Origin of the sequence: Agromyces fucosus, from assembly GCF_004134865.1 — a bacterium.
Classification (GTDB): domain Bacteria; phylum Actinomycetota; class Actinomycetes; order Actinomycetales; family Microbacteriaceae; genus Agromyces; species Agromyces fucosus.
Window position 1 is genome coordinate 734,491 of the sequence record NZ_SDPO01000003.1, and the last position, 57,671, is coordinate 792,161.

Annotated in this window: 44 protein-coding genes (1 of these 44 running past the window's edge); 29 read left to right on the forward strand and 15 right to left on the reverse strand. The window is 70.5% G+C overall.

What is annotated here, in order from left to right; all coding sequences use genetic code 11:
• Window positions 1–206 precede the first annotated feature (206 nt).
• Entirely contained in the window at window positions 207–1,502 is a 1,296-nt protein-coding gene (locus ESP57_RS14960; RefSeq protein ID WP_056010762.1) for an ABC transporter substrate-binding protein, read from the forward strand.
• 510 nt (window positions 1,503–2,012) lie between these two features.
• Here ESP57_RS14960 and ESP57_RS14965 read toward each other — a convergent pair.
• Genes ESP57_RS14965 through ESP57_RS14980 form a run of 4 tightly spaced genes read right to left on the reverse strand, consistent with a single transcriptional unit; the run spans window position 2,013 to window position 5,818 of the window.
• Window positions 2,013–2,780, reverse strand: coding sequence for an ABC transporter ATP-binding protein (locus tag ESP57_RS14965; protein ID WP_056010754.1), 768 nt, complete (start codon window positions 2,778–2,780; stop codon window positions 2,013–2,015).
• Window positions 2,767–3,681 (reverse strand): ABC transporter ATP-binding protein, encoded by a 915-nt coding sequence (locus tag ESP57_RS14970; RefSeq protein ID WP_056010751.1) that lies wholly within the window; start codon window positions 3,679–3,681, stop codon window positions 2,767–2,769. The genes ESP57_RS14965 and ESP57_RS14970 overlap by 14 nt, the downstream gene beginning before the upstream one ends.
• Complete coding sequence (locus tag ESP57_RS14975) at window positions 3,671–4,651, reverse strand: branched-chain amino acid ABC transporter permease (protein ID WP_056013115.1); 981 nt, start codon at window positions 4,649–4,651, stop codon at window positions 3,671–3,673. The genes ESP57_RS14970 and ESP57_RS14975 overlap by 11 nt, the downstream gene beginning before the upstream one ends.
• 15 nt (window positions 4,652–4,666) lie before the next feature.
• Entirely contained in the window at window positions 4,667–5,818 is a 1,152-nt protein-coding gene (locus ESP57_RS14980; protein ID WP_327019803.1) for a branched-chain amino acid ABC transporter permease, read from the reverse strand.
• Window positions 5,819–6,220: 402 nt separating this feature from the next.
• Between ESP57_RS14980 and guaB the strand changes: the two genes are divergently transcribed.
• Window positions 6,221–7,723: an IMP dehydrogenase gene (guaB, locus tag ESP57_RS14985; protein WP_056010745.1), complete on the forward strand. Its 1,503-nt coding sequence runs from the start codon at window positions 6,221–6,223 to the stop codon at window positions 7,721–7,723.
• Here guaB and ESP57_RS14990 read toward each other — a convergent pair.
• Together ESP57_RS14990 and ESP57_RS14995 are read right to left on the reverse strand one after the other, a co-directional pair.
• Window positions 7,720–8,199, reverse strand: a complete 480-nt coding sequence (locus ESP57_RS14990) for a GNAT family N-acetyltransferase (RefSeq protein ID WP_424220007.1) — start codon at window positions 8,197–8,199, stop codon at window positions 7,720–7,722. The two genes, guaB and ESP57_RS14990, sit on opposite strands and share 4 nt — an antisense overlap.
• Window positions 8,200–8,238: 39 nt before the next feature.
• Window positions 8,239–9,390: a MalY/PatB family protein gene (locus tag ESP57_RS14995; protein ID WP_129232107.1), complete on the reverse strand. Its 1,152-nt coding sequence runs from the start codon at window positions 9,388–9,390 to the stop codon at window positions 8,239–8,241.
• A 127-nt stretch (window positions 9,391–9,517) separates the two neighbouring features.
• Between ESP57_RS14995 and ESP57_RS15000 the strand changes: the two genes are divergently transcribed.
• The 8 genes from ESP57_RS15000 to ESP57_RS15035 all read left to right on the forward strand — a co-directional run bounded on the left by ESP57_RS15000 (window position 9,518) and on the right by ESP57_RS15035 (window position 19,951).
• Entirely contained in the window at window positions 9,518–11,218 is a 1,701-nt protein-coding gene (locus tag ESP57_RS15000; RefSeq protein WP_129232108.1) for an ABC-F family ATP-binding cassette domain-containing protein, read from the forward strand.
• Between the two features lie 56 nt (window positions 11,219–11,274).
• Window positions 11,275–12,399, forward strand: a complete 1,125-nt coding sequence (locus ESP57_RS15005) for a GuaB3 family IMP dehydrogenase-related protein (protein WP_056010736.1) — start codon at window positions 11,275–11,277, stop codon at window positions 12,397–12,399.
• Between the two features lie 200 nt (window positions 12,400–12,599).
• Window positions 12,600–14,312: a glycerol-3-phosphate dehydrogenase/oxidase gene (locus ESP57_RS15010; RefSeq protein WP_129232109.1), complete on the forward strand. Its 1,713-nt coding sequence runs from the start codon at window positions 12,600–12,602 to the stop codon at window positions 14,310–14,312.
• Window positions 14,313–14,467: 155 nt separating this feature from the next.
• On the forward strand, window positions 14,468–15,808 hold the full coding sequence (locus ESP57_RS15015) for a hypothetical protein (RefSeq protein ID WP_056010730.1): 1,341 nt from the start codon (window positions 14,468–14,470) through the stop codon (window positions 15,806–15,808).
• Window positions 15,809–15,970: 162 nt separating this feature from the next.
• Window positions 15,971–16,768 carry an SURF1 family protein gene (locus tag ESP57_RS15020; RefSeq protein ID WP_162248743.1) on the forward strand — a complete coding sequence of 266 codons (798 nt, stop codon included), beginning with the start codon at window positions 15,971–15,973 and terminating at the stop codon, window positions 16,766–16,768.
• Window positions 16,769–16,802: 34 nt separating this feature from the next.
• Window positions 16,803–17,303 (forward strand): DUF3817 domain-containing protein, encoded by a 501-nt coding sequence (locus ESP57_RS15025; RefSeq protein ID WP_056010727.1) that lies wholly within the window; start codon window positions 16,803–16,805, stop codon window positions 17,301–17,303.
• Window positions 17,300–18,883 carry a glutamine-hydrolyzing GMP synthase gene (guaA, locus tag ESP57_RS15030; protein ID WP_056010724.1) on the forward strand — a complete coding sequence of 528 codons (1,584 nt, stop codon included), beginning with the start codon at window positions 17,300–17,302 and terminating at the stop codon, window positions 18,881–18,883. Before ESP57_RS15025 ends, guaA begins: the two co-directional genes overlap by 4 nt.
• Window positions 18,884–19,006: 123 nt before the next feature.
• Window positions 19,007–19,951 (forward strand): L-lactate dehydrogenase, encoded by a 945-nt coding sequence (locus tag ESP57_RS15035; RefSeq protein ID WP_056010719.1) that lies wholly within the window; start codon window positions 19,007–19,009, stop codon window positions 19,949–19,951.
• 76 nt (window positions 19,952–20,027) lie between these two features.
• Here ESP57_RS15035 and ESP57_RS15040 read toward each other — a convergent pair whose 3' ends face one another.
• On the reverse strand, window positions 20,028–20,834 hold the full coding sequence (locus ESP57_RS15040; RefSeq protein WP_056010716.1) for a Bax inhibitor-1/YccA family protein: 807 nt from the start codon (window positions 20,832–20,834) through the stop codon (window positions 20,028–20,030).
• Between the two features lie 154 nt (window positions 20,835–20,988).
• On the opposite strand from ESP57_RS15040, the gene ESP57_RS15045 reads away from it, so the two are divergent.
• From ESP57_RS15045 to ESP57_RS15060, 4 genes are all read left to right on the forward strand, one after another.
• Window positions 20,989–22,041: a glycerophosphodiester phosphodiesterase family protein gene (locus ESP57_RS15045; RefSeq protein WP_056013106.1), complete on the forward strand. Its 1,053-nt coding sequence runs from the start codon at window positions 20,989–20,991 to the stop codon at window positions 22,039–22,041.
• A 67-nt stretch (window positions 22,042–22,108) separates the two neighbouring features.
• Window positions 22,109–24,592 (forward strand): ATP-dependent helicase, encoded by a 2,484-nt coding sequence (locus ESP57_RS15050; protein ID WP_056010713.1) that lies wholly within the window; start codon window positions 22,109–22,111, stop codon window positions 24,590–24,592.
• Window positions 24,592–25,707: an FUSC family protein gene (locus ESP57_RS15055; protein WP_082571397.1), complete on the forward strand. Its 1,116-nt coding sequence runs from the start codon at window positions 24,592–24,594 to the stop codon at window positions 25,705–25,707. The genes ESP57_RS15050 and ESP57_RS15055 overlap by 1 nt, the downstream gene beginning before the upstream one ends.
• Window positions 25,704–26,246: an NUDIX domain-containing protein gene (locus ESP57_RS15060; RefSeq protein WP_056010710.1), complete on the forward strand. Its 543-nt coding sequence runs from the start codon at window positions 25,704–25,706 to the stop codon at window positions 26,244–26,246. Before ESP57_RS15055 ends, ESP57_RS15060 begins: the two co-directional genes overlap by 4 nt.
• Window positions 26,247–26,311: 65 nt before the next feature.
• Here the strand turns inward: ESP57_RS15060 and ESP57_RS15065 are convergent, their stop codons facing one another.
• Window positions 26,312–27,142 carry a DUF72 domain-containing protein gene (locus ESP57_RS15065; protein WP_129232112.1) on the reverse strand — a complete coding sequence of 277 codons (831 nt, stop codon included), beginning with the start codon at window positions 27,140–27,142 and terminating at the stop codon, window positions 26,312–26,314.
• Between the two features lie 205 nt (window positions 27,143–27,347).
• On the opposite strand from ESP57_RS15065, the gene sucC reads away from it, so the two are divergent.
• The gene (gene sucC / locus ESP57_RS15070; protein ID WP_129232113.1) at window positions 27,348–28,514 is read left to right on the forward strand and encodes an ADP-forming succinate--CoA ligase subunit beta; all 1,167 of its coding nucleotides are present in this window, start codon (window positions 27,348–27,350) and stop codon (window positions 28,512–28,514) included.
• Between the two features lie 15 nt (window positions 28,515–28,529).
• Window positions 28,530–29,438: a succinate--CoA ligase subunit alpha gene (gene sucD / locus ESP57_RS15075; protein WP_056010699.1), complete on the forward strand. Its 909-nt coding sequence runs from the start codon at window positions 28,530–28,532 to the stop codon at window positions 29,436–29,438.
• A gap of 79 nt (window positions 29,439–29,517) precedes the next feature.
• Here the strand turns inward: sucD and ESP57_RS15080 are convergent, their stop codons facing one another.
• Window positions 29,518–31,491, reverse strand: a complete 1,974-nt coding sequence (locus tag ESP57_RS15080; RefSeq protein WP_129232114.1) for a prealbumin-like fold domain-containing protein — start codon at window positions 31,489–31,491, stop codon at window positions 29,518–29,520.
• Window positions 31,492–31,903: 412 nt separating this feature from the next.
• Here ESP57_RS15080 and ESP57_RS15085 point away from each other — a divergent pair, with 412 nt between their 5' ends.
• The 7 genes from ESP57_RS15085 to ddaH all read left to right on the forward strand — a co-directional run bounded on the left by ESP57_RS15085 (window position 31,904) and on the right by ddaH (window position 40,351).
• A complete protein-coding gene (locus tag ESP57_RS15085) occupies window positions 31,904–32,431 on the forward strand; it encodes a hypothetical protein (protein ID WP_115961306.1) in 528 nt (175 codons plus the stop codon).
• A gap of 83 nt (window positions 32,432–32,514) precedes the next feature.
• The gene (locus tag ESP57_RS15090; RefSeq protein WP_129232115.1) at window positions 32,515–33,999 is read left to right on the forward strand and encodes a hypothetical protein; all 1,485 of its coding nucleotides are present in this window, start codon (window positions 32,515–32,517) and stop codon (window positions 33,997–33,999) included.
• 31 nt (window positions 34,000–34,030) lie between these two features.
• Window positions 34,031–35,371 (forward strand): cell division protein PerM, encoded by a 1,341-nt coding sequence (locus tag ESP57_RS15095; RefSeq protein ID WP_129232116.1) that lies wholly within the window; start codon window positions 34,031–34,033, stop codon window positions 35,369–35,371.
• 48 nt (window positions 35,372–35,419) lie between these two features.
• Window positions 35,420–36,013 carry a phosphoribosylglycinamide formyltransferase gene (purN, locus tag ESP57_RS15100; RefSeq protein ID WP_056010683.1) on the forward strand — a complete coding sequence of 198 codons (594 nt, stop codon included), beginning with the start codon at window positions 35,420–35,422 and terminating at the stop codon, window positions 36,011–36,013.
• Entirely contained in the window at window positions 36,010–37,620 is a 1,611-nt protein-coding gene (gene purH / locus ESP57_RS15105) for a bifunctional phosphoribosylaminoimidazolecarboxamide formyltransferase/IMP cyclohydrolase (protein ID WP_129232117.1), read from the forward strand. Before purN ends, purH begins: the two co-directional genes overlap by 4 nt.
• A 263-nt stretch (window positions 37,621–37,883) precedes the next feature.
• Window positions 37,884–38,978: a Glu/Leu/Phe/Val dehydrogenase family protein gene (locus tag ESP57_RS15110; RefSeq protein ID WP_056010676.1), complete on the forward strand. Its 1,095-nt coding sequence runs from the start codon at window positions 37,884–37,886 to the stop codon at window positions 38,976–38,978.
• Window positions 38,979–39,097: 119 nt separating this feature from the next.
• On the forward strand, window positions 39,098–40,351 hold the full coding sequence (gene ddaH / locus ESP57_RS18865; protein ID WP_279387798.1) for a dimethylargininase: 1,254 nt from the start codon (window positions 39,098–39,100) through the stop codon (window positions 40,349–40,351).
• Here ddaH and ESP57_RS15120 read toward each other — a convergent pair.
• The 4 genes from ESP57_RS15120 to ESP57_RS15135 all read right to left on the reverse strand — a co-directional run bounded on the left by ESP57_RS15120 (window position 40,323) and on the right by ESP57_RS15135 (window position 48,007).
• Window positions 40,323–41,021 (reverse strand): ABC transporter ATP-binding protein, encoded by a 699-nt coding sequence (locus ESP57_RS15120; RefSeq protein WP_129232118.1) that lies wholly within the window; start codon window positions 41,019–41,021, stop codon window positions 40,323–40,325. The two genes, ddaH and ESP57_RS15120, sit on opposite strands and share 29 nt — an antisense overlap.
• Window positions 41,018–42,073, reverse strand: a complete 1,056-nt coding sequence (locus ESP57_RS15125; protein ID WP_424220049.1) for an ABC transporter ATP-binding protein — start codon at window positions 42,071–42,073, stop codon at window positions 41,018–41,020. The genes ESP57_RS15120 and ESP57_RS15125 overlap by 4 nt, the downstream gene beginning before the upstream one ends.
• Before the next feature lie 142 nt (window positions 42,074–42,215).
• Window positions 42,216–44,969: an ABC transporter permease gene (locus ESP57_RS15130; protein ID WP_129232119.1), complete on the reverse strand. Its 2,754-nt coding sequence runs from the start codon at window positions 44,967–44,969 to the stop codon at window positions 42,216–42,218.
• Complete coding sequence (locus tag ESP57_RS15135; RefSeq protein ID WP_129232120.1) at window positions 44,966–48,007, reverse strand: hypothetical protein; 3,042 nt, start codon at window positions 48,005–48,007, stop codon at window positions 44,966–44,968. The genes ESP57_RS15130 and ESP57_RS15135 overlap by 4 nt, the downstream gene beginning before the upstream one ends.
• 495 nt (window positions 48,008–48,502) lie before the next feature.
• On the opposite strand from ESP57_RS15135, the gene ESP57_RS15140 reads away from it, so the two are divergent.
• The 4 genes from ESP57_RS15140 to ESP57_RS15155 all read left to right on the forward strand — a co-directional run bounded on the left by ESP57_RS15140 (window position 48,503) and on the right by ESP57_RS15155 (window position 54,813).
• Window positions 48,503–50,356 (forward strand): ABC transporter ATP-binding protein, encoded by a 1,854-nt coding sequence (locus ESP57_RS15140; RefSeq protein ID WP_424220018.1) that lies wholly within the window; start codon window positions 48,503–48,505, stop codon window positions 50,354–50,356.
• Window positions 50,353–52,158, forward strand: coding sequence for an ABC transporter ATP-binding protein (locus ESP57_RS15145; RefSeq protein ID WP_129232121.1), 1,806 nt, complete (start codon window positions 50,353–50,355; stop codon window positions 52,156–52,158). Before ESP57_RS15140 ends, ESP57_RS15145 begins: the two co-directional genes overlap by 4 nt.
• A 205-nt stretch (window positions 52,159–52,363) precedes the next feature.
• Window positions 52,364–53,029: a response regulator transcription factor gene (locus tag ESP57_RS15150; protein WP_056010658.1), complete on the forward strand. Its 666-nt coding sequence runs from the start codon at window positions 52,364–52,366 to the stop codon at window positions 53,027–53,029.
• Window positions 53,029–54,813 carry a sensor histidine kinase gene (locus ESP57_RS15155; RefSeq protein WP_129232122.1) on the forward strand — a complete coding sequence of 595 codons (1,785 nt, stop codon included), beginning with the start codon at window positions 53,029–53,031 and terminating at the stop codon, window positions 54,811–54,813. Before ESP57_RS15150 ends, ESP57_RS15155 begins: the two co-directional genes overlap by 1 nt.
• 22 nt (window positions 54,814–54,835) lie before the next feature.
• On the opposite strand, the gene ESP57_RS15160 is transcribed toward ESP57_RS15155, so the two are convergent.
• Both ESP57_RS15160 and ESP57_RS15165 read right to left on the reverse strand, forming a co-directional pair.
• Window positions 54,836–55,153, reverse strand: a complete 318-nt coding sequence (locus ESP57_RS15160; RefSeq protein ID WP_129232123.1) for an MGMT family protein — start codon at window positions 55,151–55,153, stop codon at window positions 54,836–54,838.
• Window positions 55,154–55,194: 41 nt separating this feature from the next.
• Window positions 55,195–55,647 (reverse strand): GNAT family N-acetyltransferase, encoded by a 453-nt coding sequence (locus ESP57_RS15165; protein ID WP_056010650.1) that lies wholly within the window; start codon window positions 55,645–55,647, stop codon window positions 55,195–55,197.
• Window positions 55,648–55,882: 235 nt separating this feature from the next.
• On the opposite strand from ESP57_RS15165, the gene ESP57_RS15170 reads away from it, so the two are divergent.
• Together ESP57_RS15170 and ESP57_RS15175 are read left to right on the forward strand one after the other, a co-directional pair.
• A complete protein-coding gene (locus tag ESP57_RS15170) occupies window positions 55,883–57,100 on the forward strand; it encodes an NADP-dependent isocitrate dehydrogenase (RefSeq protein ID WP_056010647.1) in 1,218 nt (405 codons plus the stop codon).
• 115 nt (window positions 57,101–57,215) lie between these two features.
• Window positions 57,216–57,671, forward strand: partial view of a heavy metal translocating P-type ATPase gene (locus ESP57_RS15175; RefSeq protein ID WP_129232124.1) — the 5' portion only. 1,425 nt of this gene lie beyond the right edge of the window; only the first 456 of its 1,881 coding nucleotides appear in the window; the start codon lies at window positions 57,216–57,218; its stop codon lies beyond the right edge, outside the window.

Consider the following 57,671-nt stretch of genomic DNA (forward strand, 5'->3'; position numbering starts at 1 on the left):
GCGCGCGATCCTCGCGTGAAAGCTCGCGTTTCCGCCGATTCCGTGCGTCGAACCCCGCCGAGGTGTCGGCAGGGTAACGATTGATGCGGTGTTACACGGTTGTGACCGCAGCGTCTTGTTTCCGCCATGGGCGCGGAATACTGTCAGACAACGGCGTCACCATGGCGCTGCATTGTGTACCAATTCCTTCAGTCCCAAGGAGCAACATGAGCGTATTCGCGAAGGCCACGGCCAAGCGTTCGGCTCGCGCAGCCTGGACGGGTCTCGCCATTGCCGGCGTCAGCACCCTTCTCCTGTCTGCGTGCGCGTCGGGCGGCACGCCGTCGACCGAGACGGAAGAGCCGGGCGACGACACCGCCGGCGACGCCCTGCCCATCGAGGCCGGTGACCGTGACCTGACCCTCAAGGTCGGCACGATCCTTCCCCAGAGCGGCACGCTCGCATTCCTCGGCCCGCCCGAGGAGGCCGGTGTGGGCCTTGGCGCACAGGAGGTCAACGACGCGGACTCCGGCTTGAGCATGGAGGTCGTCTACCGCGACTCCGGCGACACCACGACCGACATCGCCACCGTCTCCGTGACCGACCTGCTCTCGCAGGACGTCTCGGCGATCATCGGTGCCGCGTCGTCGGGTGTCTCCTTCACCGTGATCGACCAGATCACCTCGGCGGGAGTCGTGCAGTTCTCCCCGGCGAACACCTCGCCCGACTTCACCGAGTACGAAGACGCCGGCCTGTACTTCCGCACGGCGCCCTCCGACCTGCTCCAGGGCGAGGTGCTCGGCACCCAGATCGCCGACGACGGTCACTCGACGCTCGGCCTGCTCGTGCTGAACGACCCCTACGGCACCGGCCTCGCGGCCGCGACCAAGGCGTCGTTCGAAGCAGCCGGTGGCGAAGTCGTCGCCGAAGAGCTCTTCAACACGGGCGACTCGAACTTCGACGCGCAGCTCTCGGCCATCTCGGCCTCGAACCCCGACGCCGTCGCAGTCATCACGTTCGACGAGGCGAAGGTCGTCGTGCCGGCGCTCGTCGGCTCGGGCTACCCCGGCGACCAGCTCTACTTCGTCGACGGCAACCTGTCCGACTACAGCGCGGACTTCGCGCCCGGCCTCATCGCCGGCTCGAAGGGCACGCTGCCCGGCCCGAAGCTCGAAGACGACTTCCGCGACCGACTCCTCGGAGTCGACCCGGACCTCGCCGACTTCAGCTACGGCCCCGAGTCGTACGACGCAACGGTCCTCATCGCCCTCGCGGCGTACGCGGCGAACAGCACCGAGGGTGCCGACATCGCCAAGTACCTGCGTCAGGTGTCTGGCGGTTCGGGCGACGGCGAGAAGGTCACGACCTTCGAAGACGGCGCTGCGCTGCTCGCAGAGGGCAAGCAGATCGACTTCGACGGTGCTTCCGGTCCCATCACGCTCGACGAGCACGGTGACCCGACCGAGGCGACCATCGGCGTCTACGAGTACGGCGACGACAACAAGTACACCCGCATCAACTAGTACGGGTACAACGTGAGCGGGTCCCGGCTTCGGCCGGGGCCCGCTTTCGCATGCCCGGAGCCCGGCGCCCTGAACGGCCGTGCCGTCGCGAGTCGACGCAACCCACCAAGCCGAGTCGCCGCCGGACTCGGACGCGCGACACGCCGTCGTGTCACGGCGTGCCGGCGATGTTCGTCCTGCGACCCGGCGAAGCGCTCGCGCTCGCGCCCGCTGTCTCGTGCGTCGGTCGATCACTGCGGCATTCGCGAAGGCTCGTCGAGGCCTCGACCGGCGTGAACGGCCGCAGGCGGGCGACAGCGGGACGCTGTGGCCTGCGCCGAGTATCCCGCCGCTGACGGCGTCGAGCGGCACTCAGGCGGGCTCACGGCGCCGGCAGCAGGACACCGGCGGCAGGGCCGAGCACCTCGATGGCGTGATCGGGCGAGCGGCGGCGCGACCGCAGGGCGCGGCGGGCAGCGAAGAGGGGCGGATGCCGCAGCATCCGCCCCTCTTGTCGTACCGGTGTGCCGGTCAGTCCTGCCCGAGCGTGCCCAGGTAGAGGCCGATGACCTTCGGATCGTTCAGCAGGTCGCGGCCAGTGCCCGTGTAGGCGTCGCGGCCCTGGTCGAGCACGTACCCGCGGTCGCAGATCTGCAGGCAGCGCCGGGCGTTCTGCTCGACCATGATGGTCGTGACGCCGGCGCGGTTGATCTCCTTGACGCGCAGGAACGCCTCGTCTTGACGCACCGGCGACAGGCCGGCGCTCGGCTCGTCGAGGAGCAGCACGTGCGGGCCCATCATGAGCGCACGCGACATGGCGACCATCTGACGTTCACCGCCCGACAGCGAGCCGGCGCGCTGGCCGAGCCGCTTGCCGAGTTCGGGGAAGATCTCGGTCACGAACTCGAGTCGCTCCTTCAACCCCTTGGGCTTCTGGAACAGGCCCATCTCGAGGTTCTCCTGGATGGTGAGCGACGGGAACACGTTGTTCGTCTGCGGCACGAAGCCCACGCCCTTGGCGACGAGCTTGTTCGCCTTCAGGTTCGTGATCTCCTCGCCGTTCAGGCGGATCTGCCCCTCGCGCACCTTCACGAGTCCGAAGATGGACTTGAGGAGCGTCGACTTGCCGGCACCGTTCGGGCCGATGATGCCGATGAGCTCACCCTGTCGCGCCACCAGCGAGCACGAGTTCAGGATGTTGACTCCCGGCAGGTAGCCAGCGGTGACGGCGTCGACCGCGACGACCTCGTCGCCGACGGGTTCGATCACCGCGCTCGCGGCGGATTCACTGTTCGTCATCGATGAGCTCCTTGATGGCTTCGACGTTCTCGGTCTCGGTGGCACCGAGATCGGTGTCGTGGTGCGCGCCGAGGTAGGCGTCGATCACGGCGGGGTTCTCCATGACGGTGTGCGGATCGCCCTCCGCCACGATGCGCCCCTCGGCCATGACCACGACCCAGTCGGCGATGTGGCGGACCATGTGCATGTCGTGCTCGACGAACAGCACCGTCATGCCCTGCGACTTCAGGTCGAGGATGTGGTCGAGCAGCGACTGCGTGAGCGCCGGGTTCACACCGGCCATCGGCTCGTCGAGCATCACGAGCGTCGGGTCGCTCATGAGGGCCCGAGCCATCTCGAGCAGCTTGCGCTGCCCGCCCGAGAGGCTCGCCGCGTAGTCGGTCTGCTTCGCGTCGAGCTTGAACCGCGTGAGCAGCTCGACCGCCTTCGCCTCGATCTCCTCCTCCTGCTTGCGCCAGATGAACGGGAAGACCGCGCGGAAGAGGTTCTCTCCGCTCTGGCCCTTCGCGCCGAGCTTCATGTTGTCGAGCACGCTGAGCAGGCCCAGTGCCTTCGTCAACTGGAAGGTGCGGATGAGGCCCATGCGAGCCACTCGATAGGCGGGCACATGCGCGAGCGAGCGCCCCTCGAACTCCCACTTGCCGGTGTCGGGCTTGTCGAAGCCCGTGAGCAGGTTGAAGAACGTGGTCTTGCCGGCGCCGTTCGGGCCGATGAGGGCCGTGATCGCACCGCGGGGGATCTCGACGTGGTCGACGTCGACCGCTTTCAGGCCGCCGAACGTGCGGGTGACCCCGTCGGCGATGAGGATCGGGTCGACCTTGCGGCATCCCGGTTCTGCTTCGCCGATGTGGAGGCCGGTGGTCTTCACCGGCTTGGACGTGGGAGTGACATCACTTGACAAAGGCCAGCTCCTTCTTGTTTCCGAAGATGCCCTGAGGCCTGAAGATCACGATCAGCATGATCGCGATTCCGACGAGGATGAACCGGAGCTGTCCGGCCTGCACCTGCGTCATGAACGGGAGCCAGCCCGCCTCCACTGCACGGGAGATGAAGCCCGAGAAGAAGGAGAGCAGCACCCAGAAGATCATCGAGCCGATGATGGGCCCGAGGATCGTGGCGGCCCCGCCGAGGAGCAGGATCGCGTAGACGAAGAAGGTGAGCGACGTCTGGTAGTTCGCCGGCACGACCGCTCGAGGCAGGATGAAGATCATTCCGGCGAGGGTGCCGTAGACACCACCGAGGATGAGGCTCTGCATCTTGTACGAGTAGACGTTCTTGCCCAGGGCGCGAACCGCGTCCTCATCTTCGCGGATGCCCTTGATGACGCGGCCCCAGGGGCTGCGCATGATGAGCCAGGTGAGCAGTGCCAGGAGCACCACGACGGTCCATCCGACGATCCGCAGCCACCAGTCGTACTCGTTGTACTGGAACGGGCCGAAGCCGTAGGTGCCCTTCGGAATCGGGTTCAGGGCCGCGAAGCTGCCCTTGTAGCCGTTGAGGCCCTGCGCCGAGCCGGTGATGGCCTCGAACGTGTTCGTCGTGAAGACGAGCCGCAGGATCTCGGCGGCCGCGATCGTGACGATCGCCAGGTAGTCGGCACGGAGACGCAGGGTCGGGATGCCGAGGATCAGTGCGAACACGACGGAAGCGCCGATGCCGACGAGCACCGCGGCCCACACCGGCAGGTTGAAGGAGAGCACCGAGATGGCGTAACCGTACGCGCCGAGGGCCATGAAGCCCGCCTGCCCGAAGTTCAGCAGTCCCGTGTATCCGAAGTGGATCGCGAGGCCGAGGGCCGCCAGTGCGTATGCCGCGGTCGTGGGGCTGATGAGCTCCTGCGCCGCGTTGGAGAAGATCTGAATCCAGTCGATCATGGTCGGTCCTCCTTAGCCGATTCTCTCGCGGCGACCGAGGATGCCCTGCGGTCGGAACAACAGCACGAGGATCAGCACGACGAGCGCGCCCACGTACTTCAGGTCGCTCGGCAGCCACAGCGTCGAGATCTCGATGAAGAGACCGACGATGAGGGAGCCGACGAGGGCGCCGAAGGCGGTGCCGAGACCGCCGAGGGTGACTGCGGCGAAGATCAGCAGCAGGATCTGGAAGCCCATGTCCCAGCTGACGCCGGGGCGGAAGTAGGCCCAGAGGATGCCGCTGAGGCCGGCCAGTGCTGCGCCGAGCACCCAGACGATGCGGATGACGCGGTCGACGTCGATGCCGCTCGCGGAGGCGAGGCTGGCGTTGTCGGCGACGGCGCGGGTGGCCTTGCCGATGCGGGTCTTCACGAGGAAGTACGCGACGGCGAGGAGGACCACGACCGAGACGATCATGCTGCCCACGTCGATCCAGGAGAGCTGGACCCCGCCGAACGACAGCTCCTTCGGGGCGGTGGCACCCGGCAGCTGCCGGGTCGCTCCGCCGTAGAAGAACTGGTACGTGTAGCGGATCGCGAGCGAGAGACCGATGCTCACGATCATGAGCGGGATGAGCCCGACGCCGCGTTTGCGGAGCGGTTTCCAGATCACCGCGTCGAGGGTCCAGCCGAGAGCGGCGCTCAGCACGATGGCGATCGCGATGGCCAGCCAGATCGGCCAGGCCAGGTCGACGCCGAAGCTCAGCACCATCAAGGCGCCGAAGGTCACCATCTCGGCGTGGGCGAAGTTCGAGAGGCCCGTCGTGCCGAAGATGAGCGAGAGGCCGATCGCCGCGAGTGCGAGGAGCAGGCCGAAGTTCAGGCCGTTGATCACTCGCTCGAGCAGCTGCGCGCCGAAGTTCGTGGTCGTGCGCTCACCCTCGCCGAGGAAGAAGTTCACGGCCTTGAGCTTCGTGAGCCCGAACTCGGCGGTGACGGTCGCGTCGCCCTTGGCGACGACGACGCCCTTGGGAAGGGTGTCCTCGTCGAGGGAGACCTTGTACTCGCCCTTCTCGGGCACGCCGATGCGCCATTTGCCGTCGACGTCGGTCTCGGCGTCGGCTTCGAAGCCACCGCCTTCGACTGAGATCTTGACGCCTTCGAGCGGCTCGCGATCGAATTGCACGTTCCCCGTGAAGAAGTACTCGAATTCTTCGGAAGCCTGGGCCGTACTCCCATCCTCCGCCATCGCAGGGGACGCTGCGATGCCGGACAGAGTGAGTGCGGACACGAGGATTCCGAGGAGAACGAGCCACCTCCCTGGAGACCGATGGGCGAGCGTTCGTGTGGGTTTCACTGCACCTCCAAGGGCGCCCCTCCAGCTGGTGGCCTTCGGGGTTCGGTCCTTACCTGTCGACAACGTCGTCGACAGTACGTGCCGATTATGTCTCATGTGTTTCGCTCATGAGGCAAACGGCGTTCGATTGTTATCCGGGAATGCCCGGGATGCAAACTCGCTTAACATTGATACTGCGAGCCCGACCACCGGCGCGCGGTATCTCGGGCAGAACTCGACACAAGGAGCGACATGGACCAGGCCGACCCGTTCGGACTCACAGGACTCACCTACGACGACGTCCTCCTGCTGCCTGGTCACACCGACGTGATCCCGAGCGAGGCCGACACGACCTCGCGCCTCACCCGCCGCATCAACGTCGCGACGCCGCTCCTGTCGGCCGCGATGGACACCGTCACCGAGGCGCGCATGGCCGTCGCCATGGCCCGTCAGGGCGGCATCGGCATCCTGCACCGGAACCTCTCGATCGCCGATCAGGCCGACATGGTCGACCGCGTCAAGCGCAGCGAGTCGGGCATGGTCTCCAATCCGGTGACGACGACGCCCGAGGCATCCGTCGCCGATGTCGACGCCCTCTGCGCGACGTACCGTGTCAGCGGCCTGCCGGTCGTCGACACCGACGGCAAGCTCGTCGGCATCATCTCGAACCGCGACATGCGCTTCGTCTCCGACTTCGAGAAGCCGACCACGACGGTGGCCGACGTCATGACGAAGATGCCGCTCATCACGGGCCGCGTCGGCATGAACCCCGATGAGGCGCTCGCGATCTTCGCGAAGCACAAGGTCGAGAAGCTGCCGCTCATCGACGACGAGGGCCACCTCACCGGCCTCATCACGGTCAAGGACTTCGACAAGTCGGAGCAGTACCCGAACGCGACGAAGGACAGCGAGGGCCGCCTCCGGGTCGGCGCCGCGATGGGCTTCTTCGGGGACGCGTGGGAGCGCGCAGAGGCGCTCCGCGATGCCGGCGTCGACGTGCTCGTCGTCGACACGGCGAACGGCGAGTCCGCCGGCGTGCTCGACATCATCCGCCGGCTGAAGACCGACCCGACGTTCGCCCACATCGACGTCATCGGCGGCAACGTCGCGACGCGCGAGGGTGCACAGGCGCTCGTCGACGCGGGCGCCGACGCCGTGAAGGTCGGCGTGGGTCCCGGCTCGATCTGCACCACGCGCGTCGTCGCGGGTGTCGGCGTGCCCCAGATCACGGCCGTCTACGAGGCGTCCAAGGCCACGAAGCCCGCCGGCGTGCCGCTCATCGCCGACGGCGGCCTGCAGTACTCGGGCGACATCGCGAAGGCGCTCGTCGCCGGCGCAGACACCGTCATGCTCGGCTCGCTGCTCGCGGGCACCGCCGAGAGCCCGGGTGAGCTCGTCTTCCAGAACGGCAAGCAGTTCAAGGCCTACCGCGGCATGGGCTCGCTCGGCGCGCTGCAGACCCGCGGACAGAAGACCTCCTACTCGAAGGACCGCTACTTCCAGGCGGATGTCCCGTCGGACGACAAGCTGATCCCCGAGGGGATCGAGGGCCAGGTGCCCTATCGCGGGCCGCTGGCGGCCGTCGCGTACCAGCTCATCGGCGGCCTCCGTCAGTCGATGTTCTACGTGGGCGCGCGCACGATCGCCGAGCTGAAGACAAAGGGCCGGTTCGTGCGCATCACGCCGGCGGGGCTCAAGGAGTCGCACCCGCACGACGTGCAGATCGTCGTCGAGGCGCCGAACTACACCCGCTAGAGCTCCTGGATGTAGCACAGCATGCGGTAGTCGGTGCCCGGCTCGACGTTCACGAATCCGTGGCCTTCGTAGAATCGCCGGGCATCGACGTCGTCCTCGTCGACGTTGATGTGCATCTCGCCGCCGCCTCGACGGAGCACTTCCGTGATCGCGTGCTGGAGCAGTGCGGTGCCGATACCCCCGCCGCGCAGGCCCGGCGCGACGTAGAGCTCATCGAGCACGGCGAGGGGTCCGTCGCAATACACGGTCGGGCGAAGCGTGACGACCGCGTAGCCCTGCGGCTCGGGCGGCGCACCTGCGAACAGCACGAACGCCGATTCGTCGGCGATGAGTTCGCGGTAGCGCGGCGTCAGCACCTCGCGGCTCGGCGTGGGCGAGTCGAACTCGACGGCGAACTCGACCTGCAGGCGGGCGGCGGTGGGGGCGTCGTCGGGCACCGCGAAGCGGATCCCGTGCGCGGGGTTCGATGCGGTCAACTGGTTCGGTCCCTTCCGTCCAGGGGCGCCGGCGTTCGCTCAGCGCGCGTCGGCGAGCCTCGTGACGGCTTCGCCGAGCACCTCGGGGGTGCACGCGAAATTCAGTCGTGCGTGTCCGCGGCCGACGCTCGCACCGAACGTCGGACCGATGCCGAGGGCCACCCGCGCGTGCTCGAGTGCATACGCCGCCGGATCATCGCCCCAGCCGAGCGCCGAGAGGTCGAGCCACGCGAGGTAGGTCGCATCGGGCATGCGGTAGCGAACACCGGGAAGCTCGTCGGCGAGGAGTTCGGCGAGCAGGCGTCGATTGTCGTCGAGGCTCGCGAGCACGCCGTCGAGCCAGGGCCCGCCGTGGCGGAACGCCGCGATGGAGGCGATCGACCCGAACTGGCTCATGCGCCACTCGACCTCGTAGGGGAGCGCAGTGCGCACGCGGTCGCCGCGCTCGCTCGCGGTGACGATGAGCGCCGCCTTCAGCCCCGCGATGTTGAACGCCTTCGTGGCCGCGGTCACGGCGACGCCGTGCTCGCGAGCTGCGTCCGAGACCGTGAGGAACGGCGTGTAGTCGACTCCCGGCTGCACGAGCGGCCCGTGCACCTCGTCGGCGACGATCGTGACGCCGTGACGGGCGGCGATGTCGGCGAGGGCGGCGAGTTGCGAGGCCGCCGGCACCAGGCCGATCGGGTTGTGCGGGTTGCAGAGCACCATCGCCCGCGCGCCGGCCGCGAACGCCGCGTCGATGCCGTCGAGGTCGAGCGCCCACCCCTCGTCGATGCCGCCGAGCATCGGCACCTCGACGACCCGGCCCGACGCCTCGGTCACGAGATCGAAGAAGGGCGGGTAGATCGGCGGGGTGATGACGACCCCGTCGCCCGGTGCGGTGACCCGGCGCAGCACCTCGACGATGCCCATGCTGACGTCGGCGGTGCAGGTCACCCGCGTCGGGTCGACGTCCCACCCGAGGCGGGTCGCCGCGAACCCCTGGAACGCCTCGGCGACCGGGAGGCTCCCGGCCGAGTAGCCCGTGTCGGAGCGGTCGACCGCCGCGTGCAGCGCGGCCTTGATGGGGTCGGCGAGCGGGTAGTCCATCTCGGCGACGGGCAGCGGCAGCACGTCGGCGTCGTACAGGCGCCACTTCGCACTGGTTCGCGTGCGGAGGACGTCGAGCGGCTCTGCTGCGATGCGTTGCATGATTCCAGCTTGCCGCAGAACGGCTGCGGGTGGCAGTGGCAATCGCGGCACGCTAGTCTGGTCGGCTGCCCATCGGGCGGTGCGGAACCGGGCGAGGTGGCCCGGCCGCGGACCGAACGGATCTCCCATGGGTTTCATCGACGTCAACGGCGTCTCCTTCTCGCTCGCCGACGGGCGCCCGCTCCTCACCGACCTCGCCTTCCGGGTGACGGATGGCGCGACGACCGCGCTCATCGGCGCGAACGGCGCAGGCAAGTCGACGCTGCTGCGCATCATCCGCGGCGAGCTCCGCGCCGACGAGGGCAGCGTGCAGGTCGACGGCGGGCTCGGCGTCATGGACCAGTTCGTCGGCACGGGCGCAACCATCGAGGGCACGGATGCCACGGTGCAGGGCCTGCTCGTCTCGGTCGCGCCGACCCGGATCCGTGCGGCGGCGATCGAGCTCGAGGCATCCGAGGCCGCACTCATCGAACGCGACGACACCGCGGCGCAGATGCGGTACGCCACCGCGCTCGCCGAGTACGGGGAGGCGGGCGGATACGACCAGGAGGTCGTGTGGGACCACTGCACGACCGCCGCGCTCGGGATTCCATTCGAACGTGCGAAGTGGCGCGAGCTCTCGACCCTCTCGGGCGGTGAGCAGAAGCGGCTCGCGCTCGAGGCGCTCTTCCGCGGCCCCGAGCAGGTGCTGCTGCTCGACGAGCCCGACAACTCGCTCGACGTGCCGGGCAAGCGCTGGCTCGAGACGCAGTTGCGCGCGACGCCGAAGACGGTGCTCCTCGTCTCGCACGACCGCGAGCTGCTCGCGCGCGCCGCCGACCGCATCGTGACCCTCGAGGTCGGCGCGGCGGGCAACACGGCGTGGGTGCACGGCGGCAGCTTCGAGGGCTACCACCGTGCCCGGGACGAGCGCTTCGAGCGCCTCGACGAGCTGCGCCGACGCTGGGACGAGCAGCATGCAGCACTGAAGACCCTCGTCGCCACGCTGAAGGTCAAGGCGACCTACAACGACGGCATGGCCTCGCGCTACCAGGCCGCGGTGACGCGCCTGCGCAAGTTCGAGGAGGCCGGGCCGCCCGAGGAGCGGCCGCCGGCGCAGGCCGTGTCGATGCGACTGCGTGGCTCCCGCACCGGCAAGCGCGCCGTCGTCGGCGAGCGACTCGAGCTCACGGGGCTCATGAAGCCCTTCGACCTCGAAGTCTGGTACGGCGACCGCGTCGCCGTGCTCGGCTCGAACGGCTCGGGCAAGTCCCACTTCCTGCGCCTGCTCGCGGGCGGCGGAACCGAGCCCGACCGCACGCTCGGCCACATCACGACGGTGGGGGAGTCGCTCGCCCGCGTGCCGCACACCGGCCGGGCGGTGCTCGGCGCGCGCGTCGTGCCGGGGTGGTTCGCGCAGAACCACGAGCACCCCGAGTACCGAGGCCGCACCCTGCTCGACGTCCTGCATCGCGGCGACGCGAACCGCGACGGGATGGCCAGGGAGGCCGCGAGCTCGGCGCTCGACCGCTACGGGCTCGCCGGCTCGGCGCTGCAGAACTTCGAGCAGCTCTCGGGCGGCCAGCAGGCGCGCCTGCAGATCCTGCTGCTCGAGCTCTCCGGAGCGACGCTGCTGCTGCTCGACGAGCCCACCGACAACCTCGACCTCGTCTCGGCGGAGGCGCTCGAAGAGGGCTTGTCGCGCTTCGAGGGCACGGTGCTCGCGGTCACCCACGACCGCTGGTTCACACGGGGCTTCGACCGCTTCCTCGTCTTCGGCAGCGACGGCGAGGTCTACGAGTCGGATGCCCCGGTGTGGGACGAGTCCCGGGTGGTGCGCGCCCGCTGACGGTGGCGCCGGAGCGCGAGCGGCTGCCGGGCGACCGGGTTGGGTAGGGTTGAGTGGTGACCCAGGAGATCGAGATCGGCCGCTCCAAGCGGGGCCAGCGCGTCTATGCATTCGATGACATCGCGATCGTGCCCAGCCGGCGCACTCGCGACCCCGAAGACGTCTCGGTCGGGTGGACGATCGACGCCTACCAGTTCGACATCCCGTTCCTCGCCGCACCCATGGACTCCGTCGTCTCGCCGCAGACGGCGATCATGATGGGCCAGCTCGGCGGCCTCGGCGTGCTCGACCTCGAAGGCCTCTGGACCCGCTACGAGGACCCCGAGCCCGTGCTCGCCGAGATCCGGGGCCTCTCGCCTGAGAACGCCACGACTCGTATGCAGCAGCTCTACTCCGAGCCGATCAAGCCCGAGCTCGTCACCGCGCGCCTCGCCGAGATCCGCGCGGCAGGGGTCACCGTCGCCGGCGCGCTCTCGCCCCAGCGCACACAGGAGCTCTACGAGACCGTCGTCGCCGCCGGCGTCGACCTCTTCGTCATCCGTGGCACCACGGTCTCCGCCGAGCACGTCTCGAAGAACCAGGAGCCGCTGAACCTCAAGAAGTTCATCTACGAGCTCGACGTGCCCGTGATCGTCGGCGGCGCTGCGACCTACACCGCGGCGCTCCACCTCATGCGCACCGGGGCGGCCGGCGTGCTCGTCGGTTTCGGCGGGGGAGCGGCGTCGACGACGCGTGCGACCCTCGGCATCCACGCACCCATGGCCACCGCCGTCGCCGACGTCGCCGGCGCGCGCCGCGACTACCTCGACGAGTCGGGCGGCCGCTACGTGCACGTCATCGCCGACGGCGGCGTGGGGAAGTCGGGCGACATCGTCAAGGCGATCGCGTGCGGCGCCGACGCAGTGATGCTCGGCACGGCCCTGGCACGGGCGACGGATGCTCCGGGCGGCGGCTACCACTGGGGCGCCGAGGCGCACCACCCGAAGCTGCCGCGCGGCCAGCGCGTGCACGTCGGCCAGGTCGCGCCGCTCGAAGAGGTGCTGTACGGACCGGCACCGTCGGCCGACGGCGTCACGAACCTCATCGGGGCGCTGAAGCGCTCGATGGCGACCACCGGATACTCCGACCTCAAGGAGTTCCAGCGCGTCGACGTGGTCGTCGCTCCCTACCAGTCCTCCTGACGACTGCGGTCGGGCCCGTCGAAACCGGCATCCGGATTCCGACGGGCTCGATCAGCAGATCTCCTCGCTCGATCAGCAGATCTCCTCGCTCATTCCGCAGACGCTTCGGGTAGCGTGGGAAGCGGATCGCGCGGCTCGCCGTGAGGCCGCGGGGATGGGGTGGCACGATGGCGACTCAGAAGTCGGCGAGACTCAAGCCGGTGACGCGTTCGACCAAGCTCGGACCTGAGGAACGGAAGGCCGCGATCGCGCGGCTGAAGGAGAAAGAGCTCGACATCCTCGTGGTGGGCGGCGGCATCGTCGGCACCGGATCCGCGCTCGACGCGGTCACTCGAGGTCTCTCGACCGGTCTCCTCGAAGCCCGTGACTGGGCGTCGGGCACCTCGAGCCGTTCGTCGAAGCTCGTGCACGGCGGCATCCGCTATCTCGAACAGCTCGACTTCCGACTCGTGCGCGAGGCGCTCATCGAGCGGGGCCTGCTGCTGCAGCGCATCGCCCCGCACCTCGTGAAGCCCGTGCGGTTCCTGTACCCGCTGAAGACCCGCCTGATCGAGCGGTGCTACGTGGGCGCGGGCATGATGCTCTACGACATCTTCAGCTACACGGGCGGCCGGCCTCCGGGCGTGCCCCACCACCGACACCTCTCGAAGCGGCAGGTGCTGCGGGCCATCCCGTCGCTTTCGAAAGACGTACTGGTGGGCGGTCTCACGTACTACGACGCGCAGGTCGACGATGCCCGCTACGTGGCCTCCCTGGCCCGCACCGCGTCGTTCTACGGCGCCCACGTCGCGAGCCGGGTCAAGGTCGAGGGCTTCGTCAAGGTCGGTGAGCGCGTCGTGGGCGTGAAGGCGCACGACCTCGAGACCGACGAGCGCTTCGAGGTCCGGGCGAAGCAGGTCGTGAACGCGACCGGCGTCTGGACCGACGACACCCAGCGCATGGTCGGCGAACGCGGCACGTTCAAGGTGCGCGCCTCGAAGGGCGTGCACCTCGTCGTGCCCCGCGACCGCATCCAGTCGGCGATGGGCATGATCTTCCGCACGGAGAAGAGCGTGCTGTTCGTCATTCCATGGGGCCGCCACTGGCTGATCGGCACCACCGACACCGACTGGAACCTCGACAAGGCCCATCCGGCGGCGACCGCGGCCGACATCGACTACCTGCTCGAGCACGTCAACGCCGTGCTCGGCATCCCGCTGACGCGGGAGGACGTCGAGGGCGTCTACGCCGGCCTCCGGCCGCTGCTCGCCGGGGAGAGCGACCAGACCTCGAAGCTCTCGCGCGAGCACCTCGTCGCGCACACCGTGCCGGGCCTCGTCGTCATCGCCGGCGGCAAGTGGACGACGTACCGGGTCATGGCGAAGGACGCCATCGACGCGGCCGCCGACGCCCTCGACGGCAAGGTGCCGAAGTCGACGACGCAGGACATCCCGCTGCTCGGCGCCGAGGGATACCAGGCGGCGTGGAACAAGCGCGGCAAGATAGCGCGGGCGTTCGGCGTGCACGAGGTGCGCATCGAGCACCTGCTGAACCGCTACGGCACGATGACCGACGAGCTGCTCGACCTGATCCGTGAGGACCCGTCGCTCGGCGAGCCGCTGCCGGGCGCCGACGACTACCTCGGCGCGGAGGTCGTCTACGCGGCCACCCACGAGGGCGCCCTGCACCTCGACGACGTGCTCGCCCGCCGCACGCGCATCTCGATCGAGGCGTGGGATCGCGGTGTCTCCGCAGCGCCCGTCGCCGCGAGGCTCATGGCCGGGGCGCTCGGCTGGGACGCCGCGCGCCAGACCCTCGAGGTGGAGCGCTACCTCGAGCGGGTCGCCGCAGAGCGGGCATCGCAGGAGCAGCCCGACGACGAGTCGGCCGACCGGGTGCGGCTGGAGGCCCCCGACATCGTGAAGGTCGACTAGCGAGCATCGTGAAGGTGGACGAGCGAGGCCCGGCGCTCCGACCGCAGAACACGTTTCGGTAACGAATCGGACATGTTCATCCGGTTGCGGGCCTATACTCCCCAGTATGCGCCCAGGGCTGGGTGCGGTCCGATGCGCCTCGAGGAGTACCAGTCATGCGTCCAGCCAGCAGCGTTGCGGGAGCCACGGCTCTCGCTCTCGTCTTCACCGGAGCGGCACTCGCCGTGGCAGCGCCCGCTTCAGCGGCGACGACCCACGTGACGAGCATCGCGCCCGATGAATCGAGCTATCTCGGATGGCACGAAGGGTATGCGAACGCGACCCCCGCCTTTTCGCTGCACTGGAACGGCCTCTTCTTCGGTGACGGAGCGAACTCGCAGATCCTGAACGGACTCGTCAACAGCGGCGAGCCGGGACTGTCGACGACCTCCGCCGAGCTCGGCGCCCTCATCGACGGCTCCGAGATCGGCGTGACGCAGGGCGTCGTCTACTCGCAGGTCGCGGTCTCGACCGCCGCAGGGTGGGGAACGCTTCGGCCGGTGACGCCGTTCGAGACCGGCCCGCACAGCGCGCAACTCACCGACCTCTGGACCTCGAGCCGCACCATCGGCGATGTCATCGCCGACGCGCCGGTCGAACTCGCGGCCCTCTTGGCGAGCCTCGAGGCCGACGGCGACCTCCGATACTCGGGATTCGGCGTCCTCGCCGAGAGCACTGATCCGGGCGGCGTCGAGTCCATCACCTGGGGTGAGGACACGTTCCTGTTCACGCGTGCCGTGACGGCGATCCCGGTCACCTCGACGGTCGATGTCACGGCCGCCGAGATCCGCCCCGACGAGTCGACCTACACGGGCTGGCACGAGGGCTACGCGAACCCCACGCCCGCGTTCGGCATCACCGACACCGGGCTCAGCTTCGGCAACGGCGCCAACTCCCAGATCATCAACGGCCTCGCGACTCCGCTCGCCGATGCCGACCTCGCCCAGCTCATCACGTCGGCCGACGTCGAGGTCGTGAGCGGTGAGGTGTTCTACCAGGTGCCCATCACCTTCGGCGAGTCGGCGATCTTCACGACGCTGCGACCCGCGTTCGGTGCCGGACCCGGCACCACCACGTTCGCCCTCGGCGACCAGTGGGTCTCGAGCAAGGAGATCCCGGCCACGGGCACGACCGCGGCGATCGCCGCGAACACTCCGGCGCTGCTCGGAGACCTCATCGAGGCGATCGAGGCGAACGGCACCGTGAACGTGCTCGCCTTCGGTGTTCTGGCGCAGGAGATCACCCCGTCGGTGGTCGCCACGGTGGCATTCAACGGTGTGCGCTACAACTTCGTGCCCGTCGCGGTCGCGCCGGTCACCCCGGCGAAGCCGGCGCTCGCTGCGACCGGCCCCGAGACGGATGGCGCCCTCGGCGCGGCCGGTGCTCTCCTGACGCTCGGACTCGGCATGATGGCGTTCCGGGCGGTGCGCCGTCGCGCGCTGCTCGGCGACCGCTGACCCGCGATCCAGCACTCCTGAAGGGCTCCGCGCGAGTGCGCGGAGCCCTTCGGCGCGCTGAGCGTGGAACGGCGGTGCCGGCCCAACGCCTAAACTGGAGGGCATGCTCGTCAGCCCCCGAATCACGCCCTCGACGGCGGCCGGCGACTGATGCTCAAGATGATGCTGCGCCCGAGATGGGTGCTCGCACTGCTCCTCGCCCTCGGCATCGCCGCGGCGTTCGCGCTGCTCGGCCAGTGGCAGCTCGAGCGAGCCGTCGAGTCATCGGTCGTGGTCGAACGCCCGACCGAGGAGGTGCGGCCGTTCGCGGGCATCGCGGAACCCGACGGACCGACGACGCAGGCGGCGACCGCCCAGCTCGTCGAGGTCACCGGCACCGTCGTGCCCGGCGACACCGTCATCGTCGAAGGCCGCCTGAACGAGGGCGTCGCCGGATTCTGGCCGGTCGTGCACCTCGAGGTGACCGACGGCACCCCGGCGGGCCTGCCCGTCGCGCTCGGCTGGTCCGCCGATGAGCAGGCCGCGCGCGAGGCCGCCGACGACTTCGAACGATCGATCGACCCGACCGAGCCCGTCACGATCGTCGGCCGCTTCCTGCCGAGCGAGGCGCCGATCGCCCCCGACGACGAGGGCGACCCGTTCGCGATGCAGACGGTCGCCGTGGCGCAACTCATCAACATCTGGGCCGACTACGACGACCGGCCCGTCTACTTCGGCTACGTCACCGCGGCCGAGGCGCCAGCCGGTCTCGACGCGATCGTCTCGCCGCCGCCCGAGCAGGAGCAGCAGCTCGACTGGCTCAACGTCTTCTACGCGATCGAGTGGGCCGTCTTCGCCGGCTTCGCGATCTACCTCTGGTACCGGCTCGTGCGCGACGCCGTCGAACGCGAGCGCGAAGAGCAGGAGGCGGCCGAGGCATCCGCTGCCCCGCCCGCCGCAGGGGCGCCGGGCGACGACTGACGATCCCGCGCTCGACGCCGCGTAGACTGGTGTCATGCCCCTCGAGCCGAAATCCGCCGATCTGCCGCGCATTCGCGGGGCGTTGAAGTTCTACCAGGTCGCTTCGGTGATCACCGGTGTCATGCTCCTGCTGCTGTGCGCCGAGATGATCATGAAGTACGCGTTCCACCTCGAGCTCTACGCCTTCGGCGACCAGGGCGTGCTCGCCTTCACGCCGGTGATCGAGACGGCCGCCGGCCTCGAGTCGACCGGCACCGGCGTGAACCTCTCGACCGGCATCCTCATCGCCCACGGCTGGTTCTACGTCGTCTACCTCTTCAGCGACTTCCGGCTCTGGAGCCTCATGCGCTGGCCGTTCAGCCGCTTCATCGTCATCGCGCTCGGCGGCATCGTGCCGTTCCTCTCGTTCTTCCTCGAGGCTCGCATCGGCCGCGAGGTGCGCGGGTACCTCGACCGCCGCGAGGCGGCAGAGGCCGCGGCCGCCGCATCATCCGACACCACCGACACTTCCGACCCCGTGGAGGCCCAGCAGTGACCGATCAGCCCACCGAGCAGCGGCCGGTACTCGTCGTCGACTTCGGCGCCCAGTACGCCCAGCTCATCGCCCGGCGCGTGCGCGAGGCATCCGTCTACTCCGAGATCGTGCCGCACACGATCACCGCGGCCGAGGTGGCTGCCAAGAACCCGATCGGCATCGTGCTGTCCGGCGGACCGTCTTCGGTCTACGAAGAGGGCGCCCCGGCACTCGACGAGGGCATCCTGAAGCTCGGCGTGCCGACGCTCGGCATCTGCTACGGCTTCCAGGTCATGGCGCAGCAGCTCGGCGGCGAAGTCGCGCACACCGGCCACCGCGAATACGGCGCGACCGCCGTCACGGCTCGAACCGACGACGAGAACGCGTTGCTGGGCGGCCAGCCCGAGGCGCAGATCGTGTGGATGAGCCACGGCGACTCCGTCGCAGTGGCACCCGAGGGGTTCGAGGTGCTCGCCTCGACGGCCACGACCCCGGTCGCCGCGTTCGCGAACGACGAGCAGGGCTTCTACGGCGTGCAGTGGCACCCCGAGGTCAAGCACTCCGAGTTCGGCCAGAAGGTCATCGAGAACTTCCTGCACCGGGCCGCGGGCATCCCCGCCGACTGGAACTCGGGCAACGTCATCGCCGAGCAGGTGGCCCGCATCCGCGAGCAGGTCGGCACCGGCCGCGTCATCGCGGGCCTCTCGGGCGGCGTCGACTCCGCGGTCGCCGCAGCGATCGTGCACGAGGCCGTCGGCGACCAGCTCGTCTGCGTCTTCGTCGACCATGGGCTGCTCCGCAAAGACGAGCGCCGCCAGGTCGAGGTCGACTACGTCGCAGCCACGGGGATCCGTCTCGTCACGATCGATGCCGCCGACACGTTCATCGATGCGCTCGCCGGGGTCAGCGACCCCGAGACGAAGCGCAAGATCATCGGCCGCGAGTTCATCCGCGCCTTCGAGCAGGCGGAGCGCGATCTGATCGCCGAGGCCGACGCAGACGGCGAGCCGATCAAGTTCCTCGTGCAGGGCACGCTCTACCCCGACGTGGTCGAGTCGGGCGGCGGCACGGGCACTGCGAACATCAAGAGCCACCACAACGTCGGCGGCCTGCCCGAAGACCTGCAGTTCGAGCTCGTCGAACCGCTTCGCACGCTCTTCAAAGACGAGGTGCGCGCCATCGGCCGCGAGCTCGGGCTGCCCGAGGCGATCGTCGGCCGCCAGCCGTTTCCGGGGCCAGGCCTTGGAATCCGCATCGTGGGCGAGGTCACCCGTGATCGTCTCGATCTGCTCCGCGAGGCGGACGCGATCGCCCGTGAGGAGCTGACCGCCGCCGGCCTCGACCAGGAGATCTGGCAGTGCCCCGTCGTGCTGCTCGCCGACGTGCGCTCGGTGGGCGTGCAGGGCGACGGCCGTACCTACGGACACCCGATCGTGCTGCGCCCCGTCTCGTCGGAGGACGCGATGACCGCCGACTGGACGCGCCTGCCGTACGACGTGCTCGCGAAGATCTCGAACCGCATCACGAACGAGGTGCCCGAGGTGAACCGCGTGGTGCTCGACGTCACGTCGAAGCCGCCGGGCACCATCGAGTGGGAGTGAGGCCGGACGGGGCGCCATCGCGTCTCCCGCTCGACCGCTGACGAAGGCCGGTACCCGATGGGTGCCGGCCTTCTGGCGTGCCCTGGCAGGGCTGCGGATTCGCGGTGCTGCCAGACTGGGAGCATGGGCGTCGTCGAGAACTCGAAGTTGACCGTCGTCGGAGCCGGGAGCGTGGGCACGAGTCTCGCGTACTCGGCACTGATCCGTGGGAGTGCGAGTGAGGTCGCGCTCTACGACATCGCACGTGAGAAGGTCGAGGCCGAGGTGCTCGACCTCGCGCACGGCACGCAGTTCACCGGATCGTCTGTGAGCGGCGGGGCCGACCTCGGCGTCGTCGAGGGCTCCCACGTCATCGTCGTCACCGCCGGGGCGAAGCAGCAGCCCGGCCAGTCCCGCCTCGAGCTCGCGGGCACCAACGTCCGCATCCTCGAGAACCTGCTGCCTGCCCTCCTCGAACGCGCCCCCGACGCGGTCATCGTGCTCGTCACGAATCCCGTCGACGTGCTCACCGTCGCCGCGCAGCGCATCACCGGCCTGCCGCCGCACCGCATCTTCGGCTCGGGCACCGTGCTCGACACGTCACGCCTGCGCTGGCTGCTTGCCCGTCGAGCCGGGGTCACCACGTCGAGCGTGCACGCCGACATCGTGGGGGAGCACGGCGACACCGAGTTCCCGCTGTGGTCGAACGCCCGCATCGGGCCCGTGCCGATTCTCGAGTGGCGCGGTGCGGAGCCGTTCTCGGCGGGCGAACTCGACGAGATCGCCCGCGAGGTGCGCGACTCGGCGTACACGGTCATCCGCGGCAAGGGCGCGACGAACTACGCCATCGGCCTCGCCGGGGCGCGCATCGTCGAAGCGGTGCTGAACGACGAGCGGGCGGTGCTGCCGGTCTCGACGGTGCTCCGCGGCATCCGTGGTCTCGACGGCGTCGCGCTGTCGCTGCCGAGCGTCGTCGGCGGCGATGGCGCCGTGCCGGTCGCCGAGACGCCGTTCTCGACGGAGGAGGAGTTGCTGCTCCGGGCCTCGGCCGACGCGATCACGGCCTCGGTGGCGACGCTCGGCATCTGAGCGCTCCGACCGTGGCACCGAAACGATGAACGGCCGCCCCGAGGGGCGGCCGTTCTGTCGTGCTGCTTGGCGAGCGTCAGTCGCGAGCGATCGCGAGCATGCGCAGGATCTCGAGGTACAGCCAGATGACCGTCACCATGATGCCGAAGACACCCGACCACTCGTACTTCTTCGGGGCGCGGTTGCGCACGCCCTGCTGGATGAAGTCGAAGTCGAGCACGAGCGAGTACGCGGCCATGATGACGACGAGCACGCCGAGGATGAGTCCGAATGGGATGCCCATGATCTCCGCACCGCGGAGTCCCCAGGGGTCGTCGGTCACACCGAACAGGATCAGACCCAAGTTCACCAGCGAGAAGACGGCGTAGCCGACCATCGCGATGAGGAAGATCTTCGTCGCCTTCTTCGACGCGCGGATCTTGCCCGAGGCGAAGAGCGCGAGCGTCACGCCGACGACGACGAGGGTCGCGATGACCGCCTGGGCGACGATGCCGCCGCCATAGGTCATCTCGTACCACGCCGAGATGCCGCCGACGAAGACACCCTGCACGCCCGCATAGGCGAGGATGAGGGCCGGCGACGGCTCCTTCTTGAAGATGTTGACGAGCGCGAGCACGAACCCGACGAGGCCGGCGCCGATCCAGAGGAACGGCATCGACTCGGTCGTGACCCAGCCGAGGGCTGCGCCCACGAGGAGCAGGCCGAACGAGACGGCCGACTTCTGCACGGTCGTCTCGACCGACATCGTCTCGCCGGCGGGCGGCGTCGCGGGCTGGTTGTACATCTCCTGCAGCTGCTGGGCCGAGATGTCTTGCGCTGCGGCCACGCCCCCCTGCGCGGAGAACGCGGAGTTCCGCGAGAATGCGGGGTTGTCGAGAGCCATGGGTTTCCTCTGCTTTCGGCTGTGTTCGGGGGTCGGGCGGCGGTCGCACGCGGCATCCGCTCGACTACCAACCTACCCGAGTTGTCCGTGACAACGCCTTGAGTTTCCGCGACATTCCCGGCTCGGCATGGTGGGCGCTGACTACGCTTGGCGCATGCAGCACCACGACGCTCCGCGCCCGCTCGTGATCGGTCACCGCGGTGCGCCCGGGTACCGGCCGGAGCACACGCGCTCGGCGTACGAACTCGCGTTCGCGCTCGGGGCCGATGCCGTCGAGCCCGATATCGTCGCCACGCGCGACGGCGTGCTCGTGCTCCGCCACGAGAACGAGATCTCGGGCACGACGGATGTCGCGAGCCGCCCCGAGTTCGCCGGTCGCCGCACGACGCGCGAGATCGACGGCGCGCCGCTCACGGGCTGGTTCACGGAGGACTTCACGTGGGCCGAGCTCGCGACCCTGCGGGCGCGCGAGCGCCTCGGCGCGATCCGCCAGTCGAGCGCGAGCTTCGACGACCGGTTCCCGATCATCCGGCTGCGTGAGCTCTTCGAGATCATCGACGTCGCCTCCGACGAACAGCGCCGCACGCTGCGGATGGTCGCCGAGTTCAAGCACGCCGCGCACTTCGACGCGCTCGGGCTGCCGCTCGACGAGCTCTTCCAGGCCGAGCTCGACGCAGCGGGATGGGGCCGCGGCGACGAGCGGCTCATCATGGAGGCGTTCGAGCCGACACTGCTCGATCGGCTCGGGGCGCGCGGCATCCGGGGCAAGCGGGTCTTCCTCATCGAGGGCTCCGGGGCTCCGTGGGACCTCGTGCTCCAGCAGGGCCGGAGCGCCCCCACGTACGACTCCTTCGTGACCGAGGCCGGGCTTCTCCGGCTCGCCGGGCGCTTCGACGGCGTGAGCGTGGGCAAGGCGCGGCTCGTCGGCAGGGCGAAGGCGAGGCGAGCGGATGTCGCCGGCGCACCGCTCTCGGGCGCCGAGCTCGTCGACGCGGCGCACGCGGCCGACCTCGAGATCTACACGTGGACCCTCCGGCCCGAGAACGCGTTCCTCACGGTCCCGTTCCGGCGCGGCACCGTTCGGGCCGCCTTCGGCGACTGGGCGGGGGAGTTCGACCAGATCATCGCCATGGGCGTCGACGGGGTGTTCCTGGATCATCCGGACCTCGGCGTCGAGGCGCGCCGGGCCTTCGCCGCCGCGATCTGAGTGCCGGGGGAGCCCGACCGCGCTCACCGGGCGGCTGTCGGCGGGCGCGCCTAGACTTGAAGGCGATATGACGCTGATCCTCGACCCCGACGACCCGGCCGGCTGGCGCGAGGCGCCCTCCGCCGTCGATGCAGGCACCGACTCCACCGGCACCGGCGGCTCCCGGCTGACCGACGGCCTGAACCCCGAGCAGCGCGAGGCGGTCGAGTACCGCGGGCCCGCGCTGCTCATCGTCGCGGGCGCAGGTTCCGGCAAGACGCGTGTGCTCACGCACCGCATCGCGAGCCTCATCGAGAGTCGAGAGGCGTGGCCGAGCCAGATCCTCGCGATCACGTTCACGAACAAGGCCGCCGCCGAGATGCGCGAGCGCGTCCAGGCACTGCTCGGCGAGAGCGCCTCCGGCATGTGGATCTCGACCTTCCACTCGGCGTGCGTGCGCATCCTCCGCCGCGAGGCCGAGTCGATCGGCCTGTCGTCGACCTTCACCATCTACGACTCCGCCGACCAGCGCACGATCCTGAAGCGCATCATCAAGGAGCTCGACGCCGACACGATGGGCTTCACGCCCGCGAGCGCGCAGGCCAAGATCTCCAAGCTCAAGAACGAGCTCGCCGACGTCGAGACGCACGCGCGCAACGCCAACATGAACGACCCGCAAGAGGTCATGTTCCTCGAGATCTTCCGCCAGTACACGCGGCGGCTCCGGGCGGCGAGTGCGCTCGACTTCGACGACCTCATCGCCGAGACGGTCTACCTCTTCCGGGCCTTCCCGAAGGTCGCGGCGCTCTACCAGCGCCGCTTCCGGCACATCCTCGTCGACGAGTACCAGGACACGAACCACGCCCAGTACTCGCTCATCCACGAACTGACGCGGGCGGTGCCGCGCGACGTCGTCGCCGAGCTCGACGAGCACGGCATCCTCGTGCGCGGGCTGACGGATGCCTCGGGCGCGATCCCCGGCGCGAGCCTCACGGTCGTCGGCGACTCCGACCAGTCGATCTACGCGTTCCGCGGCGCCGACATCCGCAACATCTCCGAGTTCGAACGCGACTTCCCGGGTGCCAAGGTCGTGCTCCTCGAGCAGAACTACCGCTCGACCCAGAACATCCTCTCGGCGGCGAACGCCGTCATCTCGAACAACTTCGACCGCAAAGAGAAGAAACTCTGGACGGCCGACGGAGATGGCGACAAGATCACCGGCTACACGGGGTACACCGCTCACGACGAGGCGCAGTTCATCGCCGACGAGATCGAGTCGCTGCACCGCGAGGGCGTCGCCTACCGCGACATCGCCGTGTTCTACCGCACCAACGCGCAGACCCGTGCGCTCGAGGAGATCTTCGTCCGCTCGGCGCTGCCCTACCGCGTCGTCGGCGGCACGAAGTTCTACGAGCGTGCCGAGATCAAGGACGCGATGGCCTACCTCATCGCAGTCGCGAACCCCGTCGACGAGCTCGCGCTCCGGCGCATTCTGAACACCCCGAAGCGCGGCATCGGCCCGGCCACCGAGACGGCGCTCGCCTCCTTCGCCGAGCAGAACGAGCTGACCTTCCGCCAGGCGATGCGGGCGGCCGACGGACTCGGGCTCGGACCGAAGGTGACGGGCGCGATCTCGGCCCTCGCGAACGTGCTCGATGAAGCGGCGGCGATGCTCGTGCCCTCCGCCGAGGGCCTCGCGGCCGGCACCAACGTCGGCGCTGCCAAGGTCTCCGACGTGCTCGTGTTCCTCGTCGAGAAGTCGGGCCTGCTCGACGCGCTCCGCAACAGCCGCGACCCGCAAGACGAGACCCGTGCCGAGAACGTCGAGGAGCTCGTCGCCCAGACCCGCGACTTCGATCGCGAGAACCCCGGCGCGACGCTCGTCGATTTCCTCACCCAGGTCTCGCTCGTGGCCGCGGCCGACGAGCTCGACGACGCATCCGGCACCGTCTCGCTCATGACGCTGCACACGGCCAAGGGCCTCGAGTACCACGCGGTGTTCCTGACGGGCATCGAGGAGGGACTCCTGCCGCACCAGATGTCGGCCTCGGAACCCGGTGGCCCGGCCGAAGAGCGCCGGCTCTTCTACGTCGGCATCACTCGCGCCCGCAAGCGCCTCTACCTCTCGCTCGCGATGAGCCGGGCGCAGTTCGGCGAGGTCGCCGTCGCGATGCCGTCGCGCTACCTGCAGGAGATCCCCGAGGGCCTCATCGACTGGCGCCAGTCGCCGGGCATGGCGACCTCCCGCGGCGGCACCCAGCCCCGCGCCCTCAACGCCCGTCGGGGAGCCCCCGGAGGTGCCTGGGGCACTCGCGATCGCGACCTCGAGCGGTTCAGCGTCACACGCTCAGACAAGCCCAAGACCGAGTGGGCGAACCGGGTCACCGGCACGGTGCGCGACAACGGCGACCTCACGCTCGCGGCCGGCGACCGCATCCGCCACACCGACTTCGGCGAGGGCAAGGTCACCCAGGTGACGGGCGAGGGCACGAAACGCATCGCCCACGTCAGCTTCGACACCGCGGGGCAGAAGAAGCTCCTCATCAAGATCGCGCCCATCGAGAAGCTCTGATGGCCGACCCGCAGGGCGCGCCGCGGCCGGCGGGGTTCGTCGCGCGGCTCCGCTCGCTCGGGGCGCTCGACCTCGAGGTGGCGTTGCGGGCCGCGCTCGCCGCGGTCGTGCCGCTCACGGTGCTCGTCGTGCTCGGCCGGGTCGACCTCGCGGCGTACGCGGCGTTCGGCGGCATGACCGCGATCTTCGGCCGGAGCGAGCCGTATCGCACGCGCGTGCGCACCGTGACCGCCGCCGGAGCGGCGCAGCTCACGGCGATCGGCGCCGGCATCCTGCTCTCGGCGACAGACGCCCCGCTCGCGATCGAAGCCGCCGTGCTCGCCGCGGTGATCGCAGTCGTGATCATCGGGTACAACACGCTCGGCGTCACGCCGTCGGGTCCGTTGTTCGCGGTCTTCGCCGTGCTGGTCTGCGCCGCCCAGCCCGTCGACGAGGGCAGCGGATGGCTCCGCTGGGGCGTCGCGGCGGCGGCGGCGGCGTTCGCATGGCTGCTCGCGATGTCGGGCTGGCTGCTGCGAAGGGCCGCCCCCAGGCGAGCGCGGACGATCTTCAAGCCGCTGCCCCGGCAGGCGCCGGTGCGCGTGCGCGCCTCAGCCGACCCGCGCGTCTGGCTGAACGTCGTGCAGAACGTGGTCGCGGCACTCGCCGCAGGGGGAGCAGCACTGCTCCTCGGCATCGGCCACCCGTACTGGGCCGTCGTCAGCGCCGTCGCCGTGATTCCGCCCGCTCGCGCCGCGCACACCGTGCAGCGCGCGTGGCATCGGGTCATCGGCACGGCAGTCGGTGTCGGCGTCGCCGGGCTCGTGCTGTGGCCCGAGCCGCCCATCTGGGTGCTCGTCGTCGTCATCGGGATCTGCCAGTTCGGCGCCGAACTCCTCGTCGGCCGCCACTACGGCGCCGCCCTCGTCTTCGTCACGCCGCTCGCCCTGACCGTCGCCCATCTCGCGGGGTCGGCTCCGCTTCCGGTGCTGCTCGGCGACCGGCTCGTCGAGACCGTGATCGGTGCGGCGCTCGGCGTCGCCGCGGTGCTCGCCGCCCGCCGGTTCGTCGAGTTCGTGCCGATGCCGCCGCCGACCGTCGCGACCCCGAGCATCGAACCCGAGGAGCAACCATGAGCTGGCCGACACGTGAACGTCGCACCGTCTACGAGAACCGGTGGATCACCGTCACCGAAGACGACGTCGTGCGACCCGACGGCACCGACGGCATCTACGGCGTCGTCGAGCTCCGCAACGACGCCGCGTTCGTCGTCGCGATGACCGATGACGACGAGGTCCTGCTCGTCACGATCGACCGGCACACCGTCGGCACCTCGATCGAGGTCCCCGCGGGCGGCACCGACGGCGAGGATCCGCTCGTCGCCGCGCAGCGCGAGCTGCTCGAGGAGACGGGGCACGAGGCGGCCGAGTGGCGCGAGATCGGGCGGATGACGGCGCTCAACGGCATCTGCCGCGCCGCGGAGACGGTGTACCTCGCCACCGGCCTGCGCCACGTGGCATCCGTCGCGGGTTCGCAGGCCGAAGAGGGCATCAGCGCGGTGCAGGCGGTGCCGTTCGCCGAGGCGGTGCGCATGGTGGCCGAGGGCGAGATCACCGACGGCGAGACGATCGCGGCGCTGTTCTACGCCGCAGCAGCGCTCGGCCGCGTCGGCTGAGAGGCTCCGGCCCTGGGGCTACGACGCCCCGCCCCGGCGCCGAAACATGCAGCGTGTGGTCGTCGTCAGCCCGCGCGGCGGTCGATGAGGCTCATGGCATCGAACGGGGCCCGCACCTTCACGTCGTTGTCGAAGTAGACGTAGACGTCGCGACCGGCCGAGAGGTTCGTGCGCACCCAGGCCTCCCACCGGTCGAGCGCGGCGTCGTCGTAGCCCGAGGTGTAGAGCTCGGTGTCGCCGTGGAGCCTGGCATAGGCGAAGTCCGCGGTCGGCCAATCGATGCGCGGCCATTTCCCCGCGGTGTCCGCGGTGACGGATGCGACCTGGTGGCGTTCGAGGAGTGCGCGCCACGCGTCGGACTCGAAGCTGGGGTGACGTACCTCGACCGTGTGCCGGAGCGCCTGCTCCGGCGACGCGGCGAGCGCATACGCCGTCCGGCCCGACATCCGCCGGTCGCGATGCCGCGCGAGCGCGGCGGCGTCGCCGTGGGTGCGGGGTAGGGCAGAGAGGAAGCACTCGAGCTTCGTCGGTTCGAATGCGAGGGTCGGCGGCAGCTGCCAGAGCACCGGTCCGAGCTTCTCGCCGAGCGAGAGCACGCCGGATGCGAAGAAGTTCGCGAGCGGCGCTTCGAACCCGCTCAGTCGCTTGACGTGGGTGATGAAGCGCGGCCCCTTCACGGCGAAGACGAATCCCGGCGGGGTGGCATCCCGCCAGCGCACCCAGGATGCCGGCTTCTGCAGCGAGTAGAACGATCCGTTCACCTCGACCGAGTCCACTCGTTCGGCCGCGTAGGCGAGCTCGTCCGCCTGGCGCAGGCCCTTCGGATAGAACACGCCTCGCCACGGCGGGTACACCCACCCCGAGATGCCGATGCGAGCCCTCGCCGAGCGCGTCATGCATCCAAGTCTTCAACGGATGCGCCGCCGGCGCGACCCTCCGCCCGCGATTCGGTGCAGCGGCGCCGGTTCGGACGCGCGGAACGGGAGGAGTAGCATGGAAGTTGGCCCAACTTATCTTGACGTCGAGATTCTTCGGCGGGTCGGGCCGACACCCACCAGCCCCTGTGCGCTCTCGCGCGTGCGGATCGATTGGAAGTAGAGCGTGGATCTTTACGAGTACCAGGCCAGAGACCTGTTCGAGCAGTACGGGGTTCCCGTGCTTCCGGGCATCGTCGCCGACACCGCCGATGAGGTGCGCGCGGCCGCCGAGAAGCTCGGCGGCGTCGTGGTCGTCAAGGCCCAGGTGAAGACGGGCGGCCGCGGCAAGGCCGGCGGCGTCAAGGTCGCGAAGAACCCCGACGAGGCATACGAGGCCGCGAAGGCGATCCTCGGACTCGACATCAAGGGTCACGTCGTCAAGCGCGTCATGGTCGCCGGCGGCGCACGCATCGCGCAGGAGTTCTACTTCTCGGTGCTGCTCGACCGGGCCAACCGCTCCTACCTCTCGCTCACGAGCGTCGAAGGCGGCATGGAGATCGAGGTGCTCGCCGTCGAGAAGCCCGAGGCGCTCGCACGCGTCGAGGTCGACCCGATCGCCGGCATCGACACGGCGAAGGCCCGTGAGATCGCGGTCGCCGCGAACTTCCCGGCCGAGCTCGTCGACAAGGTCGCCGACGTCTTCGTGAAGCTCTACGAGGTCTACAAGGGCGAAGACGCGACGCTCGTCGAGGTCAACCCGCTGATCCTCGACGAAGACGGCAACGTCGTCGCCCTCGATGGCAAGGTCACGCTCGACGAGAACGCCGAGTTCCGTCACGCGAACCACGCCCTCCTCGAGGACAAGGCCGCCGCAGACCCGCTCGAGGCTGCTGCGAAGGAGCTCGACCTCAACTACGTCAAGCTCGACGGCGAGGTCGGCATCATCGGCAACGGCGCGGGCCTCGTCATGTCGACGCTCGACGTGGTCGCCTACGCCGGCGAGAACCACGGCGGCGTCAAGCCCGCCAACTTCCTCGACATCGGCGGCGGAGCCTCGGCCGAGGTCATGGCCAACGGCCTCGGCATCATCCTCGGCGACCCGCAGGTCAAGAGCGTGTTCGTGAACGTCTTCGGCGGCATCACGGCATGCGACCAGGTCGCCAAGGGCATCGTGGGCGCGCTCGCCGAGCTCGGCTCGGCCGCGAACAAGCCGCTCGTCGTGCGCCTCGACGGCAACAACGTCGACGAGGGTCGCCGCATCCTCGCGGAGGCCGCGCACCCGCTCGTGACCCTCGCCGAGAACATGGACCAGGGCGCCGACAAGGCCGCCGAGCTGGCGAACGCCGCGTAAGTAAGGGATTCAGACATGACGATCTTCCTCAACAAGGACTCCAAGGTCATCGTCCAGGGCATCACCGGTGGCGAAGGCTCGAAGCACACGTCGCGCATGCTCGCGGCGGGCACCCAGGTGGTCGGCGGCGTGAACGCGCGCAAGGCCGGCACGAAGGTGCTGCACAACGACGCGGCAGGCAACCCGGTCGAGCTTCCGGTGTTCGCCTCGGTCGCCGAGGCCATGGAGCAGACGGGGGCGGATGTCTCCATCGCCTTCGTTCCCCCTGCCTTCACGAAGGACGCCGTGGTCGAGGCCATCGATGCGTCGATCCCGCTCCTCGTGATCATCACCGAGGGCGTGCCCGTGCAGGACTCGGCGGAGTTCTGGGCCTACGCGCAGGAGAAGGGCAACGCGACGCGCATCATCGGCCCGAACTGCCCCGGCATCATCAGCCCCGGTGAGGCGCTCGTCGGCATCACGCCGGCGAACATCACCGGCAAGGGGCCGATCGGCCTCGTGTCGAAGTCGGGCACGCTGACGTACCAGATGATGTACGAGCTGCGCGACCTCGGCTTCTCGACCGCGATCGGCATCGGCGGCGACCCCATCATCGGCACGACGCACATCGACGCGCTCGCCGCGTTCGAGGCCGACCCCGAGACGAAGGCGATCGTGATGATCGGCGAGATCGGCGGGGACGCCGAAGAGCGCGCGGCCGACTTCATCAAGGCGAACGTCACGAAGCCGGTCGTCGGCTACGTCGCAGGCTTCACGGCGCCCGAGGGCAAGACCATGGGCCACGCCGGCGCCATCGTCTCGGGCTCCGCGGGCACCGCGCAGGCGAAGAAGGAGGCCCTCGAGGCCGCTGGCGTCAAGGTCGGGAAGACCCCGTCCGAGACCGCCCAGCTGCTTCGCGAGGTCTACGCGGCGCTGGGCGCATAAGCGCTCAACCCGTGGCGAAGGCCCCGTCGGCGATGCCGGCGGGGCCTTCGTTCATTCAGTCGTTCGACTCATCCTCCCGTCACGGGTCGATCACGATCGTGCACGTCACGGTCTGCGGCTCCAGGTTGTTGAGGGTCAGCGAACCGTCGCCGTTCGCACCGGTCGACGTGTCCGGGTCCGGCAGGCCGGGGACGCAGTCGATGGTCGATGCCGTGCCGCCGTCGATCTGCGAGTCGACCGAGACCGTCAGGTTCGTCAACGGCATGTTCTTGAACGACACCGTCGCGGCGGGAGTGATCGGATCGCAATCGCCCTCGCTCTCGACGACCGTCGCCGTCTTGCCGTTCGCGCCGACCAGGTGGTAACCGGTCGGTACGGTCTCCGTGACGGTGTAGTCGCCAGCGAACGCGCTCACGAGCAGCCCGGGGACGCAGGCGACGCCGTTCGCATCGGTCACGGCCTGCACGCCGGCGGGCGGCAGGCCACCACCGGTGACGGTGAACGTGACGCCCTGGTGCGGGTAGTCGCCCGATCCGGTCGCCGCGTGCTTGCGCGTCTTCACGATCTTGATCGCGCCGACCTCCCTGCTGTTGGTGAACGTGCAGGTCACGGTCTCACCCGCGGACACGGCGATCGCCCCGACGGCGGAGCCGTCACTGCAGGTCGACGACTGGAGATTCCAGTTCGCTGGCACGGTCTCGGCGGCGTCGTACGTTCCGGGAGTCAGCTCGGCGAAGGTCTTCGAGTCCTTGCCGGCAGCCCCGGGTGCCGTCGTGGTGAGCGTGAATGCGGCGGGCGTCAGGGAGCTCGACGTGAAGTCGAAGGCGCCCTGTCCGTCAGCGGTGACCTTCTCGATGATGATCGTGCCGCGTGGGCGGTTCGTGAACGTGCAGTCCACGGTGTCGGTTGCGCTCGCGAGGTTGAACGAGACCGTGCGTGTGGCGACATCGGTCGTCACGTTCGCCCCGGCCGAGCTCGCACTGCAGTTGATGCTCAGCAGATCCCATCCGTCCGGTGGGAGGTCTTCGGAGACCGTACCGGCCTGGCCCGTGAGCACTCCGGGGATGACCTTCACGCCGTCATCCGTCAGGTTGAAGGTGTTCGGAACCACCGGCGAGGTCGTGAACGCCTTCGTGAAGCCGAACGACGTCACGTTGGGGTTCTCCTCAGGGAGCGTCTCCTTGCGGATCGTCACCGAGCCGCAGTTCGAGATGTTCGTCGGCGCGGGTGCGATGAAGTCCTTCATCGCCGCTGAGAAGGAGTCGGAGGACCGGCTCTTCAGGTACGCGCTGCCGAAGGAGACGCACGTTCCCAACCCGCCTGTCAGGGCGGTGAAGTTCACGGATGCCTCGCCGAAGGTGCGAGCCGAGATCGCTCCGAGGCCGTCAGCAGCGCCGGCGGTGATCGCCGTCGTGTTGATCGATCCGGTCGCGTTGCCCGCGGACGTGAGGTTGTTGCGCGTGCTCCAACAGGGAACCGCGTTGCTCGCCGCGCACTGGTTGCCTGCGCCCGCCGTGATCCAGCTCGATACCCAGAGCACGGGGTTCGTGCCACCTTGCGACAGGTCGTACTGGATGAGCAGGTCGCCCGCAGTGCGGACCGGCGTCACGTTGTTGGCCGAGATGGTCGACGACTGGTTGAACTCGAAGTCCATGTTGGTCGTGCCGCTCGGCTCCTGAACGCGGTGCCAGAACATGTGCAGGAACTTGGTGCCGTTTGCTGTGGTCTCGAGGTAGGTGCCGAAGTTCTTCAGGTCGCTCTTGTTCGGCGGGATGCTCCCGTCGACGACCGAGGGCACCAAGGTGTCCTCCTTCGCGCCCTGACCGAACGAATCGTCGCCCGAGCCGGTCGGCAAGTCGGCCTTGCGGTTCTCGGTGACGCCCGCCCAGTCGAGCGACGGTGCCCCGTCGTCGACCACGAGGTTCGCGTTCGTGTCGATCTCGAAGTTGCTGCCCGCCAGGCTGACCTCGGGATGGGATGCCTGCGCTGGTCCGGCCGCGATCACCCCGGTCAGGATGAGCGCGCCGGCGGCCGAGGCCGCGACGATGCGCATGGGCCTGCGCACGGGGTGATCTGGTGGTGTGGGGCTTGGCAGGGTGTGGTCGCGTCGAAACATCGTCGCCTCCGTTGGGGGGTGTTGCAAACTTCCGATCGGTCGGGATGGCCGATCGGGTCCCCTTTGGGCGTGATGGGCGGCGGTGTGCCGGCGCGCGCGAAGCGCGTAAGTGCCTGTCGTCAGTCCGGCCGCCTCGGGTAAGCGACGACCGGCAGCATCAAGACCCGAAGAGGAGTCTTACGCTTGTCAGGCGCAGGCTACACCCGGCGAGGAATGGCCGAGCGGAAAGATGAAAGATCCTCACCCTCCAGAACGGGGGGTGTCGCTCTGCCGGACTGCCGGAAGCCGATCCGCAGCAGCCGCGCGGGAGCCGTTCCGTGCGACCGGGCTCCCATGCCAGAGTTGGAGGATGAACGAGCAGCAGTCGTCGGAGCAGGGCATGAGCCAGGCCCACCGGATCGTCCGGGCCACCTTCGTCACGGAGGAATCCGTCTACGGAGTGCTTCTGGTCTCGGGCATGATCGTCGCCTCGGGCGGCCATGGGGAGAGCTCGTGGCGCGTGTTCTGGAGCGTCGCGATCACCGTCGTGGTCTTCTGGGCCGCGCACGTGTACGCGGGAACCGTCGCCCACCACGGTCTCGACAACGACCGGGTCGTCGGCCTCCGGGAGTCGTTCGGTCTCGCACTTCTCCGCTCGCGCGGGCTCCTGCTCTCGTCGGCGATCCCGCTCTTCATCCTCCTGCTCGGCGCGACCCGGGCGATCCCCGACCCCGTGGCGATCTGGACGGCACTCTGGGCGGGCGTCGTCGTGCTCGCGGTGCTCGGGTACATCGCCTTCCACCGACGAGGTGCGTCGTGGCCGGTGAAGGTGCTTGGCTCCCTCATCACCGCCGGGTTCGGTATCGCCCTCATCGTGCTGAAGGCCGTCATCCACTGAGTGACGCGACACGACCCCTTCACGCGAATGGGACGATGCGCCGAGGAACGGGCGGGCGCTAGGGTCAAGGGCAGGGGTGCCTCATGGCCAAGAACGGTGACAACGAGCTCGAGGCGCGGATCGCCGCGCTCGAGTCCGAGAACGCAGCGCTTCGCGCAGGCCTCGAGCAGGGGGTCGAGGATGCCGCGGCATCCGCTGCGCCGAAGCCCAGGCGCAGCTGGGGCCGGAGCCTCACGGCCGTCGTGCTCATCGTGGTCGGCCTCCTGCTCGCGCCGGTCGCCGTGATCACCGCATGGGCTCGCCTCGAGCTGGCCGACACGAACCGCTTCGTGGCGACCTTCGCGCCGATCGCCGAAGACCCTGCGGTCCAGGCGTACATCGGCGACGAGGTGACGGCTGCCATCGAGGAGCAGGTCGACATCCCGGGGCTCACGTCCGACGTGTTCGACGGGATCCGCTCGCTCGGGCTGCCGCCGAAGGCCGATGCGGCGCTGGGACTGCTGGAGGGCCCGGCGACGCAAGGCATCCAGTCGCTCGTCTCCGACGTCGTCGACCGGCTGGTCACGTCCGAGGCGTTCGAGGACATCTGGGCGAACACGTTGCGCATCACGCACACGCAGTTCGTGGCCGCCATGCAAGGCGATCCCGATGCCGCGCTCGCCATCGGCAGCGACGGCACCATCTCCGTGCAGCTCGGGCCCATCGTCGAATCCGTGAAGCAGCGTCTCGTCGACCAGGGCGTCGGCTTCGCGCAGGCGATCCCCGACGTGGATCGGAGCGTGGTCATCGCGCAGGACGACTCGTTCGCGCTCATCCGCACGCTCTACGCGCTCGCCGTCGGCGTCGGCACCTGGCTGCCGTGGGTCATGCTCGCGTTCCTCGTGATCGGTGTCGTCGTGGCACGCAACCGCATCAGGGCGCTCGTCTGGACGGCCGGCGGCTTCGCCCTCTCGATGGCGCTCCTCGCCGCCGGCGTCGGCATCGGCCGCTGGTACTTCGTCGGCACCGTGAGCCCGTCGGTGATGCCGGCGAACGCCGCGGAGGCGATCTACTCGGGGCTCATCGAGATCATGATGTCGACGGTGGTGGCGCTCCTCGTGCTCGGCGTGCTCGTGGCCGTCGTGGCCTGGTTCTCGGGCCCGTGGCGTCCGGCCCGTGCAATGCGCGGATTCGCCGGTTCGGGGTTCGCGGCCGTTCGGCGTGCCGCGGCATCGCACGGTGTCACGACGGGGCGGTTCGGCATCTGGCTCGATCGCTGGCGGGTCATCGCGTACATCGCGATCGCGGTCATTGCATCGCTCGTGGTGCTGTTCTCGCGTCCCGTCTCGACGAGCTTCGTCGTCACGACCGTGCTGCTCGCACTCCTCGCACTGCTGATCGTCGAGCTGCTCCGGCGACCGGAATCCGAGGTGGGGGCTTCCGGAGTCGCGTCGATCGGTGACGTCGAGGAGGCCGACGAGACCGTGCTCGTCACGGTCGGGCCCGACGGCGAGGCGGTCGCGACGGTCGTCGACGAGGTCGAGGTCGAGTCGTCGAGTCGGGCCGACCCCGCACGTCCTGCCGACTGAGGAGCGCCGGGCGGGATAGGCTCCCGGTGGAATGAGACGCACGACGATCGCCCTGCTCGCCGGCCTCGAGGCATCCGTCGCCGCCCTCATCGGCCTCGGCATCGCGCTCGTGCCGCTCATGCTGCTGTGGGCGGTGCACTTCGGGCTCGCGATCGACGCGACCCTCTTCCTCCGTGCGGCAGCCGACGTGTGGCTGCTCGGCCACGGCGTCGACCTCGTGCTGCAACTCGACCCGATGACCGCGGAGCAGACCGGTCTGCCGGGCGCCGGCGACCCGTTCCCGATCACGATCGCACTCCTCGGCTTCGCGCTCATCTCGGTCGCCTTCGCGCGTCGCATCGGCCGGCGCTCCGCCGCCGAGGGGCACTCGTTCACCGGAGGCATCGCCGCCGTCGCCGTCTACGCGGTGGTCGGCTTCGTGCTGGCGAGCGCAGCGGGCGTCGACGGCGCGAGGTCCTCGCTCTGGCAGGCCGCGCTGCTGCCCGCGTTCGTGATGGGCGTCGGCGTCGTGATCGGAGCGGTCATCGAGACGCTCCGAGACGACCCGATGACGGATGCCGCGGGCGGCTTCGTGCGTCGCCGCGTCGCCGAGCTGCCCCCGGCGCTCGTCGACACGGCGCGCATCGTCGTGCGCATCGGCGCCGGTGCGGCGTTCGGCCTCCTCGCGGTCGCGGGGGTGCTCGTCGCGGGGCTCATCACGGTCGACTACGCGACGATCGCCGGGCTCTACCAGTCGCTCGGCAGCGGGATCGACGGCGGCATCGCCCTGACCGTCGCCGAACTCTCACTCATTCCGAACCTCGTCATCTGGGGTGCTGCGTGGCTGCTCGGGCCCGGGTTCGCGCTCGGCGCGGGATCCTCCGTCGCTCCGACGGGCACGCTCCTCGGGCCGGTGCCCGGCATTCCGCTGCTCGGCGCGCTGCCGAGCGAGGCCCAGCCGTTCGGGGCGCTCTGGCTCATCGTGCCGGTGCTGCTCGGGTTCCTCGGCGCGTGGCTCGTGGTGCCGGCTCGGTCGTCGGCGGCGTGGAATCCGCGAGGTCGCGACGACGTGCGCGCCGCCTGGTGGTTCCCCGTCGTGATCGGCATCGGCTCCGGGGCGGCGGCCGGACTCGTGCTCGGCCTCCTCGCCTGGTGGTCGGGCGGCGCAGTCGGTCCGGGCCGGCTCGCCGAGGTCGGCCCCGATCCGCTGGCCGTCGGCGGCGTCGCGGCACTCGTGTTCGGCATCGGCGCCCTCGCAGGCGCGTACTCGGCGAGGGCGCGCGGCCGGTCGGAGGGCGACCACGAGGCATCCGCTAGACCGTCGTTCGATCGCCGCTTCGACGAGCAGCCGCCGCCGTTCGATCCGAACACGACCGAAGTGCTCGGCCGGTAGCGTCACTGCGGCGCGGTATCGAACCTTCGGCGCCGGTAGGCTCGAAGGGTGCTGAAGCTCGTCGTCCTCATCTCGGGCACCGGATCGAACCTTCGTGCCCTGCTCGACGCCTCCGCCGATGCGGAGTTCCCGGCGCGGGTCGTGGCGATCGGTGCCGATCGCGACGCCGAAGGGCTCGCCCTCGGCGAGGAGTTCGGCGTGCCGACCTTCTCCGTGCCCTTCACGGCGTATCCCGACCGCAACTCCTGGGGCGACGCCCTCATCGCCGAGGTGGCGCGCTGGGAGCCCGACGTGGTCGTGCTCTCTGGCCTCATGCGGCTCGTGCCGCCCGCCGTCGTCGACGCGTTCTCGCCGCACCTCATCAACACGCACCCGGCCTACCTGCCCGAGTTCCCCGGCGCGCACGGGGTCCGCGACGCGCTTGCCGCGGGCGTCACCCAGACCGGCGCGAGCCTCATCGTCGTGGACAACTCCGTCGACGGCGGCCCCATCATCGCGCAGGAGCGCATCCCGGTGCTGCCGGGCGACACCGAGTCGAGCCTGCACGATCGCATCAAGCCCGTCGAACGACGCCTGCTCATCCAGGCCGTGCTCGACATCGCCAACCAGCACCTCGACCTGAAGGAACTCGCACGATCATGAGCGGCGCCACGCACGACCCGAGCCTCTACCGCGACCGCGATGTCGTGCCCGTGAAGCGGGCGCTCGTCGCCGTGAGCGACAAGCGCGGCCTGGTCGAGCTCGCCACGGCGCTCGTCGGCGCCGGCGTCGAGATCGTCTCGACGGGCGGCACGGGCAAGGCCATCGGCGACGCGGGCCTGCCCGTCACGCAGGTCGCCGACGTCACCGGCTACCCCGAGCACCTCGACGGCCGCGTGCGCACGCTCCACCCCGCCGTGCACTCGGGCCTCCTCGCCGACCTCCGCCTCGAGAGCCACGAAGCCGAGCTCGCGGGCCTCGGCATCGCACCCTACGAGCTCGTGGTCGTGAACCTCTACCCGTTCGCCGAGACCGTCGCGGCGGGCGCTGCCCCCGACGCGGTCATCGAGCAGATCGACATCGGCGGCCCCGCGATGGTGCGCGCCTCGGCCAAGAACCACGCGAACGTCGCCGTGGTGGTCTCGCCAGATCGCTACGACGAGATCGCCGCCGCGGTCGCGGCGGGCGGTACGTCCCTCGCCCAGCGCACCGAGCTCGCGCGCGAGGCGTTCCGGCACACGGCGTCGTACGACGTCGCCGTCGCCTCCTGGCTGGGCAGTGTCGTCGCGCCCGACCAGCCCGCCGACGAGTCGCCGTTCCCGGCGTGGGTCGGCGGCACGTGGACGAAGGATGCCGACCTCCGCTACGGCGAGAACTCGCACCAGAAGGGCGCGCTGTACGCCTCGAACGGCGGGCACCCCGGCATCGCGCAGGCCGTGCAGCTGCACGGCAAGGAGATGTCGTACAACAACTACGTCGACGCCGACTCCGCGGTGCGTGCGGCATTCGACTTCGCCGAGCCGGCCGTTGCGATCATCAAGCACGCGAACCCGTGCGGCATCGCGGTGGCCTCGGCCGGGGCATCCGATCCCATCGCCGACGCCCACCGCAGGGCGCACGAGTGCGACCCGGTGTCGGCGTACGGCGGCGTCATCGCCGCGAACCGCACCGTGACCGTCGAGATGGCGCAGACCGTCTCGGGCATCTTCACCGAGGTGCTCATCGCACCGGCCTTCGAGGCCGAGGCGCTCGAGCTGCTCTCGCAGAAGAAGAACATCCGGCTGCTGACGCTCCCCGAGGGATTCACTCCGACGGCGGTCGAACTGCGCCAGGTCTCGGGCGGCATGCTGCTGCAGCAGGCCGACCGTCACTTCGCGCCGGCATCGGAGTGGACCCTCGCCGCGGGTGAGCCCGCCGACGAGGCGACCCTCGCCGACCTCGAGTTCGCCTGGACCGCGTGCCGCGCGGTCAAGTCCAATGCGATCCTCCTCGCCGCAGGCGGCGCCTCGGTCGGAGTCGGCATGGGCCAGGTGAATCGCGTCGACTCGTGCAAGCTCGCAGTCGAGCGCGCGGGGGAGCGGGCGGCGGGTTCGGTCGCGGCATCCGATGCGTTCTTCCCGTTCGCCGACGGCCTGCAGATCCTCCTCGACGGCGGCGTGCGCGCCGTCGTGCAGCCGGGCGGCTCGGTCCGCGACGAAGAGGTGATCGCGGCGGCCCGCGAGGCCGGCGTCACGATGTACTTCACGGGCGAGCGCCACTTCTTCCACTGAGCTGCGGCGCGGTTCCGCCGCAGCTTCGGAGATCTGCACCCATTCGGATGCATCAGCGCATGTGATGCCGAATCTGCGGCGATCTCCGCACCTGTGGTTGGCGGGCGTCGTGAGTGCGTGGAGCGGGGTGCCAGGGCGCGCCCGACGGGCGGATGCCGCGGCATCCGCCCGGCCCTGACGGCGGTACCCTTGAATCGAACCCGTGCTCATGAGGCGCAGGGAAGGTTCCGCCCACGAAGCGGATGATTCAAGGAGAACGATCGATGACGATCACCCACGCACCGGCGACCCCCGCGACCGGCGCAAGCGCAGCACTGCCGACGGAGGCACCCGACCACGAACGGGTGCTCATCACCCGGGGAGCCCGTTCCGGGCTCACGGTCATCGTCGCCGTGCACTCGACCCGGCTCGGCCAGGCCCTCGGCGGCGCCCGGCTCTGGCACTACGGCCAGTGGACCGACGCCCTCGCCGACGCCCTCCGCCTCTCGCAGGCGATGACCATGAAGAACGCCGCGGCGGGGCTCGCGCGCGGCGGCGGCAAGTCCGTCATCGCGATCCCGGCCGGCACGACGATCGACGCCGCGACGACCCACGACGCCATGCTCGACCTCGGCGACGCCATCGAGTCCCTCGGCGGTGCCTACATGACCGCCGAAGACGTCGGCACGAGCGCCGAGCTCATGGCCGTCGTGCACGAGCGCACCGAGCATGTCTGCGGCCTCCCGCCCGAGCAGGGCGGCGTCGGCGAGCCGGCGGATGCCACGGCCGCGGGCGTGCACGCCTCCATCCTCGCGACCCTCGGCGAGGTCTTCGGTTCCAACGACCCGGCCGGCCGTCACTTCGTGATCGCCGGACTCGGGCAGGTCGGCGGACGTCTGGCGCGCAGCCTCGCCGCCGCAGGCGCCCGCCTCACCGTGACGGATGTCGCGGACGGCAAGCGCGCCCTCGCAGGCGACCTCGGCGCCGCCTGGGTCGACCCGGCGGAGGCGCACCTCGTCGAGGCCGACGTCTTCGTGCCGTGCGGACTCGGCGGCGTGCTCACCCCCGAGGTCGTCCGCGACCTCCGCGTCGCCGCCGTCGTCGGCGCCGCGAACAACCAGCTGGCCTCGCGCGACGTCGCCGCCCTGCTGCAGGAGCGCGGCATCGTCTGGGCGCCCGACTTCGTGGTGAACGCGGGCGGGGTCATCTACCTCGACGTGGCGAGCGCGCCCGGCGCCGACCAGGCCGCGCTCGACGCCCGCATCGAGGGCATCGGCGACACTGTGGCATCCGTGCTGCGCAGCGCCCGTGCCGATGGCACGACGACGCTCGAAGCGGCGGAGCGGCTCGCCCGCACCCGTCTCGACGCGGCACGCTGAGCTGCGTGCTGAAGCGGCATCCGGATGTTCCGGGTGCCGCTTCTCGGCGCGCCGATCAGCGCATGCCCGCGCGCCCGGAGGATGAGCGGAGGGCTCCGGCCCGCCAGTAGGCTCGTGCCATGACGTCCCCCGCCATGCCCCCGACCGCCCCGGCCAGGTTCACCCCGGCGATCACCCCGGGGCGGCGGGTGGCAGCGGTGCTCGCATCCTCGGCCGCCGTCGCGCTCGCGGCGATGCTCGTCTCGCTCCTCGCCTTCTTCATCGGCAGCGGGCAGTCGCCGCAGGTGCTCGGCGACGTGTTCGGCCACTTCGCGCTCGCCGCCTTCGTCGCGTGGGTGCTGCTCTCGCTCGCGAACGCCGTGGGGGCGACCCGGGCCTGGTTCCTCACGCTCATCACGGGCTTCACCTCGGGCTGCCTGGCGGCGCTCATCGCGACGACCGTGACCGCGAGTGCCGCGGGCTACCCGTTCTCGGGACCGATCTTCCTCTTCGTCGTCGGCTCCCTCGTGAGCCTCAACCTGATCTTCATCATCTCGATCATCGTCGGCGAGATGCTGCTCGCCCCCATCGTGTTCCGCGGCATCCTCGCCTATTCGCCCGAGGCGATCGAGCGGCGCATCGCGCTCGTGCGCATCCCGGCATCGAACCTCGACGAGGCGGTGCTCACGCATCGGGAGCGGCAGCCCACCGACCAGGCGCTCGCCGACCAGCAGTGGGACAACTACTGCGCCGCCCTCGTGGCCGAGGGGTGGGAGACGATCGAGGTCGACGCGGCGCCCGAGCTCGCCGACTCGGTCTTCGTCGAGGACACGGTCGTGATGTTCGGCGATCTGGCCGTGATCGCGAGCCCGGGCGCCGAGTCGCGTCGCCCCGAGGTCGAGGCGGTCGAGCGCGCGCTGCGCGAGGTGCCCGGACTCACGGTGACGCGCATCGAACTGCCGGGCACCCTCGACGGCGGCGACGTGCTGAAGGTCGGTTCGACGGTCTACGTCGGGGCGTCGGATCGCACGAACGCCGAGGGCATCCGGCAGCTGCGAACGCTGCTCACCCCGCATCGGTACACGGTCGTGGCCGTGCCCATCACGAAGGCGCTGCATCTGAAGAGCGCCGCCACGGCACTGCCCGACGGCACGATCATCGGCGACCCGGCGCTGCTCGACGTCACCAGCCTCTTCCCGCGATTCCTGCCGGTGTTCGAGCCGCAGGGCGTCGCCGTCGTCGAGCTGTCTCGCGAGTCGCTGCTCATGTCGTCGTCGGCGCCCCAGACGGCTGCGATGGTCGCGAGCCTCGGCTACCGGGTGGTGACCGTCGACATCTCCGAGTTCGAGAAGCTCGAGGGCTGCGTCACATGCCTGTCGGTGCGGGTGCGCTGAGCGAGACCGCCCGGCCGTCGTGCAGCTCGAGCACGTGGTCGGCGCGGCCGACGAGCGCGGGGTCGTGGGTCGTGACGACGGCGGCCACGCCGCGTGTGTGCACGAGCTCGCCGATGAGGTCCATGACGGTCGCGGCGGTGCCGCTGTCGAGCTGACCGGTGGGCTCGTCGGCGAGGAGCAGCTGCGGACGCGCAGCGAGCGCACGGGCGATGCCCACCCGCTGCTGCTGGCCGCCCGAGAGCTCGTAGGGGCGCTGGGCCGCGTGACCGGCGAGCCCCACGAGGGCGAGCGACTCGGCGACGCGGGCGTCGCGTTCGGCGGGGTCCATGCGCTGGAGACGCAGCGGCACCTCGACGTTCTCCGCCGCCGAGAGCACGGGGATGAGGCCGAACGACTGGAAGATGTAGCCCAGCCGGTCGCGCCGCACGGCGGCGAGCTCGTCGTCGTCGAGGGCCGACAGCTCGTCGTCGCCGAGAAGCACGCGCCCGCTCGTCGGCCGGTCGAGGCCGCCGAGCAGGTTGAGCAGGGTGGTCTTGCCGGCGCCCGACGGGCCGGTCACGACGAGCAGCTCGCCCGGCCGCACCTCGAGCGACACCTCGGCGACCGCGTGCACGGCCCCCGCCTTCGCCTCGAAGACGCGGCTGATCGAATCGGCGCGCAGCGTGCTCATCGCTCTTCCTCCGGTGCATCGGTGACGGATGCCTCGGCCGCGCGTTCCTCGGCGCGTCGAGCACGTCGGGTCGTGGGGGCGGCAGGCGGTGGGCTCGTCGGACTGGAGGCGGTCGACGCATCCGTGTGCGCGCCGCTCGGAGCACGACCGCTGTCCGCCGCATCGGGGGACGCCTGCTGATCGGTCGGGCGCCACGCCGCGGCATCCGCTCGCCCCTCGTCGCCCGGCCACACGCCGACGTGATCGGCCTCGAGCGCGAGTCTCACCCGGTCGCGGAGCTCGAGGCTCTGCATGAAGTCGTGCGGCAGCTGGAGCCGCCCCACCCGGTCGAGCACAGCGAACTCCTCGGCGATGTGCTCCTCTTCGCCGTGCTCGTCGAGTCGCGTCGACCGCAGCACCTCGGTCGAGGTGCGCCCGTCGCGGATCTGCACGGTGCGGCGCACGTGATCGGACACCGTCGGGTCGTGCGTGACGATGAGCGTGGTGACGCCGAGCTCCTCGTTGACGCCGCGCATCGCCTCGAGTACCGCGGCCGACGTCGCCTCGTCGAGCTCGCCGGTCGGTTCGTCGGCGAGCAGCACCTGCGGCGCGTTCGCGAGGGCCACCGCGATCGCGACGCGTTGCTGCTGGCCGCCCGAGAGCTCACCGGGTCGTCGGTCGTGCAGCTCGCCGACATCGAGCAGCTCGAGGAGCTCCGCGACGCGGCTCGCCCGTGCGGCACCTCGGAGCGTGCCCGCGACGTTCATCGCGAGCGCGACGTTCTCGGCCGCGGTCAGGTACGGGAGGAGGTTGCGGGAGGTCTGCTGCCAGACGAAGCCGACCGTGTGGCGCTGGTAGGCGACGCGTTCGCGGGCACCCATCGTGAGGAGGTCGTGGCCGGCGACCCGGGCGACACCGGCCGTGGCGGTGTCGAGACCGGAGAGGATCGTCAGGAGCGTCGACTTGCCCGACCCCGAGGCGCCGACGACCGCGACCATCTCGCCCGGGTCGACCCGCAGGTTCAGGCCCTGGAGTGCCTGCACCTCCACACCGTCGGCGCTGAAGATGCGCACCAGGTCGGTGCAGAGCACGTGCGGCTGTGCCGCAGCGGCGGGGGAGCCGTGGTGCTGCGACGCCGGGGACTGAGCCTGAGTCCGGGGCTGGGCCGGAGTCTGCGCCTGGGCCGAGGCGGGCTGGTCGGTGCTGGTCACGGGGTCATCCTTCCTCTTCCTTGCGCATCGCGCGAGCGGCGTTGACGCTGCCGTCGATGCGGGATGCCACGGTGGCCGCGGCGACCGTGACGAGCACGCTGCCCGCCAGCACCGCGGTGATGAGCCACGGGTCGAGCGTCACGGCCGGTTGGGCGTCTCCGTCGGTGAACGCCCGCAGGTCGATGCCGGCGAGCACGACGAAGGGCAGGGCGGCCCCGAGCAGCGCACCGGCGACGAGGGCGATGAGGGCCACCGGGCCGATCTCCCAGACGACGAGTGCACGCTCGCCGCGGCGGCCGAGGCCGAGCGTCGAGAGCAGCGGGAGCAGACGGTCGCGGGCCGGACGGCCCACGACGAGGGTGAGCACGATCGCGAGAGCCGTGAGCAGGCTCGCCAGCACGATCGCGACGACGAGCGAGATGACGAGGCCCTGCGTCGTCGGTCGCTCGCGCAGCTCGGCGAGCAGCGCTTCGGGCGTGACGACCACGGCATCATCGCCGGCGATCGCTGCGAGTGCTGCGGTGACCTCGTCGGCGTCCGCGCCGGGTTCGAAGCGCACGAGCACGGTGCGCGGCACGAGCGTCGCCGTGAAGGGCTTCGCGTTGGCGACGTCCATGAGCACCCAGTTCGCGCGAGGCGAATACGCGGTGCGGCCGTCGACGACGCCGAGCGCCTCGAAGTCCTCGCCGTCGAGCTCCGCGGAGTCGGCCGCGGAGACGAAGTCGGCCACCGTCTTCGACAGCACCACCGGCACGTCGTCGGCGCCGGTCTGCGACAGCCCGTCGGGGAGGGGCGTGGCGGAGTCGCGGCCGGCCTGCACCTCGCGCATCTCGTCGGTGTCGACGACGATGAGCGTCGAGGTGCGGGTGCGCCCGTCGGCGGTGACCTTGGTCGGCTTCGCCGAGTACACGGGCGCGGTGGCCGCGACGCCCGGTACGGCCGCGAACCGGTCGAGCTGCTCGAGGGTGAACGGCGTGCCGCCGACGGCGGCGTCGGCTCCGACCTGGGCGTCGGCGGCGCGCTCGACGCCCGCCTGCACCGTGCCGAGCAGCACCGACGAGAACACGGCGACCGAGACGCCGACCACGACGGCGAGCACGGGCACGAGTCCGGCCGACGGGTCGCGGAGCGCCCGCGCCGAACCGAGGAACGGGACGAGGCCCGCCCTGCGCGCGGTGCGGCGGACGAGGGCGGCGAGCGGGACCGGGTAGACCCGCAGCACGATGAGGCACACGAGCAGCGAGAGCAGGAGCGGTGCCGCCGCGAGCAGGGGATCGACCCCGGTCGAGGCGGTCGAGGTTGCGAGACCCCGCCGGTAGAGCAGCACGACGGCGGTGACCGCGAGCACGGCGACGAGCACCTCGGCGATCCAGCGGAAGCGTCCGGTCGCGGGCCCGCCGAGGTCGGTTCGGGCACGGCGGAGCGGACTGAGGCCTGGTTCTGCCGAGACGAGCAGCGCCGCCGGAGTGAGCGCGAACAGCGCCGCGATCGCCCACCCGGAGACGCCGCCGTCGGCTGCGACGAGCAGCGTGCCGAGCACGCCGCCGACGATCGCGGCCGGCAGGCCGATCGCGAGCCCCTCGAGCGCGAGGATGCCGCGGAGCTGGCCGGGCGAGGCGCCCCGTGCTGCGGCCAGCTCGAGGCCGGTGCGACGTCGCTCGAACACGACGCGGGCCCCGAGCACGAGCACCGCGATCATCACCCCGATGGGCCCGGACGCGATCGTGGCGAGCACGGCGTCGCTCGCGCTCGCAGCGACTGCGGCGTCGTCGAGCGCTTCCGTGAGACCGCTCGTGAACGCGACCTCGCCGACGGTCGCGAACCAGTACTCCCATGAGCCGCCGCCGAGCACGAACACCTGGCTCGTGAACTCGCCGAGCTGCGCGGTGAGCTCGGACGAGTCCGCGGCGCGGATGCGCTCGGGCAGCACCGGGAACCAGGCGTCCATGGTCGTGGGCAGCTTCGACTCCTGCAGTGCCGCCCACGAGACGGGGTCGGCGAAGCCGAGGCCGGTGACCTCGATGTAACCGCCGGGCGTGTAGGCGACCGACGGTTCGAGCGCCACCGGAGGCACGTGCGTCCAGAAGCCGTCGTCGGGGTCGATCGCCGCGAACGTGCCGACCAGTCGCACGTCGTGCGGGGCCGTGCCGATGGGGATCGAGCGCTCCTCGCCGAGCGCCCACTCCATCTCCTCCGCGACGGCGTCGGCGAGGACGATCTCGAGCGGGGTCGGCCCCGGCACCTGGTCGGTCAGGGCGGCGGGCCACTCGCCGGCCGTGAGCTCGATGTGCTCCCGGATCCGCGGATCGAACGCCGTGAAGAGCTGATAGGAGGTCGAGCCCTCCGCAGCGCCCGCCACGCTCGCCTTCGTCGGTCCGGCGACGAGCACCGTGAGCGGGTCGGCGGTCACGTGCGTCAGCAGCTCGGGCATGCCGGCGCGGATGTCGAGCAGGCGCTGCTCCTGCGCGCCCCAGATCGCCTCGATGTCGGGCTCGAGGGAGGTGCCGCCGGTCGACGCCCCGAGCTCGGGCAGGTTGCGGCTGGAGGTGACGACGTCGATCTCGCGCCCCGGGAACTGCCCGAGCGAGTCCTCGAGCGCCGCGGTGTGCATCGCGGCGACCGCCCGCGGCACGCCGGTCGCGAGGAGCGCACCGCCGAGCACGAGCAGCGCGAGCATGATCGACGCGACCGGCCCGGCGAAGAACTGGCGTCGGAGGAGCCCGGCAGCGCTGAGCCGCGAACGGTGGCCGGCGGTCATCCTTCCTCCTGCCTGAGTCCTGGGCGCGAGGCGATGGCGCGAACGGATGCCGCGGCGCCGCCCGCGATCACGGCGGCGAGCGCGAGGAAGGCGGCGATGCCGAGGAGCCACGGCGCCGGGTCGACGGCGAACTCGACGGGCACGGCGGCGGGCACGTCGGCGACGGCGGCCCTCGCGAGCTCGCGCGCGGTGAGCAGCGCCGTCGCGAGGCCGACGATCGCGCCGATCACGACCGCCGTGCCGAGGGTCACCGCGAGCTCCGCGATGCGCGCTCGCGATTGCGTGCGCGCGGGAACCCCGAGCGCACGCAGCACGACGATCTCGCCGAAGCGGCTTGCACCGAGGGCGGCGACGAGCGCCACGACCGAGATGAGCGCGAAGAGCAGCGCTCCGCCGGCGCCGACCCAGAGGACGGCGATCGCCGGGGCGATGAACGGCGCCGACGACGCCGCCGACCTGGCGTCGGCGGTCACGGTCGAACCGTGCGCGCGGTCGAGATCGGCGGCGAGCCGTTCGGGCTCGGATGTCGCGATCCACCGTTCGCCGAACGCCGGCACCCCCGCATCGGCGTCGAAGGCGTACCGCTCGAGTGCTGCGAGATCGGCGAGCACGCCGTCGTCACCCGCGGTCGGCACGACCGGGATCACCCCGGCCACGACGGCGTCGACCTCGGCGCCGCCGGTGAGCACCCGGAACGCGAACGCGTCTCCGATGCCCGCCGAGATGCGCTTCGCGAGGTCGGCGCCGAGCACGACCGGTAATGGATCGCTGCCGCCCTCGGTGAGCGTCGCCAGGGCGGTGGGCGACTTCGAGGTGAGGAGGTGCTCGCGCTCGACCTCGAACCCGGGACCCGCGACGCTCGCGCCGTCGAGGGTGATCGCCCCGAACGAGACGAGCACATCGGCGCCTGCGGCTCCCGAGAGCGAGGCGTCGAGTCCGATGAAGCGCAGCCCCTCGGCATCGGGAACATCGAGGCGCACCGCGCCGCCGCCCTCCGCGACGCCGACGGGCACCGGGGTCACCGGAGTCGCCGCCCCGCTCCCGGTGAGGAACCAGGCGTTCACGGCGACGGCGCCGCCCGTGCCGGCAGGGGCGTCGAGCGCGACGGCGACCTCGAGTGCAGCCGTGCCCTCCGGCACTGGGGTTCCGGCGTCGGCCGCCGACTCGTCGAGCGCTGCGGCGCCACCGGCCGCGCCCGTGCCCGGCGCGACCCGATCGGCTTCGCCGGCGGGCAGTGCCACCACCGTCGCCTGCTCGGATCCGATCCGCACCTCGCCGCGGAAGACCGGGCCCTCCGCCGTGATCCCGTCGAGCCCGTCGAGACCGTCGTCGAGGGCCAGCGGGTCGGGGCCCTGCACGACGTCGCGACCCGCGTACGCCACGCGCACCTCGCCGCCCGTGGCGAGCGCGGAGGCGGTGCGATCGATGCCCTGCCACGCACCCGAGAACGCCGCCGACAGCGTGAGGCCCGCGACGGCGAGCATCGTCACGAGCGATGCGGCGGCGTACAGCGACGCACGCCGAGCGAGCTGACGCATCGGCAACGACGGGACGAGCCCGGGGCGGGTCGCGGCCATTCGCTCGAGCAGCGCGTCGATCGGGCGCATGAGCCAGAGCGCTGCGAACGCGAGGGCGACGAGCACGAGCATCGGTGCGAGCACGGCGATCGGGTCGACCTCCATGGTGCCCGAGGCGCTCGCCACGAGGGGCGAACCGTACAGTCGGAACTGCCAGACGGCGACGGCCGCGAGGACGACGAGCAGCACGCCGCCACCGGTCGCGAGACCGCGCGCCACCCTGCCGACCTCGTCGCCCGAGCCGCGGACGACGGGGCGACGGGCGTCGAGCCACGCGCGACCGGCGACGACGAGCAGGGTGCCGACGACCACGACGGATGCCACGACGACGGCGGTGCCAGGACTGCGGGCCTCGCCCGGACGAACCGCCATGAGCACCGCCTCCGCGGCGACGGCGCCGAGGATCGCGGCGGGCACGCCGAGCACGAGCACCTCGATCGCGGTGTCGCCGGCGAGGCGGGCCGAGGAGGCGCCGCGGGCGCGGAGCAGCACCGTCTCGCCCCGCCGGGCCGATCCGAGCAGCATCGCGAGTCGGGTCAGGGCCGCGAAGCCTGTGAAGGCGAGGAGCAGGAGCGGCAACGGGGCGATGGCCCGCACGGCACCGAGACCCGCCAGGAGCCGGGAGAGCGTCGCCTGCAGCCCGCCGACCGCGCTCAGGCCGTCGGTTCCGATCGCGGGTTCGGCGCGGAGGGCGGGTTCGACGTCGGGCAGTTCAGAGCGGAGCAGTCGCGCCGAGTCGGGGGTCACGGCGGCGGGGTCGACGACCGCGGTCCAGCGCACGACGATCGCGGCGGGCAGATCGAGGGTCGACGACTCGGCCACGAGGAACGGGCCGGCGCCGTCGGCGGTCGCCCCCGTGGCGACGACGCCCTCGCCGAACCACGCCGGGTCGCTCGGCTCGAGCGGCAGCCACGTGCCGACGACGAGGAGGCGCCGTGCCGAGGCGCCGGCGAGCTCGACGACGTCGCCCGGCGCGAGGCCGAGCGATTCGGCCGCGGCCGCGTGGAGCGTGGCGGGCTCGGCAGCGTCGGATTCGGCCGCGGCGACTGCCGCCGGGTCGTCGGGCCAGCTGCCCTCGACGAGTTCCGAGCGCGCAGCTGCACCGGGATCGGCGAGCAGCACCGCACCGAAGGCTGCACCGTCGCTGGTCGCGTCGACCGGCGCGGTCTCGATGCTGCGGCTCCAGGATGCGTGGTACGGGGTGATCATGCGATCGAGCACGGATGCCGCGGCATCCGCTTGCGCCTCCGGGTCCTGTGCCACGCGGATCTGCCACCGTGCCGCGCCCGCAGCGCCCTGTGCCGACGAGAGGCCGCTGCGGAGCCCGCTCGTGGAGGACCCGGCGAGGGCGTCGATCACGGCGGTGGAGAGTCCGGAGAGCAGGAGGACGACCGCGGCGATCGCGACGAGCACACCGGCACGGGCGTTCGCACGGGCGAACGCTGTCCGTGCCGCTCCCACGCGCGCTCCTCGTCGATCGGGTCGCACGCGCGGCGGCATAGGGGCCGGGCCGAACGGTTCGCATCGGGTGTGAACGTCGACAGCGCGCAGCGACGAATCCGCATAGCCTAACGCCGTGGTGGGTCTTGCGCGCCACCTCGTCGAACCCATAGTCTGTAGGGCTGGCCGAGGAGTGAGTTCCGTCCGGCCTCGAGGGTTCGAGAGACGATGACGCAGGAGGACACCATGCAGACAGAAACCGACGCCCGCACGATTGCGGCCTCCGGCTCTGCCCGCCCGGCGTACCTCGTCGGGTTCGCAGGGTAGACCGCCCGTCCTTCGCGCAGGCTCCGCCTGCTCCGCGGTTTCACGCGATCTCGCGATCCGCGGCTTCCTCCACTCCTCTCCTTTTCGCCGACCTGGCCCTTCCATGGGCGTTCGGCGCTCCATTCCGATTGGAAACCGGCTGTGTCCGTAACCCTGCAAACGCCCACCGCACCTGACGCGCCCGAACCCGTGTCGCAGCCTCCCCGACTCTCCACGGTCCGCGCGCTCTGGCGGCTGCGCGAGTACGCCGGTCCCGCCATGCCGGCGTTCGCGGGCAGCATGGCCGCCGCGCTCGTGGCGCAGCTCATCGCCCTGACGATCCCGCAGGTGCTCCAGCAGATCGTCGACGGTCCCCTGGCCAACCAGGAGGCCGACGCCGTCATCCCGCTCGCCGTGCTCGTCTTCGTGCTCGGCGCCGTCGAGGCGATCCTCTTCGCAGTACGGCGCTGGCTCGTCGTCGGCCCCGGCACCAGGGTCGAGGCGCGCATGCGCAACGCCCTCTACGCGAAGCTGCAGGACCTCCCGGTCAACTTCCACGACCGCTGGCCGAGCGGCCAGCTGCTCTCGCGCGCCGTCAGCGATCTCGGGCTGATCCGTCGGTGGCTGTCGTTCGGCCTCGTGCTGACGGGTGCCAATGTCGTGATCATCGTCGTCGGCGTGGGCATCCTGATGTCGATGAACTGGTTCCTCGGGCTCATCTTCCTCGTCTGCTCCCTGCCGCTGTGGTGGGCGGGCTGGCGCTTCGAGGGTCGCTACTCCGAGATGTCGCGACTCAGCCAGGACCAGGCGGGCGACCTCGCGACCGCGGTCGAGGAGTCGGTGCACGGCATCCGCGTGCTGAAGGCGTTCGGCCGCGGCAAGCACGCCCTCTCGACCTTCCGTGCGCAGGCCGAGTCGCTGCGCAGCACCGAGATCGAGAAAGCGCGCCTCGACGCGAACATCTGGGTCTGGATCATGGTGGTGCCGGCGATCGCCCTGTCGCTCTGCCTCGTGGTGGGCGTCTGGCTCGCGTCGCAGGGTCAGCTCAGCGTCGGCGAGCTCGTCGCGTTCTTCGCGACCGCGACCGTGCTCGCCTGGCCGATCGAGTCGATCGGCTTCATGCTCGCGTTCGCCCTCGACGCCCGCACCGCGACCGATCGGTTCTTCGACATCCTCGACAGCGAGAACACGATCGTCGACCCGGCCGAGCCGCGTTCGCTCGAGCGGCCGCGCGGTGAACTCGCCTTCAGCGACGTGCACTTCCGCTACCAGGACTCGCCGGAGCGGTTCGGCGACCTGCTCGACGGCGTCGACCTCGTGCTCGAACCCGGCGAGACGATGGCGCTCGTCGGTCTCACCGGTTGCGGCAAGACGACGATGACCGCGCTCACCACGCGCCTCTACGACGTCACCGCGGGCTCGGTCATGCTCGACGGCGTCGACGTGCGCGCGTTCAGCCGCGACGAGCTCCGCACGCACATCGCGATGGCGTTCGAGGATGCCACGCTCTTCAGTGCCTCGGTGCGCGACAACGTGCTGCTCGGCCGGCCCGAGCTCGCGGTCGACGACCCCGCCGTGCAGGCGGAGGCCGATCGCGTGCTCGACGAGGCACTGCGCATCGCCCAGGCCGGCTTCGCCTACGACCTGCCCGACGGGCTCGACACCAAGGTCGGCGAAGAGGGCATGAGCCTCTCGGGCGGCCAGCGCCAGCGGCTCGCGCTCGCGCGCGCCGTCGCGGCCAAGCCCGCCGTGCTCGTGCTCGACGACCCCCTGTCGGCGCTCGACGTCGCGACCGAAGCGCGGGTCGAGGCGGAGCTCCGCTCGGTGCTCGCCTCGACCACCGCGCTCATCGTGGCGCACCGCCCGTCGACGGTCATGCTCGCCGACCGGGTCGCGCTGCTCGAGAACGGCCGGATCACGGCGGTCGGCACCCACTCCGAACTCCTCCGGGAGAGCGAGCACTACCGCTTCGTCATCACGAGCCTCGAAGACGAGGAACGCAGGAGCAGCGGCGTCGATGCCGTCGACGTCGAGACCACGATCCGAGAGGAGGCGGCATCATGAGCGTCACCGGTGTGCAGGGCGAAGAACGCCAGGACTACTCGAAGGCCGAGTCGGCGCAGATCCGCGCCCGCTCGCGGCGGCTCCTCGGCTCGCTGCTCTCCCCGCTGAAGGTCAAGCTGTGGCTGACGGCGGTGGCCATCGTCATCTCGTCGGCCGCCCAGGTCGCGGGCCCCGCGTTGATCGCCTACGGCATCGACCAGGGCATCCCGGCACTCATGAACCAGGACTGGTTCCCGGTCGCGTTCGCGGGCGTCGCGTACCTGCTGACCGGGCTCGCCGGCGCGTTCCTCATCTCGGTCTACATCCGGATGTCGGCGCGCATCAGCCAGGCCGTGCTCATCGACCTCCGCACACGGGTGTTCCTGCACACGCAGAAGCTCTCGCTCGAGTTCCACGAGTCGTACACCTCGGGGCGCATCATCTCGCGGCAGACGAGCGACCTCGACGCGATCCGCGAGCTCATGGACGAGGGGCTGACCCTGCTCGTGCGCGGCCTGATGTACATGGTGTTCACGGGCGTCATGCTCGTGATCGTCGACGCTCCGTCGGCCCTCGTGCTGCTCGTCGCGCTGATCCCGCTCGGCATCCTCACCCGCTGGTTCCAGGTGCGGTCGCAGTCGCTGTTCCGTCGCTCGCGCGTGGCGTCGGCGAAGCTCATCGTGCAGTTCGTCGAGACCATGACGGGCATCCGCGCGGTGCAGGCCTTCCGCAAGCAGCGGCGCAACGAGACCGAGTTCGGCGAGCTCGTCGAGGACTACCGCGACGTCAACGCGAAGGTGCTCGGGCTCTTCGCCGTCTACAACCCGGGGCTCGCCCTCATCGGCAACACCGCGGTCGCGGTCACCCTCGTGGTCGGCGGTTTCCGGGTCGTCGACGGCGCCCTCGGGGTCGGCGTGCTGCTGGCCAGCGTGCTCTACACCAAGCGGTTCTTCGACCCGATGGAGGACATGGCGATGTTCTACAACGGGTACCAGTCGGCCTCGTCGGCGCTCGAGAAGATCTCGGGCGTGCTCGAGGAGGAGCCGAGCGTGCCCGACCCCGTGAAGCCGGTCGACCTGTGGAACGCTGAGGGTCGCGTGCAGTTCGACAGCGTCGAGTTCGCGTACACGAAGGACCGGGTCATCCTGCCGCGCTTCGACCTCGAGATCCCGGCAGGGCAGACGATCGCCCTCGTCGGGTCCACGGGAGCGGGCAAGTCGACGCTCGCCAAGCTCATCGCGCGGTTCTACGATCCGAGCGACGGCGCGGTCACGCTCGACGGCGTCTCGCTCACCGACCTGCACCCGAAGGACCTGCGTCGCGCGATCGTCATGGTCACTCAGGAGGCGTACCTCTTCTCGGGGTCGGTGGCCGACAACATCGCGCTCGGCAAGCCCGACGCGTCGTCCGACGAGATCGTGCGCGCCGCGATGGCGGTCGGAGCGCACGACTTCATCGAGGGGCTCCCGAACGGGTACGACACCGACGTGAACAAGCGCGGCGGGCGGGTGAGCGCCGGGCAGCGCCAGCTCATCTCCTTCGCGCGGGCGTTCCTCGCCAACCCGGCGGTGCTGATCCTCGACGAGGCGACGTCCTCGCTCGACATCCCGAGCGAGCGGCTCGTGCAGGAGGGACTCACGAAGCTCCTCGCCGACCGCACCGCGGTGATCATCGCCCACCGTCTCTCGACGGTCGCGATCGCCGACCGGGTGCTCGTGATGGAGCACGGTCGCATCGTCGAAGACGGCTCGCCCGCCGAGCTCATCGCGGGCACGGGTCACTTCGCGGCCCTGCACGCGGCGTGGCGGGACTCGCTGGTCTGAGCCCGACCGGCCGATCAGGACGAGCGGATGCCCCGCGCCGAACCCTCGGCGCGGGGCATCCGAATCATCCAGCTTGACGGCCTTTCAACGTGCGCGCCTCCGGGCACCCCCTGAAGAGGGTGCGCGGCAGGGGCCCCGCTCACGATACGCTCGCCCCAGGCGGGCACATCGCCATGGTCACGCCTGCCCTCTGATTGGAGGAGACATGGAGACGCCCGAACGTCCCCTTCGCGTCGCGATCGCCGACGATGCGCTGCTCCTGCGCGAGGGCATCGCGAAGGTCCTCGCCGACGGCGGACTCGAGGTGGTCGCCTCGGTCGGCACGGGCGCAGAACTGCTCCAGGTCGCCGCGCGCGGCGGGCTCGACGCGGCCGTGCTCGACATCCGCATGCCTCCGAGCTACCGCGACGAGGGCATCGTCGCGCTCGAGGAGATGCGGGCACAGGGTTCGACCATCGGCGTGCTGCTGCTCTCGATGTACGCCACCCCCGAGTACGCACTGCGGGTCATGGGCGCCGGGAGCGGCACGGGCTACCTGCTGAAGGAGCGGGTCTCCGAGCCGCAGACCCTCGTGCGCGCGGTCGAGACCGTGGCCTCCGGCGGATCAGTCGTCGACCCCGAGGTCGTCGAGCAGCTCGTGCAGCGCACGCGCGCCGACGACCCGCTCTCGCGCCTCACCGAGCGCGAACGCTCCGTGCTCGAACTCATGGCGCAGGGCTACTCCAACGGCGGCATCGCGCAGACGCTCTTCCTCGGACTGAAGACCGTCGAGACGCATGTGCGCTCCATCCTGCAGAAACTCGACCTCGAGGAGTCGCCCGAGCACCACCGCCGGGTGCTCGCGGTGCTGACGCTCCTCGGCGCGAGGTGATGGCCCCCGGCCGCAAGGGCCGGATCATCAGGCGCACGATCGTCATCGCGCTCGTCGTCGCCGCGAGCCTCACCATGGAGATCACGGGCTTCATCGCGACACCCGAGGCGCTGCGACGCGAGGTGTCGTGGACGACGCTGCACACGATCGTGCCGCTCGTCTTCGCCGCATGCGCCGGGGTGGCGTGGGCGATCGGCCCGTCGCGGCTGCCGGCACGCCTCATGGTCGTCTTCCCCCTCGTGTGGATCCCGCTCTCGTTCCTCCGCGTCATCGAGCACGTCGCCTGGCTGTGGCCCTTCGTCTACGGCGTGCACCTGTGGTGGGCGGTGCTCACCGGCATCCTCGTGCTGCTCTACCCGCGCGGCCGGCTGATCGACGGCGTCGACCGCTGGATCGCCGGCATCGCGCTCGTGACGTCGGTCGGGTACCTGCTCGGCGTGCTGCTGCTCGGCCAGCCCTCGCCCGCCGTCTGCGACTGCACCGCCAACCCCTACCTGGTCGCCGACGCCCCGGGCGTGTTCGCGGTCATCGACGTCGGGTACCGCCTCATCGGCGTGTTGCTCGCGATCGTCATCGCCGTGCGGCTGCTCGTGCGGTGGGTGCGGGGCAGCGTGCCCGCCCGTACCGTCGCCTTCCTCATGCCGATCGCCCTCATCGCCTGGGTCATCACCCTCGCCACGCAGGCCGCCGCGTACGCGTCGGGCGGAGCGGACCTCGTGCTCGACACGGTCTCGCTCGTGGCGATCGCCTCCATCCCGGTCAGCTTCGTCGCGGGCATCGCGCACGCGCGCAACATGCGCGCCCGGGTCGCCGACCTCATGCGCATCACCCGCGAAGGCGCCGACCGGGGACTCTGGGCGGAGTCGCTCGCCCGCACCTTGCGCGACGCCTCCGTGCGCGTCTACTGGTGGGACGAGGAGCGCGCCAGATACGCGGATGCCTCGGGGGAGCCGCTCGACGACGACACCCCCGCCGCCCGGCGCGGCGACCACGGCCTGCTGCCCGTCTCGTCGCCGACCGGCATGCCGATCGCCGTCATCCGCCACGACCGCGTGCTCACCGACAACATGCGCCTGCTCGACGGCGTCTCGAGCGCACTGCGCCTCTCCGTCGACAACGGGCGCCTCCGCTCGGAGATCGAGCGCACCCTCGAGCAGGTGCGGCAGTCGCGGAGCCGCATCCTCGAGGCCGGCGACGAGGCGCGTCGCCGCATCGAACGCGACCTCCACGACGGGGCGCAGCAGCACCTCGTCTCGCTCGGCATGCGCCTGCGCCTCGCGGCGAACCAGGCGCGCGACCGCGGGGTCGAGCCGCTCGGCGTCGAGCTCGACGGCACGATCATGATGCTGAACCAGGCGCTCAAGGAACTCAGGGAGCTCGCGCACGGCATCCACCCCTCGCTCCTGTCGTCGGGCGGGCTCGCCCTCGCGGTGCCCGAGCTCGCGGGCCGGTGCCCGGTACCGGTTGAGATCGACGTGCAGCCCGAGGGGCGGCTGCCCGAGGTCGTCGAGTCCACGGCGTACTTCGTCGTCTCGGAGGCGCTCGCGAACGTCGCGAAGCACGCGCAGGCGACCCGCGGTTGGGTGCGCGCCGCGCTCGTCGACGGCGAGCTCGAACTCGTGGTGCGCGACAACGGCGTGGGCGGGGCCTCGGCCGAGGGCAGCGGCATGCTCGGCATCGCCGACCGCGTCGACGCCGTGGGCGGGCGATTCCGCCTCGACAGCGAGCACGGGGCGGGCACGACGATCACGGTGCACATCCCGCTCGCGGGCTTCGCGCACTGACCGCGCGGCTGCGGGCTCGGACTCAGGCCCGCCAGCGGCACGCCGCGAGGTCGATGCGATACCCGTCGTCATCGGAGGCCGGGCGCAGCGGAGTACCCTCGTCGAGATAGTGCTGCCGCGCGCGTTCGGCATGCCCGGCGGGCGGTCGCCCGCCCGCCCGCACGACTCGCCACCACGGCACGTCGCCGCCCGAGCGCGCCATCACCTGCCCGACGGCACGCGCGCCGCGCGAGCCGAGCAGCGCCGCGACGTCGCCATAGGTCGCGACCTGCCCCGGCGGGATGTCGGCGACGACCACGAGCACGGCCTCGACGAACCCTTCAGCGTGTTGCTGCGGCATCCGCTTCGCCCGGCCTCCCTCGTCGTGCTGCGGGGTCTCGGTCAGAGTTCGAGCGCGCCGATGACGTCGCCGTACGCGGTCTCGCCGACGTCGGTGAAGCCGATGCGGTGGAAGAACGCCTCGGGGCCCTCTTCGCCCGGCTCCCACAGCACGGTGATGCGGTCGAAGCCCCGACGCTTCGCCTCTTCGGCGAGCGCCGTCGCGAGGAAGCGGCCGACGCCCTTGCCCTGCACCTCGGCGTCGACGTTGATGCGCCAGATGCAGGCCCGGAACTCCTCGTGCTCGTTCTCGGGGTCGAAGTTGCCGTGGATGAAGCCGACAACGCGATCCTCGAGGAGCGCGACCCGCTGCCACGCGGTGGCCGGGTTCACGACCGAGGACTCGGCGGAGTAGGTGACCGGGGCGATGAACTGCTCCTGGCCGGGCTTGAGCGACAACGAGTTCGCCGCCACGATGTTCGACGCCGACAGATCTTCCAGTCTCAGCTCAGCCATGCGCCAAGGCTAACCCGTGGGGCCGTCGCGTCGGTAGCCGAGACGACACATGCCCAGAGCGAACGAGCGGATGGCGCGGCCTCCGGGCCTCGGCATCGACCCGGGACGCGCTCGGGATCGGACCCGAACTCTCTCGAAGTCGAGACAGTCTCGTGGACGCGGTAAGCTGGCAGACGGCGTGTCCGACCGCCCAGAGGCTTTCCAGTTCCCCACCAGAATCAAGGAGACATCCACTTTGTCGAAGATCAAGGTTGCAGGCACCGTCGTCGAGCTCGACGGCGACGAGATGACGCGCATCATCTGGCAGGCCATCAAAGACACGCTCATCCACCCGTACCTCGACGTGAACCTCGAGTACTACGACCTCTCGATCCAGAAGCGCGACGAGACCGACGACCAGATCACGATCGACGCCGCCCACGCCATCCAGAAGCACGGCGTCGGCGTCAAGTGCGCGACGATCACGCCCGACGAGGCGCGCGTCGAGGAGTTCGGCCTGAAGAAGATGTGGAAGTCGCCGAACGGCACGATCCGCAACATCCTCGGCGGCGTCATCTTCCGCGAGCCCATCATCATCTCGAACATCCCGCGCCTCGTGCCGGGCTGGAACAAGCCGATCATCATCGGCCGCCACGCCTTCGGCGACCAGTACCGCGCCACCGACTTCCTCTTCAAGGGCGAGGGCACCCTCTCGGTCTCGTTCACCCCGAAGGACGGCGGCGAGCCGCAGCAGTTCGAGGTCTACCAGTCGCCGGGCGACGGCATCGCGCAGGTGCAGTACAACCTCGACGCCTCGATCCGCGATTTCGCCCGCGCCTCGCTCAACTACGGCCTCTCGCGCAACTACCCCGTGTACCTCTCGACGAAGAACACGATCCTGAAGGCGTACGACGGCCGCTTCAAGGACATCTTCCAGGAGATCTTCGACACCGAGTTCAAGGCGCAGTTCGACGCCGCCGGCCTCACCTACGAGCACCGCCTCATCGACGACATGGTCGCCTCGGCCATGAAGTGGGAGGGCGGCTACGTCTGGGCCTGCAAGAACTACGACGGCGACGTGCAGTCCGACACCGTGGCACAGGGCTTCGGCTCGCTCGGTCTCATGACCTCGGTGCTCGCCACGCCCGACGGCAAGGTCGTCGAGGCGGAGGCCGCGCACGGCACCGTGACGCGTCACTACCGCCAGCACCAGGCCGGCAAGCCGACCTCGACGAACCCGATCGCCTCGATCTTCGCCTGGACGCGCGGCCTCGCGCACCGTGGCAAGCTCGACGGCAACCAGGAGCTCATCGAGTTCGCCGCGACCCTCGAAGACGTCGTCATCACGACGGTCGAGTCGGGCGCCATGACGAAGGACCTCGCGCTCCTCGTCGGCCCCGAGCAGGGCTACCAGACGACCGAGGAGTTCCTCGCGACGCTGGCCGACAACCTGAAGGCGCGCATCGCCGCGTAGTCGACACGCCTCGAGACGGGGGTCGGATGCCGCTGGCATCCGACCCCCGTTCGCATTTCTGCGCCTCGCAGCTGCGGGCGCCCCTGATGCGTCGCTTCCGCGGGAGGATGGACGCATGGCACGCCTCCTGAAGCTCGCCCGCAGGTACTGGATCGTCACGCTCACGCTCGGCATCGGCCTCCTCGGCATCGTGCTCGCCCTCACCGGGGCCGGCGCCGCCGTGCCGTGGATCTTCAGCGTCTACGCCCTCGGCGTCGCGACCTGGCAGGCCGTCGGCATGGTGCGCGACATCCTGCGGGGGCACTGGGGCCTCGACATCCTCGCGGTCACTGCGATCGTCGCGACGGTGCTCGTGGGCGAGTACGTCGCCGCACTCCTCGTCGTGCTCATGCTCTCGGGCGGCGCGGCGCTCGAGGACTACGCCAACCGCCGGGCGAAGCGCGAGCTCGACGCACTCCTGACCCGCTCGCCGCAGCACGCGCACCGCATGGAGGGCGAGTCGATCGTCGAGGTGCTCGCGAGCGACGTGCGCGTCGGCGACGTGCTGCTCGTACGACCGAGCGAGATCGTT

Coding starts and splice junctions, on each gene's coding strand:
- ESP57_RS14960 (WP_056010762.1), top strand. CDS start 207: ATGAGCGTATTCGCGAAGGCCACGGCCAAGCGTTCGGCTCGCGCAGCC.
- ESP57_RS14965 (WP_056010754.1), bottom strand. CDS start 2,780: ATGACGAACAGTGAATCCGCCGCGAGCGCGGTGATCGAACCCGTCGGC.
- guaB (WP_056010745.1), top strand. CDS start 6,221: ATGGACCAGGCCGACCCGTTCGGACTCACAGGACTCACCTACGACGAC.
- ESP57_RS14995 (WP_129232107.1), bottom strand. CDS start 9,390: ATGCAACGCATCGCAGCAGAGCCGCTCGACGTCCTCCGCACGCGAACC.
- ESP57_RS15000 (WP_129232108.1), top strand. CDS start 9,518: ATGGGTTTCATCGACGTCAACGGCGTCTCCTTCTCGCTCGCCGACGGG.
- ESP57_RS15015 (WP_056010730.1), top strand. CDS start 14,468: ATGCGTCCAGCCAGCAGCGTTGCGGGAGCCACGGCTCTCGCTCTCGTC.
- ESP57_RS15020 (WP_162248743.1), top strand. CDS start 15,971: ATGCTGCGCCCGAGATGGGTGCTCGCACTGCTCCTCGCCCTCGGCATC.
- ESP57_RS15025 (WP_056010727.1), top strand. CDS start 16,803: ATGCCCCTCGAGCCGAAATCCGCCGATCTGCCGCGCATTCGCGGGGCG.
- ESP57_RS15035 (WP_056010719.1), top strand. CDS start 19,007: ATGGGCGTCGTCGAGAACTCGAAGTTGACCGTCGTCGGAGCCGGGAGC.
- ESP57_RS15040 (WP_056010716.1), bottom strand. CDS start 20,834: ATGGCTCTCGACAACCCCGCATTCTCGCGGAACTCCGCGTTCTCCGCG.
- ESP57_RS15045 (WP_056013106.1), top strand. CDS start 20,989: ATGCAGCACCACGACGCTCCGCGCCCGCTCGTGATCGGTCACCGCGGT.
- ESP57_RS15050 (WP_056010713.1), top strand. CDS start 22,109: ATGACGCTGATCCTCGACCCCGACGACCCGGCCGGCTGGCGCGAGGCG.
- ESP57_RS15055 (WP_082571397.1), top strand. CDS start 24,592: ATGGCCGACCCGCAGGGCGCGCCGCGGCCGGCGGGGTTCGTCGCGCGG.
- ESP57_RS15060 (WP_056010710.1), top strand. CDS start 25,704: ATGAGCTGGCCGACACGTGAACGTCGCACCGTCTACGAGAACCGGTGG.
- ESP57_RS15065 (WP_129232112.1), bottom strand. CDS start 27,142: ATGACGCGCTCGGCGAGGGCTCGCATCGGCATCTCGGGGTGGGTGTAC.
- sucD (WP_056010699.1), top strand. CDS start 28,530: ATGACGATCTTCCTCAACAAGGACTCCAAGGTCATCGTCCAGGGCATC.
- ESP57_RS15080 (WP_129232114.1), bottom strand. CDS start 31,491: ATGCGCATCGTCGCGGCCTCGGCCGCCGGCGCGCTCATCCTGACCGGG.
- ESP57_RS15085 (WP_115961306.1), top strand. CDS start 31,904: ATGAACGAGCAGCAGTCGTCGGAGCAGGGCATGAGCCAGGCCCACCGG.
- ESP57_RS15090 (WP_129232115.1), top strand. CDS start 32,515: ATGGCCAAGAACGGTGACAACGAGCTCGAGGCGCGGATCGCCGCGCTC.
- ESP57_RS15095 (WP_129232116.1), top strand. CDS start 34,031: ATGAGACGCACGACGATCGCCCTGCTCGCCGGCCTCGAGGCATCCGTC.
- purH (WP_129232117.1), top strand. CDS start 36,010: ATGAGCGGCGCCACGCACGACCCGAGCCTCTACCGCGACCGCGATGTC.
- ESP57_RS15110 (WP_056010676.1), top strand. CDS start 37,884: ATGACGATCACCCACGCACCGGCGACCCCCGCGACCGGCGCAAGCGCA.
- ddaH (WP_279387798.1), top strand. CDS start 39,098: ATGACGTCCCCCGCCATGCCCCCGACCGCCCCGGCCAGGTTCACCCCG.
- ESP57_RS15120 (WP_129232118.1), bottom strand. CDS start 41,021: ATGAGCACGCTGCGCGCCGATTCGATCAGCCGCGTCTTCGAGGCGAAG.
- ESP57_RS15130 (WP_129232119.1), bottom strand. CDS start 44,969: ATGACCGCCGGCCACCGTTCGCGGCTCAGCGCTGCCGGGCTCCTCCGA.
- ESP57_RS15145 (WP_129232121.1), top strand. CDS start 50,353: ATGAGCGTCACCGGTGTGCAGGGCGAAGAACGCCAGGACTACTCGAAG.
- ESP57_RS15150 (WP_056010658.1), top strand. CDS start 52,364: ATGGAGACGCCCGAACGTCCCCTTCGCGTCGCGATCGCCGACGATGCG.
- ESP57_RS15155 (WP_129232122.1), top strand. CDS start 53,029: ATGGCCCCCGGCCGCAAGGGCCGGATCATCAGGCGCACGATCGTCATC.
- ESP57_RS15160 (WP_129232123.1), bottom strand. CDS start 55,153: ATGCCGCAGCAACACGCTGAAGGGTTCGTCGAGGCCGTGCTCGTGGTC.
- ESP57_RS15165 (WP_056010650.1), bottom strand. CDS start 55,647: ATGGCTGAGCTGAGACTGGAAGATCTGTCGGCGTCGAACATCGTGGCG.